Consider the following 56,741-nt stretch of genomic DNA (forward strand, 5'->3'; position numbering starts at 1 on the left):
GGTTCGCCCTGTCGCGCCTGTTCCTCGCCCCGCTGGTCGGGCGCTTTGCCGACCAACACCGCAAAAAGCGCATCCTCATGGCCGGCCTGGTCCTGCTCATCGCCATCTCCCTGGCCTACGTGGCCGCCGACACGCCCGCCGTGCTGCTGCTCATCCGCCTGATCCAGGGCGGCGCGAGCGTGCTGGTCACGCCCGTGGCCCAGTCCTACGTGGGCGACATCACCCCGGTGGGCCAGGAAGGGAGGGTCGGCAACCTGTACTTCATGTCCATGTTCATGGGCATGGCCGCAGGCCCGTACCTGGGCGGCTGGCTGTGCGACGCTTACGGGATGGCCGCGCCCTTCCACGCCATGAGCGCTCTGTCCTTTCTCGCCCTGCTCCTGATCCTCTTCCTGGTGCCCGACGCACCGGCCACCGAGCCGAAGTCCGGCAGATCCCGGTCCGGGTTCAAGGGGCTGCTGCCCATCTTCCGCGACCGGCCCATGTGGGGAATCATGACCTACTTCGCCACGCGCGGCTTCTACCGCTGGGGGTTCAACTCCTTCTTCCCCATGCTGGCGGTCCAGGTCAACGGGGCCAGCGCCGCCGCCATCGGACTGGTCCTGTCCTCCTACATGTTCGCGGGCTCCCTGTTCCAATACCCGTGCGGCCTGCTGGTGGACAGATACCCCCGCCGCCGGGTCGCCTTCGTGCTCTGGGGCGGGGTTCTGGCCGCCCTGTCCATGCTCGCCATCGCCTACTTCCGGACCATGGTCATGTTCCTCGTCCTCTCCCTGGCCATGGGGCTGCTCAGCGCGGTGTCCCGGGCCGCCTGCATCGCCATCCAGACCGAGCGCGGTCGCATCCACGGCATGGGCGCGGCCGCCGGGGCGTTCACCGCCTCCATGAGCCTGGGCCAGGTCACCGGCCCCCTGATCCTCGGCCTGATCGTGGACCGGTCGGACATCCCCCTGGCCTTCATCGTGGCCGGGCTGGTCGGCCTGGCCGGAGCCCTGGCCGCCCCCTACCTGCTGCGCCAGAGCGGCGAGGGCCGCGCCGCCTCCCACCCCCGCCGCAAGACGCAGGAATCCCGCGACCACACCCTGCCAAGGGTATAGCCGCGGGATCGTTCATGCGGAGTTCCCATGTATCGGCAACGCGGGCCTCAACCGGCCCGACCGCCGAAATTCCTTAGGCGTCCAGCTCCTTCATCAGCCATTCCTTGATGGGCGGGGTCAGTTCCAGGATGCCCTTGATGCCCTTGATGTCTTCCAGCAATTGCCTGGCCAGGTCGTCCGGCAGCTTCTTGGAACAGAGGATGGTCGAGCCGTAGTTGTCCATCTTCATCAGCACCACCTTGGGCTCGGCCCAGGTGTCGATGGCGAAATACACGGAATACTCGCCGGACGTGGTCACCGGCGAACGCATGGCGTCGCGATAGTTGTTGTTGCCCCATTCCAGGTACAGGGTGACGGCATCCTCGTGGATCATGTCCCAGTTCACTTCGTTCAGCCACTGCTTGCAGGCGTTGCTGTCGTCGCTCATATTCCCTCCAAAAGATATTTATTCCGTATTTCTGATAATAAGTCTCATCTGGATTCTTGTCCACCCCGACGGTCACGGATCGATGCCGTTCTCCCTGTTCTGCCGGACCACCCAGGCCAGGACCGCGAAACCGGCCACCAGCATCAGCCCGGCCAGCTCCCGGACCCACAGCGCCCAGACCGCGAATCCGGCCGCCAACAGCGCGAACACCAGCCGCACCCGCTTCACCCGGTTCCACGGCGCGGCCGACCAGTCCTTCTCCCATTCCACGCCCCGGCGCGCGAACTTGAACCACCGGTTGCCCGGCGGCTCGTCCAGCTTCAACTCGAAAAAACCCGCGCCCAGCAGAATCAGCGAAGCGGCCAGCATAAGATAGCTGTGCGCAAGCAGCGTCAGGCAAAACAGGACCAGGGCCGCGCAATGCAGGCTCCAGTTCCATGGCTGCCGGTGTCTGATAACCGCGAGCGCGAACAATGACGAAGGCGTGACGCCCATGCTCCCTCCCGCCTTGACCATACAAACGACTTCGCCGTCATTGCAACCCAATACGGGTTTTTGTAGAATCTTGGGACGGAGGAACAACATGGATACCTATCTCATCTCGCGGGCCGTGGCCGAAGTGGGCGAATGCCTGCGTGTCGAAGACCGCTTCCTGGCCACCGCCGAGTCCTGCACCGGCGGCCTGCTCGCCAGCACCCTGACCGACACCCCCGGCAGCTCCGAATGGTTCGCCGGGTCCGTGGTCGCCTACTCCAACGCGGTCAAGAACAAGCTCCTCGGCGTGCCCGCCGATATACTGGAACAGCACGGCGCGGTCTCCGAACCGGTCGTCCTGGCCATGGCAAAAGGCGTGCTCGAAACCATCGGCGCGGACGTGTCCGTGGCCATCTCCGGCATCGCCGGTCCCTCGGGCGGCACGCCCGAAAAACCGGTCGGCACCGTCTGGATCGCCTGGGCCTGGCCCGGCGGCTCCCGCGCCAAACAGTACAGCTTCCAGGGCACCCGGGACCAGGTGAAGAACCAAACGGTCATGGCCGCCATCAACGGACTGTTGGGCGTGACCAAGTAGCCGGGTGAATGCCTCCGGCGGCCAGGGCGCTGCCCTGGACCCGGCAGGGAGCAAAGCCCCCTGCACCCCCATGTTCGCTTCGCTCAGGGGCGTGCGAACGTGAAAGGCTGGCGATGACGCCTTTCGCCTTGCCGGTGTGCGATTTCGATCAGAAAAAACGGATGAAACGGCGTGCTTCTTCACAGAAGAAGCACGCCGTTTTTTTCTGCCCGAAATCGCGGGTTGTTTTTTTTTTGGGGGAAGGGCGAAAAGCGGGAAGGTGAACCACGTTAGCCTTTGTCAGAAAACGCCGCTCAGCCAATCAGACGGGAACCGCCACCTAATTTGGGGGACACCTAGAGAATGGGGAAGGAAGAATTAGGGGGACGGAATTAGGCGGAATTAGGGGGACACCTCCCTAATTCAGGCGGAATTATGGCGGAATTAGGGGGACACCTCCCTGGAATTAGGGGGACACCTCCCTAATTCTCTTTCTTGGGCCAGGCTTTTTGGGTCTTACATCCTTCCCCAATATCGACTGCAATCTGTCGAAGAAGGGATTGCTTCCCAGAGGACGGCCTGTACGCCCATGTCCTCTTAACAAGTCACGGTCGCGATCACTGGTATCATCTGCCCAAAAAACCTCCCAATCCTCATCCTTGAAAAAGTCGGAAGGCGTCGGTTCCCACGCTGAATAATGTGGTGGGGTTCTCCTGGAACTACTATCCGTGAAATTCTTGGCATGCCACTTCATATCAACGCCACTTATTCAACGTCAACAATTAGGGAGGAGTCCCCCTAATTCACCCAGATTTACCAGATTTCTCCAAGCTACATGCCATCACGCAATCTCAACTATCGCATTCCATTTCTTCTCCATCTCAAGAACAAAATAATCAAGGATTGCTTGGCGCTCGTCATCGGTTAATGGCTGGTCATTGTAAGGAGGGTCCCATTTTTTTATCATTTCGCGAGACACCCAAAATACGGGCCGTTCACCTTTTGGCTGGAACCATTCGCCATAGATAGAAATTGTTTTACCGTCTACGGCACACATTATCTCGCCTCTACTTATACCTTCAAGCATGACACCACCAACAACGAGCTACTTTTCGGAATTAGGGGGAGGAATTAGGGGGACACCTCCCGGAAGAATTAGAGGGACATCTCCCTAATTCCGTCATGCCGCGTCCGCGCCTTCGCCGCAGGCGGCACAAAAAGTTTGGGAGATTCTTAAGAACCTTTTTCTCAAAAGGTTCTTAAGCGGGGTCCGGGGCAGCGCCCCGGCCGTCGGAGACGCCCGCCCGGCGAGGGCCCGCCGGAGGCATTCCCCTACTCCATACCCTCGTCGACCAGCAGGTCGCGCCCGGAGGCCGCGCCCCGCGCCAGGTCGTCGACGCGTTCGTTGAGCAGGTGTCCGGCGTGTCCCTTGACCCAGTGGAAGGAGACGTCGTGTTCTTCGATGAGCGGCATGAGGCGTCGCCAGAGGTCCTGGTTCTTGACCGGTTTCTTGGCCGCGGTCTTCCAGCCGTTGCGCTGCCAGTTCTTGAGCCAGCGCTGGGTGATGGCCTGCTGGACGTATTTGGAGTCGGTCCAGAGGTCCACGGTGCAGGGCCGGGTCAGGGAGGACAGGCCGGCGATGACGGCGAGCAGCTCCATGCGGTTGTTGGTGGTCCGCTTGTAGCCCTGGGCGAGTTCCTTGTAGTTGTCGCCGTTTTCGCCCTTGTACTCGCCGCAGATGAGGACCGCGCCGTAGCCGCCCGGGCCGGGGTTGCCGAGGCAGGAACCGTCCGTATACATAGTCACGCGATCACTCACGCTTATTCTCCTTGGTTCAATGAATCGAGTTTCTTGAGGATTTCCACCAGGACCTCCTGGATGGCCAGAGGCCAGTCGCCGTCCTTGAAGGCCGGGAGCAGGAAGGTGGTCTTGAGGGAGTCGATGAATTCCGGGCCGAGGGCCGAGCGCATGAGCGGCGGGAAGCGCAGTTCCGCCGCGTCGATGGCCGGGGCCAGGCCGATGTAGAGAGTCTTGTCGTCCAGTTCCGGGACCACGAAGTCGCCGCCGTAGACCTGGATCTTGCAGTTGAGCCCCCATTTGTCGCGCAGGGTTTGGGTGAAGGAGACGATCATCTTCTTCTGGTCCTTGGTCAGGGTGCCGGTCTCGTCGTACACGGCGCTCTGCTGGTTGAGGACCTCGACCACGTGCTCGTTGTTTTTCATGAACGCCCAGATGACGGCGGCGAAGACCAGCACGAGCGCCAGGGAGCGGATGACCTTTTCCCTGGGCGTGGAACCGTGCACTCGGGGGATGTTGATGCGGCGCATTTCCGTTTTCTAACGTGCGGAAAGATTTCAGGCAAGGGCGAAGGGAGGCTTCGGCTTCTTTGCCTGGGCCGCCGAGTCAGGTTCGAGTGCAAGGCGCAAAAACGGTTCAAGGCCGAAGCGTACCCGGCGTACGCGAGGGTTTGAACCGTTTGCGGCAACGCGGCAATCGGGCCTGGATCGACGGCCTAGCCCTCGCCGCGCAGGGCCTGGATGGGATCCAGGGAGGCGGCCTGGCGGGCGGGCTTGAGGCCGAAGACGAGGCCCACGGCCTGGGACCCGGCCAGGGCCATGAAGAACGCCTTCCAGGAGAACTGGATGGTCAGGATGTCGAGGCGCGACAGAAACTGCCCGAGCCCCAGGCCGAGGAACAGGCCGAGCACGCCGCCGAGCAGGGTCAGGGCGCAGGCCTCGACCAGGAACTGGAGCATGATGGCCGAGCTGCGCGCGCCCATGGCCTTTTTCAGGCCGATCTCCTCGGCCCGCTCCGAGACCGAGATGGAGAAGAGATTGGCCAGCACGAACCCGCCCACGAGCACGGCGATGCCCGCGGTCACGCCCAGGAAGATGGTCAGGCCGCCCTTGAAGAACGCCAGGAACTTGAGGATCTCGTCGGCGGTGACGATGGAGAAATCGTCGTCCTCCTCGGGCGCGAGGTGGTGCAGGCTCCGGAGCAGGGAGCGCAGGTTCTCGGTGTGGGCGGCCATGTAGTCCGGCTCCACGAACTTGACGCGCAGGGCCCGGAAGTATTTGCGGTCCATGTTGTAGCGCTGGACCAGGGTGGACAGTGGGATGACGATGCGGTTGTCCACGTCGCCGCCCCCGCCCGAGGTCACGCCCCGGTAGGAGAGCTTGCCGATCACCTGGAACGGGATGCCGGAGATGTACACGACCCGGCCCACGGGCGACTCGTCGCCGAACAGTTCGCGGGACGGGGTCTCGCCGAGCAGGGCGACCTTGGCCCCGATGCGCTCGTCCTCGGCCGACAGGTCGCGGCCCTCGCTGAGCGGCCAGTTCCAGGCCTTGGAATAGCCCTGGGTGGTGCCGATGATGACCACGTCGTGGTAGGTGCGGTTGCCCGCCCGGACCGGCTGCCCGTACTTGGCCCGCATGGGCAGCACCTGGTACGCGCCGGGCAGGGAATCCCGGATGCGTTCGGCGTCCTCGCGGCTGAGCGTCAGGGTGCGCATGCCCACGGCCCGTTTCTGGAAATTGCCGCCGAAGACCAGGGCCGCGTCCGGGCCGAACATGTCGACCATGTCCACGGCCATGCGGTTGGCCCCGTCCACGGCCGTGACGATCAGGGTCAGTGAGGCGATGCCGAAGGCCACGCCCAGGACCACGAAGATGGAGCGCAGCTTGAAGGCCCAGACGGCCTCCAAGCCCATGCTTGCTACTCTGGTTATGGTCCGCAACATGATTTCGACGTTCCTTGCGCCCTTGACCCCCTCTCCATTCCCGACCGGCTTGCACCGCTTCGCCAAGGGCGGGAGGGATTCCGGGCCTGTTCATCGTTGCCGTTCAATTCTTTCCGCCAATCCAACCCGCTCCGCCCTTCCGCTCCCGTACGCGCCTGCAGAAGGCACCCAAGAAGTTTGGAAAGGGAGTCCCGAGGCATTCATCTTCTCTCCTACACCTTCACATCCTCGGCGATGCGCCCGTCGTGCAGGCGGATGATGCGGCCGGCCTCGCGGGCCACATCCTCGTCGTGGGTGACCAGGACGATGGTCTGCCCGGCCTGGTGCACGTCGTGGAAGAGCTTCATGATCTCGCCCGAGGTGTTGGAGTCCAGCTGCCCGGTGGGCTCGTCGGCCAGAAGGATTCGCGGGTCGTTGAGCAGGGCGCGGGCCATGGCCACGCGCTGCTGCTGGCCGCCGGACAGGCGCGAGGGCTTGAAGTGCATGCGGTCGGCCAGCCCGACGCGCTCCAGAAGATTCTCCGCACGGGCGGCCAGCTCGGAGCGCGGCTTGCCGGAGTAGAGGCCGGGCAGGATGACGTTCTCCAGCGCCGTGGCGTAGGGAATCAGGTAGAAGGACTGGAACACGAAGCCCAGGGCGCGGTTGCGCAGGTCGGACTGCTCGTCGTCGTCCAGGTTGGAGGCGTCGCGGCCGAGCAGGTTGTAGACGCCCGCCGTGGGCCGGTCGAGCAGGCCGATGATGTGCAGCAGGGTGGACTTGCCCGAGCCGGACGTGCCCTGCAGGGCGATGAACTCGCCCTGGGCCACGTCCAGGGTGATGCCCTTGAGGACCTCGATGCCGGGGTCGGACTCGTCGCCCTTGCCCTGAAGGAAGGTCTTGGTGATGTCCCGGAGCGAGATGGCCGACTGGGTCATCACAGCCCCTTCTTGCCGACCTTGGCGCCGGGCAGGACCAGCTGGGTGGCGACCACGTCGCCCTCGGACAGCCCCTTGAGGACCTCGGAGCGCTCCAGGCCGATGAGGCCGAGCTCCGGGGCGACCTCCTCGGGCTGCTTCTCGGGGTCGGTCACCCGGAAGCAGACCTGGCGGTCCTTGACCCACTTGAGCGCGTTGTTGGGCACGGTCAGGACGTCGTCCTTGGTCTGGACGACGATCTTACACTGGGTGGTCATCTCCGGGCGCAGGAAGTCGGCCTGCTCACGGGTCACTTTGACCAGGGTGCGGTAGTAGACGATGTTGTCGCGGATTTCGGGCTCGGGATAGATGCGGTCCACCGCGCCCTCGAAGACCTTGTCGCGGTAGGCGTCCACGGTATAGCGCACGGCCAGGCCGGGCTTGACCCGGCCCACGTCGGTCTCGTCCACGTAGATCCACATCTCGAGCTTCTCGGGGTTGAGTACGGTGATCAGGTTGGACACGGACAGCCCGGAGACGATGGTCTCGCCCTCCTGGGCGGCCACCTGGCTGACCACGCCATCGATGGGCGAATAGATGCTGGTGTAGGAGAGCTGGACCTCCAGGGTGCGCAGCTTGGCCCGGGCCGCGGCCGCGCTGTAGCGGGCCATCTCCGCGTCCTGGGTGGCCACGTCCAGGGAGTCCTGGGCCTCGAGCTTCTTGCGGACCAGGGTCCGCTTGCGGGGCAGGTTCTTCTCCATGTAGTCGAGCTTGGCCAGGGCCAGGTCGAGGTTGGCCTTGGCCTCGGCGATGCGCGCCTGAAGCTCGCGGGCGTCGATTTTGGCTATGAGGTCGCCCTTCTTGACGTGGTCGCCGACTTTGACCGGCACGGACTCGAGCACGCCGGTGGCCTGGGCCCCGATCTTGACCTGCGCGCCCACCTGGGCCTTGACGATGCCGGTGGCCTCCAGGACCTTGGCCACGCCGCCCCGGGTGACCTCGGCGGTCTTGAGGACCTTGATACGGTCCCTGGACTGCCCCGCGGTGAAGTACCAGACGCCGCCCCCGGTCAGGAGCACGGCGATGAGGATGAATATGAGCTTTTTCATGTCTGCTTATCTTTGTCCTGTTGGATTTCCCGTCGCAGCACGGCGGAGAAATCGGCGGGTTTACGCGGCTTGCGGCCGAACAGCGCATCGCGGAACGTCGCGGCCCTGAAGGAGTAGCCGCAATCGCCCGGAAGGGTGCCGCCCCTGTAATATAGCGACTTGGACGGATAATTTCTACATAAAGCGGGCCGGGTGTCGTGGGCGGTGCACAGGTTGTCCTCCCCGAGCAGGGCGCAGTCAAAGAGCAGAAAGCCCTGGTCGCCGCGCCCGGCAGGGCGGAACCGGACGTATTCCGGGGCCTCGGCCACCAGCCTTTCGTACTGGGCCATACGGCGCAGCCAGCGCCCCCGGTCGCTCAGATGGATGGACCGGCAACAGCCGCCGCAGCATTGGCACCGGCCGACCACCTCCACCTCGCGGCGCAGGACGCGGGAACGCGTCCGGCGGAAGAGCCCGGTCAGAAAATCGCGCAAGGACATGGGCGCGGGCTCCGAAATATGCCCGAATCGATCGCGTTCACGGTTTTTCCTCCGGCTTTTCTTGACCTGTCCCGGCAATATGCCTACTTCTGTTCATTATGAATTGGGATTGGGACAAATTACAAAAGCAGCAACAGGGGCGCCCCGGCGGCAAGCCGCCGAGCTTCGACGATTTCCAGGACCAGCTTGAGAAACTGAAGAAGTTCAAGCTGCCCGGCTGGAAGCTCGTCATTCCTCTCATCGTCCTCCTCTGGATCGCCAGCGGGTTCTACATCGTCGAACCCGACGAGGTCGGCGTGGTCAAGCAGTTCGGCAAGTTCAACCGCATCACCACGGCGGGTCCGAACTACCACATTCCCTACCCGGTGGAAAGCGTGCTCACCCCCAAGGTGACCCAGATCCGGCGTGTGGAATTCGGCTTCAGGTCCGTGGGCAGGCCCATCACCCAGAGCTTCCAGCAGGGAGTCAGCCGCGAGGTCAAGGAGGAATCCCTGATGCTCACCGGCGACGAGAACATCGTCTCGGTCCAGTTCATCGTCCAGTACATGATCAAGGACGCCGAGAATTACCTGTTCAACGTCAATGACCCGGAGCAGACCCTGGCCCACGCGGGCGAGGCGGCCATGCGCGAGATCATCGGCAACGGCAAGATCGACGACGCCCTGACCACCGGCAAGCAGGAGATCCAGGTCCAGACCCGCGAGCTGATGCAGCGCATCCTGGACAACTACCGCAGCGGATTGTCCGTGGTGGCCGTGCAGATGCAGAACGTGCATCCGCCGGACGAGGTCATCGAGGCCTTCAAGGACGTGGCCTCCGCCCGCGAGGACAAGAGCCGCTACATCAACGAGGCCGAGGCGTACCAGCGCGACATTCTGCCCAAGGCGCGCGGCGAGGCTTCCCGCATCACCAACGCGGCCCAGGCCTACAAGGAGACCAAGATGCGCGGGGCCGAGGGCGACGCCGCCCGGTTCCTGTCCGTGCTCAAGGAGTACAACAAGGCCAAGGACATCACCCGCAAGCGTCTCTACCTGGAGACCATGGAGGCCATCCTTTCCAATCCCGACGCGGAGAAGCTGATCATGTCCGACGACGCGCTCAAGCAATCCGTGCCCTACCTCCCCCTGGACAAGCAGCTCCGCCGGGCCGCTCCCAAGGAAGCGAACTAAGGGGGACATGACATGAAAAAAACGACCATCATCATAAACGTACTGATCATCCTGGGGGCCTTTGTCCTGACCTCCGCGGCCTTCACCGTGGACCAGACCCAGCAGGCCATCGTCATCCAGCTCGGCCGTCCGGTGACCGGCCAGCTCGGACCGGGCCTGCACTTCAAGCTGCCCTTGGTCCAGAACGTGGTCTTCTTCGACGCCCGCATCCTGGACTTCGACGCCAAGCCCGAGGAGATCACCACCACGGACAAGAAGTACATGAACGTGGACTCCTACACCAAGTGGCGGATCACCGACCCCCTGACCTTCTACACCAAGGTGCGCACCATCCAGGGCGCCCGCGCCCGGCTGGACGACATCGTCCGCTCGCAGCTGCGGGTGGCGCTGGGCCGCTACACCCTGATCGAGGTGGTCTCGCACAAGCGCCAGGAGATCATGGACGCGGTGACCAAGCGCTCCCGCGAACTCCTCCTGCCCTACGGCATCGAGGTCCTGGACGTGCGCATCAAGCGCACGGACCTGCCCGCCGAGAACGCCCGGTCCATCTACGGCCGCATGAAGGCCGAGCGTGAGCGCCAGGCCAAGCAGTACCGCTCCGAAGGCCAGGAGGCCTCGGCCAAGATCAAGGCCAACGCCGACAAGGAACGGGCCATCATCCTGGCCGACGCCCGCAAGCAGTCCGAGATCATCCGAGGTGAGGGCGACGCCCAGGCCACGAAGATCTACGCCGAGTCTCTGGGGCAAAATCCCGATTTCTACGATTTCATCCGGAGTCTGGACGCCTACAAGAGTGGTTTCGACAAGAATACCCGCTTCATTCTGACGCCAAAGAGCCCCTTCCTGAAACACCTGCGATAGAAAAACACCCGTGTCTCAAATGAGGATGTGGTCACACGAGGGCCACATCCTTTTTCTTTTGCCAAAAAAAACCTTAAACGATATCATTGACATTATCGGGAGATTCTCCCAAAGTCGCCAGGAGATTTTCCCGGCAATGCAAAAACGGCGATATTCGCCGTTCGGTTCGGGGGAATATTCCCCCTTTAAAAATATAATGGTGTACATACAGGGATTGCCATATTCCGATAATGAGGAATGGTCTCCCTGAATGCCGCCATCACTCGTTAAGGAGCGACTATGCCCAAGAAGAAACGGAGATGTGACGAAGCGCAGCTCAAGTGGTTCGAGGAAGCACTTGAACGCATCAAAAAGGCGACCGGAGCCCGCACCCAGGTCCAATTGGCCGAGGTGCTCGATGTCCGTCAATCGAGTATTTCGGACGCCAAGCGCAGATGCTCTATCCCCGCTGACTGGTTCTTGAAATTGTATCGCAGCCACGGCCTGGACCCGGACTGGCTGTCCGAAGGCGTGGAGCCCGTGTACATCAACGCTGACAAGGCCAAGGTCCCGGCCGACACCCTGCTGCGCGAGACCCCGGCCCCCTACGGCCGCATGAACTCGCGCGGCCGCCTGGTGCCGGTCTCCACCATGGCCGGCGCGGACAAGGACGCCGCCGAGTGGGAGCCCAAGTCCATCGAGGAACTGTCCGTGCCCGAGTCCTTCTGCCGCCCCAAGCTGCTGGTGGTCAAGGTCGACTCCGCGAGCATGGACCCGGTCATCACCCGCGGCGCCTTCGTCGGCATCGACCGCGACCAGAGCGAGCACCCGGACGGCGACCTGTGCGCGGTCCACTTCCCGCACCAGGGCCTGACCATCCGCCGGGTCTTCCACCAGGGAGACACCTTCCTGCTCAAGGCGGACAACGACCAGTACTCCGATCTGACCATCCCGGCCGAAGAGATGAACGAGCGCACCGTGGGCCGCGTCATCTGGGTTCTGCAGAACCTCGCCCCCATGTAGGGAGCGCCGGCTTCGCCGGAAGCGAAAACGCCACAAGAGGGCCGTCCGCATGCCGGACGGCCCTTTTTTCACGCCTTGCGCGCGCCCTTTTCCGCCCGCAGGCATGAATCCTTGACTTGGGCCCGCCTGCGGCCCTACTCTCCGGGCCATGAGCACCACCAAGAAGACACCCCCGGCGTCCCAGGCCAAGCCCGTCACCGCGCCCGACATCCTGGCCATGAAAGGCGGCGACAAGATCTGCTGCCTGACCGCCTACGATTACCCGACCGCGCTCATCGCTGACCAGGCGGGCGTGGACCTCGTTCTGGTGGGCGACTCCCTGGCCATGGTCGTGCTCGGCCGCCCGGACACCCTGTCCGTGACCGTGGACGAGATGGTCCACCACACCAGGGCGGCGGCCCAGGGCGTCAAGCGCGCCCTGCTTGTGGCCGACATGCCGTTCATGTCCTTCGCCACCGTGGACCGGGCGCTTGAGACCGCCCACCGGCTCATGGGCGAGGGCGAGGCCAGAGCGGTCAAGCTCGAGGGCGGCCAGGCCGTGGTCCCGCAGATCACCGCCCTGACCGAGGCCGGGGTACCGGTCATGGCCCACGTGGGGCTGACCCCGCAGCATGTGGCCAAGTTCGGCGGGTTCAAGGCCCAGGGCAAGTCCGCCGAGGCCACCCGCGTGCTCATCGAGGACGCCCAGGCCGTGGAAGAGGCGGGCGCGTTCAGCGTGGTCCTGGAGGCCATCCCGGTGGAGGCCGCCCAGCTCATCACCGAGGCCGTGAACATTCCGACCATCGGCATCGGCGCGGGCAACGTGACCGACGGCCAGGTCCTGGTCTACCACGACGCGCTCGGCCTGTTCGACCGCTTCACCCCCAAGTTCGTGCGCCGCTTCGCCGAGTTGGGCGAGGCCTCGCTCCAGGCCGTGGAGATGTACTGCGCCGAAGTGCGCAAGACCACCTTCCCGGGCGACAAGAACACTTTCTACATGCCAGAGGACGAGCTGGCGCAGGTCCGCAAGATCAAGGTCAAACCCAAGAAGAAATAGATGCATCTGGACCTCTCCTGGCCGGTCCTCTGGAGCGGTCTGTTCTGGCCGCTCATCAGGCTGACCTTCTACATCTCCGTGGCCCTGATGGTCGGCATACTCATCGAGTCCCTGCGCTGGACCCGGTACGCGGCCAAGCTGGCCGACCCCCTGGCCCGGCGCGCCCGGCTCAAGGACATCTCGGCGGCCAGCTTCACCATGGCCTTCTTCTCCGGGCTGACCGCCAACACCATGCTCGCCGATGCCCACGAAAAGGGCGAGCTGTCGGACCGGGAGCTGGTCCTGTCCAACCTGTTCAACTCCCTGCCCACCTATTTCCTGCACCTGCCGACCATCTTCTTCATCGCCAGCCCGTTCATCGGCTCGGCCGCCTACACCTACGTGGGGCTGACCGCCCTGGCCTCGGTCCTGCGGACCATGGGCATCGTCTTCGCGGGCAAGTTCCTGCTCCCGCCCCTGCCGCCGGGATGCCTGCCCTGCCGGTTGGCCGAGATCGAGGGGGACAACGGGCGCAAGGTGCGGATCACCTGGCGGCTCCTCAAGCGGCGGCCCGGCCCGGTCGTGCTCATCGTCCGGCGCAGGCTGGCGGCCACCCTGGGCCGCGCCCTCGGGCAGGCCTGGAAGCGGTTCATAAAGAGGCTGCCCAAGATCCTCTACGTGACCTGCCCCATCTACATCCTGTTCTTCGTGCTCAAGCAGCTCGGCCTGTTCGCCTGGCTCCAGTCGGCCATGGCGGGCGGGGTGCCGCTGTTCACCTTCCTGCCGCCCGAGGCCCTGTCCATCGTGGCCTTCCACATGGCCGCCGAGTTCACCGCCGGGCTGGCCGTGGCCAGCGCGCTCATCGCCGACACCTCGCTCACCCAGGTGCAGGTCATCCTGGCGCTCATGCTCGGCAACGTGCTCTCCTCGCCGGTGCGCGCCTTCCGCCACCAGTTCCCCTACTACGCGGGCATCTTCCGGCCGCGCATGGCCTTCAAGCTCATCCTCTACAACCAGCTCTCACGCAGCCTGACCATCGCCCTGGTGGGCGCGGTCTACGCCCTGCTCATGCACTGATCCCCCGCCTGCTTGTGCAACAGTGCACAAAAATATGTGCAATGCACATCACATTGCACAAACGTTGAACATGCAACGAACCAACAACGTACTGTAATCATTGACTCCAGCTCTTTGGCACGTCCTATGCTTAGAGCAAGTCATGATTGATGCAGTTACCGTCACTCTCATCATCCTGGTCGCCGTGTTGTTGCGGCGGCCCCTCCTCACCGACCCGGACGCCGACCACGGCGTCCGGGAAGACGGGGAAGATTTCGGCTTAACGGCCAGGGTCCCCGTGCCCGTCCGGACGTCACCCCCCCATCCTGTCCGGGTGAAACGGCGCTAGGACCAGGCCTTTCAGCATATACCATACCTCCCTTGAAAAGCAGTTTCTAACCTCAACACCCCTCCTCAAAAGCAGACCTCTAACCTCTGAAAGGGCCGCGCAAGCGGCCCTTTCGCCTCTTTGGCGGGGCAACGATTTCCAAATCGTCCGGGGCCTTTCCTTGTCAGAATCGCCCCAACGGCGTATGTATACGTAAAATCGGCATACTCAAACGGCCCGGACGTGCGCACATGAACGACCTCGACAAGGACCCCGACCTCCTGAACGGCAACCTGCTCGACCTGACCGACGAAGAGCGCATGGCCCTCATCGTCGAACGCGTCGAGGCCAAGTTCCTGGACTACGACGGGTACGACTTCTCCCGGCGGCAGCTCCTGGCGCTGAACATCTTCTTCGAGCTCTCCCAGGAACTGCGCGGCCGCGATATGTTCTACGCGGTCTGCATGGCCATCCCCCAAGCCCTGTTCGATCTCGACTCGACCATGTACATCCTCGAGGACGAGGAGACCTTCTCCCTGGCCGCCTGCTCCACGGGCAAGTGCGACAAGGACACCACCCTGCCGTGGAGCGAGTTCATGAACGAGCGGCTGACCATCCGGGGCGAGTACATGCACATCCCCATCCGGGGCAACCCGGAATACAACGACATGCTCACCTTCGAGCCGCCCCACAACGTCCTGGGCAGCTTCGTCATGCGCCCCTGTTCCGCCCTGCCAGGCCACGCCCGGCTCTTCCTCGAAAAATACGTCAACCGCGTGGGCTATCAGCTCCACCACCGGATCATCCGCGCCCGCAACCGCGAGCACATCGCCTTCATCAAGTCCATGGTCCAGGATATCGGGCACAACGTCATCGTGCCCAACATGTACTACAAGCTCTATTTCAACCGGCTCAAGCGCAAGATCGAACAGCTCCACCTGGCCACCTCCTCCATCCTGTCCAAGGTCAACGAGGGCGCGACCCCGGAACTGGTGGACGACGGCAACCGGCTGGCCGAGATCGCCGGGGGCATCGAGGCCCAGTACCAGGAGATATACTCCCACTACGAGTCCACCTCCATGTTCCTGGAGACCCTGCTTCGGCGGCGGCACTTCGAGGAGGGGCGATACGTGCTCGAAAAGCGGGACGTGGACCTGCCCACCGCGGTGGTCGCTCCGGTCGTCGAACGGTTCCGCCACCGGTTCGCGGAAAGCGGCATCGAGCTCGTCCTGATCGGCGAATGCACCGAGGACCAGGTCATCCGGCTGATCCTGGACCGGGGCCTCATCTCCCAGGTCCTGGACAACCTGCTGTCCAACGCGTTGAAGTACACCGAGCCCGCGCCCAATGGCGAAGGCGGCGAGGAAAAATGCGTGACCTACGGCTGGAAGGTCCTGGCCGACTTCTTCGGACCGGGCAAACCCGGCATCCGCGTGTGGGTGACCTCCTCGGGCGACCCCCTGGACCTGAAAGAGCCCATGGACGTGTTCAAGCCCGGCTTCCGCGCCGACAACGTGGCCCACAAGGCGGGCACCGGCCGGGGCCTCTACTTCGTCCGCCAGGTGGTCGAACTGCACGGCGGCAAGGTCTTTTATGAGTATGCCGACGGCGGAAACGAGTTCTCCTTCGTTCTCCCGTTCGAGCAGGCTTGACCTGAGAACGCCGGCTTCCGCTAGCGGCGTAACGAGCATGGGACGTGGGCCGGAGACTTGCCCGGCTTGACAATCCGGCGGATTGCCTGTCCAATTGCGGCTCGATTTATCTTTCATTTTCGGAGCGCACATGGACATCCATACCTATCTGGTCTTTCTGACCACCACCGTGGTGGTGTTGCTGATCCCCGGGCCCACCGTGATGATGGTCGTGGGCAGCTCACTGGCCCAGGGACGGCGCGTCGCCGTGCCCCTGGCGTTGGGCGTGGGGTTGGGCAACGCCGTGGCCGCCACGGCCTCTCTGGCCGGGCTGGGCATGCTCCTGGCCGCCTCCGCCGAGCTGTTCACCGCTTTCAAGTGGGTCGGCGCGGCCTATCTCGTCTACCTCGGCGTCAAGGCGTGGCGGGCCGACCCCGAGGCCGGAGCCGCACCGGAGAATACGCGCCCGGCCAAGAAACGGACCCACATGCTCAACGCCTGTCTGGTCACGGCCACCAACCCCAAGGCCATCGTCTTCCTGTGCGCCTTCCTGCCCCAGTTCATCACCCCGGACCGGCCCCAGCTGCCGCAGCTGCTCATCCTCGAAATCACCGTCCAGATCCTGAGCATGGCCTCGGCCCTGTTCTACGCCCTGCTCGCGGTCAAGGCCCGACGCATCGTGGCCAACCCGACCTCCATGAAGATCGTCAACCGCATAGGCGGTTCGACGCTCATCGGCGCGGGGATACTGACGGCCGCTTTGAAGAGGGCTTAGTAGGGAGGCGGCTTCGCCGCGAAGTTTTTTCGCTGCGCGATTGAATCGCTGTCGCACCAAGTAGAACGCCCCCGATCCAAGCAAGGATCGGGGGCGTTTTGCATTCTCTTTATTGTGATCAGTCCGTCTCAGCCACCGGGTCCGGGGGGAGTTCGGCCGCCTTTTGGGCCAGCAGGCGGCGGTAGTAGGACAGGCACAGGCAGGTCATGGGCAGGGCGATGAGCAGGCCGAGGAAGCCGAGCAGCCTGCCCCAGACCGACAGGGACAGAAGGATGAGCCACGGGGACAAGCCCAGGCTCTCGCCCTGGATCTTCGGGACCAGGACCGCGTCCTGGATGACCTGAACCACGGCCATGACCGCCACGGCCAGGCCGATGCCCACCCACACGGATTCACCCGCCTCCAGCGAGTCGAGCCCGGCCAGCAGCAGAACCGGGACCACCCCGGCCACGCCCAGGTACGGCGCGATGTTCAGGATACCGATGAGCATGCCCATGACCAGGCCGAGCGGCAGCCCGATGAGCATGAAACCGATGGACATGAGCACGCCCACGATCAGGCAGACAATGATCTGGCCCCGGAAATACAGCCCCATGGTCTTCTCGAACTCGTCCAGGAACCCGGTCACGCTCTCGCGGTACTGCGCGGGCAGGTAGTCCTGCCACCCGGCCTTGATGCGCCCGAAATCGGCCAGCAGAAAGATGACGTACAGCACGATGACGAACACGCCGAACAGTCCGGCCGCCGCGTTGAGCGCGCTCACGGCCACGCCCCGGATGCCCGGAACCAGGTTGCCGAGCACGCCCTTGGCCGCGTTGAGCGCGCCCTGGGCCGTGAACAGGTCCCTGACCTCGGGAGACTGCACCGTGTCGCGCAGCCACTGCCAGATGTCCGGCGGCAGATGGGCCGCCACCTTGTCCGCGAACTCGGAGTTGGTGAGCAGCCGCGACAGGACTTCGCCCATGTGCGCGAACTCGCCGACCACCATGGGCACCACCAGCAGGACCAGCCCGGCCACGGCCACCAGCAGGAACAACATGGTCAGCAACACGGCCACGCCGCGATTGCCCACCTTTCTCTCGATGAAACAGGTCAGGGGATTGAGCAGATAGGCCACCAGCAGGGCCGCCACGAACGGCACCAGCACGCCCGACAGATAGCCCAGCAGCCAGACCATGCCGATGAAAAACCCGGCCCCCAATACCATCCGCACCACGGAATCCAGGGTGTACGGCTTGCCGCTCTCGAACATGACCCCTCCAGAAAAAAGATAATAAAATGAATCTGCCCCGTTCCTTACCAGCCCACCCCGGTTTAGACAACGCCCACTTGTGTGAATATGCCTTGCCTCCGGTATGCCCTCGCCGGACGGGCGTGAAAGGCATGCCTCCGGCGGCCAAAGAACCTGTTGAAAAAGGTTCTTTGGAATCTCCAAAACTTCTTGTCGCCGCTGCGCGGGGTGCGAACGCGGTCAGACAGCTCTCTTTACAAGGCTCACCTCGCACGCACGTCCTGCCGTGTAGACGCACGCCCAGACTTGACCTCCGCACGCGCGAATGCGCATACAAAAAGTTTAGAAAGGGAGAGGGGATGGGGGGCCGGGGGAAGGGGAGAGGGGAAACCTTCTCAAAGGTTTCCCCTCTCCCCTTCCCCCGGTTCTTCCTCAACCTCAGCGCTACACCACGTCGCGGGAGCGCATGCCGAGGAGGAAGAGGATGGCGTCGAGGCCCAGTGTGGAGATGGCCTGTCGGGCGCCCTGTTTGACTTTGGGTTTGGCGTGGAAGGCGATGCCCAGCCCGGCGAGGTTGAGCATGGGCAGGTCGTTGGCCCCGTCGCCCACGGCGATGACCTGTTGCAGGGAGATGCGTTCCTGGTCGGCGATGGACTGGAGCAGTTCGGCCTTTTTCTGGGCGTCCACGATATCGCCCACGGCCTTGCCGGTGAGCTTGCCGTCCACGATTTCAAGCTCGTTGGCGTAGACGTAGTCGATGCCGTAGCGTTTGCGCAGGATTTCGCCGAAGTAGGTGAATCCGCCGGACAGGATGGCGATCTTGTAGCCCACGTTCTTGAGGTTGGAGATGAGTTTTTCCGCGCCTTCGGACATGGGCAGCCGGTCGGCGACCTTTTGCAGCACGGACTCGTCGAGCCCTTCGAGCAGGGAGAGGCGTTTGCGCAGGGACTGTTTGAAGTCGAGTTCGCCGCGCATGGCGGATTCGGTGATGGCGGCCACCTGTTCGCCCACGCCCGCCTCCTTGGCCAGTTCGTCGATGACCTCGGCCTGGATCAGGGTGGAATCCATGTCAAAGGCCACCAGGCGGCGGTTGCGGCGGAAGATGTTGTCTTCCTGGAAGCCGATGTCGACCATCATCTTGGAGGAAATCTCCAGGAACTGGGCGCGCAGCCCGGCCACGTCCTTGGGGGTGCCGCGCACGGTGAACTCGACGCAGCCGCGCGAGCACTCGTAGTCGTTGCAGTCGAGCGGCACGCGCCCGGACAGCCGGTAGATGGTGTCGATGTTCAGGCCGGCCTCGGACACGACCTTGGTGATGGCCGCGATCTGCGAGGACGAGACCGAACGGGCCAGCAGGGTGATGATGTAGCGCGGCTTGTGCGCCTCGCCCACCCAGGAGTTGTACTTTTCCTCGTCCAGGGGGTGCAGGCGCATGGTCACGCCGAGCTCATGGGCCTTGAAGAGCAGATCCTTGAGCACGGGCTGGGAGTTGGCGGGCAGCCGGATGAGGATGCCGAGCGTCAGGAAGTTGTGGATGACCACCTGCCCGATGTCGAGCACGTCCACGTCGTAGCCCGCCAGGACGCCGGACAATTCCGCCGTCAACCCGGGCCGGTCGCCGCCCGTCACATGCACCAATATGATCTTTTCCATGGATAAAACCCCCGTGAGAACTTCGAGCGGACCATCTCATATATCCCCAAGACAGTAAACCTTGAGCCCCGAGCACTCCCGGCAGAGCACCAAAATGCACCCACCTCCGCGAAGCGGCACAAAAAGTTTAGGAAAAGGAGGGGATGGGGGTTCGGGGGAAGGGGAGGAAAGAACCCTTTTCAAAGGGTTTTTCCTCCCCTTCCCCCGGCCGCCGGAGGCACAACCAAGACCAGCCCCCGGCGCGGCGCGTCGGGGGCTGGTCTTGGCGACAACCGGGCAGGCCGGTTACTTCTTGTCCGATTCGGACTTGGCCTCGCGGATGTAGGCCATGCCGGGGGTAAGAGAGCGCAGGTGACGCTGCAGGAGCAGGTCGGCCTCGCGCTTGTTTTCTGCGGTATAGGCTACGTATTCTCTACCGTTGTCTTCGATGACCACTTCAAACATGGTAAACCTCCGTTAGGCCCCGCTGTCGTCGGAGCCGGTCTTGGCGATTTCAACTTCCCTGGCGACGGGCTTGGGAGCGCCGCCGAAATTCGCGGACACGACCTTGGGCTTGACCTCGGCGGCCACCCCCTGGGTCATGTGGATGGTTCCTTCAACCACCGCGCCGTTTTCCACCACAAGCACCTTCGTGTCAAGACTGCCCTTGAGCACGCTGGTCTTTTCGAAAACGGCCTTGTCCTTGACGTGCACGTCGCCGAGGATTTCGCCGCAGGAGTTCAGCTGCCCCACGCGCACGGACCCTTCGATGCGGGCCTTGCGCCCGAGGATGAGCACGCCTTCGGTGGAGATTTCACCTTCGAACCGGCCGTCGATACGGACCGTGCCGATGAAATCGAGTTTGCCCTTATATTCGGTGCCCACGCCCAGAAAGGCGTTCAATTCGGAATTTTCTTTGGTGTTTTTGCTGGAAAAAAGGCCCATTTCATCTTCCTCGTTCGTTTCACGGTCGGCCAGGGCCGTCCCGTATTACGGTCATTACAGCATAGCAGGATTTCCCTATATACCCGGCTGGTGCCGAATGCCACTTTTTTTTCCACAGGGGAAGGGCCCGATCCGATGGAAAAATAATCGCCGGGAACGGGCGGCCCTTTACAGCTTCCGTCATCCCATACAAATAGTTGGGCATAGTGCCGTCCAAGGAACGGCGGGCATTTCTTTTCAAAGGCGGCGCGGTAAGACCGCAAAGGGGAATAAGAGAATGGCCCGTTCCGCGGACGAAGGGGCGCGGTCAGTCCAGGACCTTGCCCATGCTCAGGCGGGGCTCGGCGGTGAAACCGTTGGCCTCGTAGAAGCGGCGCACCGCCTCGTTGGATTCGAGAATCTGGAGGTTGACCTTGACGCAACCGCGCTGCTTGAGGGCCTCGAGCGCGTGGTCCAGGAGGCGGGAGCCCAGCCCTTGGCCGCGTCGGTCCGGGGCCACGGCCATGGAGTATATCCAGCCCCGATGGCCGTCGTATCCGGCCATGACCGTGCCGAGGACATCGTCGCCGTCCTCGGCCACCCAGAAGAGATCGTCCACCGCGATCTTGCGGTCGATGGCGAAGGCCGGGTCGTTGTAGGTGGCCAGGTAGCCGAAGACCTCGCGCCACAGGGCCATGACCCGTTCGCGATGGCGGGCGTCGTCGTAGGTAAGAATGGCGGCGGACATGCGGATTGTGTAGCCCGCGCCCGGGGAAGAAGTCCAGCCGTGCGCCACTCCCTCTTGACGCGGTCACCCCGCTCACCTAGATAGATTTCATGAAACGCAGCGAAATCAACGCCCTCATCCAAGACGCCAAGGAATTCTTCGCCTCCTTCAAGTTCGCCCTGCCCCCGTGGGCCTTCTGGTCCCCGGACCAATGGAAGGGCAAGGGCGACTCCGAGGTGGTCCGCAACCAGCTCGGCTGGGACCTGACCGATTACGGCGCGGGCGATTTCGACAGGCGCGGGCTGATCCTGTTCACCATCCGCAACGGCAACCTGGCCACGGGCCATCCCAAGAAGTACGCGGAAAAGATCATGATCGTCCGCGAGAACCAGATTTGCCCCATGCATTTCCACTGGTCCAAGACCGAGGACATCATCAACCGTGGCGGCGGCAACCTGGTCATCGAGCTGTATGGCTCCACGCCCGCCGAGGAGCTGGGCAAGGAGCCCCTGGCCGTATCCGTGGACGGTTTCACGCGCATCGTCCAGCCCGGCGGCACGGTGGTGCTCACGCCCGGCGAGTCCATCTTCCTGGAACAGGGCATGTACCACCGTTTCTACGGCGAAACCGGCAAGGGCAAGGTCCTGGTGGGCGAGGTCTCGTCCGTGAACGACGACAACACCGACAACCGGTTCCATGAGCCCCAGGCCCGGTTCCCCGAGATCGACGAGGACGAAGCCCCGCTGCACCTGCTGTGCACGGACTACCCGGATTACGTGTAGCCCCTCGCTTCGCCTTTTCCGGCTCCGGCACCCCTCTTTTCCCGCAATAGTCACGCATTATACCAAATGCGTGACTTTCCAGGTTTTTCTTTACAGAGAAAAAAATGGACTGTTATGGTCCGTATTTAGTCTCCGCCTGCCTGGCGCGGGCGTTTTATCGGCACGCGCTCCAGGCTATCCCGGACAACATCCAAGCCCGAGAGAGGTTTTTCCTGATGAAAAAACTGCTGCGATTGCCCTTGATTGCCTGCCTGCTCCTGTTGCTGCCGTGCTCTTCCGCCCTTGCCCAGCGCACCGTCACCGACCAACTGGGCCGTACCGTGTCCATCCCGGACGAGGTCAGCCGGGTGGTGGTCCTCCAGCACCAGTCCCTGGACGTCATGATCCAGCTCGGGGCCCAGGACAAGGTCGTCGGCATCCTCGACAAATGGGAGAAGTACCTGCCCGGCGCGGCCAAGACCATGGCCGACATCAAATCCCTGCCCACCCCCGGCGGGCTGGATACCGTGAACATGGAGGCCTTGCTGGCCGTCCATCCCGACCTGGTCATCGTCACCCACTACGCGCCCAAGGAGATGATCCAGCAGATCAGCGACGCGAACATCCCGGTGGTGGCCGTGTCCCTGTTCGACGCGGCGAGCCAGGAGGCCGCCAAGCTCAACCCGGACCTGGCCGACGCACAGGCCGCCTACAACAAGGGGCTCAAGGACGCCGTGCTGCTTTTGGGCGAAATCTGCAACAGGCAGGCGCGCGCCGAGCGGCTCATGCTGGTGGTCGAGGCCAACCAGAAGGTGCTCAAGTCCCACCTGGGCGACATCCCCGAGGGTGAGCGGGTCAAGTGCTACATGGCCCGCAACAACCTGCACACCTACGGCGCGGGCAAGTACACCAGCGTGATCATGGAGCGCGCGGGCGGCGTCAACGTGGTCGCCAAGGAGGTCACCGGCTTCAAGGAAGTGACCATGGAGGACGTGCTGCGCTGGAACCCCGAGGTGGTCTTTGTCCAGTGGCGGCACCGCTCCGCTGCCGACGGACTGCGCAACGACCCGGCCTGGCAGCAGGTCTCGGCCATCAAGAACGGACGGCTGTACGTCTGCCCCGAGTACGTCAAGCCGTGGGGCCACGCCCTGCCCGAATCCATGGCCCTGGGCGAGCTGTGGATGGCCAAGACCCTCTATCCCGAGAAATTCAAGGACGTTGACCTGGATGGCCTGGTCCAGTCCTACTACAAGGAATTCTACGGCATTGCCTTTGAATAGACCCTACCCCCAGCGGCCGCGTCCGACCCTCGGCAGTCTTGCTCCGTGGGCGGGCGTGGCCGCCGTTTTCTGTATAGGGCTGGCCTGGGGCCGGTATCCGGTGGGCATATACGAGGTCCTGCGCATCCTGGGCCACGCCGCCGGGCTGCCCATCGCCCCGGACTGGCCGGGCGTGCTCGACACCGTGGTCATGCAGGTCCGTCTGCCGCGCGTACTGGCGGCCATGCTCATCGGCGGCGGGCTATCCGTGGCGGGCGCGGCCTTCCAGGGGCTGTTCCGCAACCCGCTGGTCTCGCCCTACATCCTGGGCGTGGCCTCCGGGGCCGGTTTCGGCGCGGCGCTCGGCATCCTGCTGTGGAACTCGCCCTGGCTGATCCAGGGCTCGGCCTTTTTCTTCGGCATGCTCGCCGTGACCGCGGCCTGGATCATGAGTAGGCTGTACCGCTCGTCCGGGCCCATGATCATCATCCTGGCCGGCGTGGTGGTCGGCGCGTTCTTCCAGTCCCTGCTCTCCCTGGTCAAGTATGTGGCCGACCCGGACGACAAGCTGCCGGTCATCGTCTACTGGCTGATGGGCTCCCTGTCCTCCATGTCCATGGACCGGCTGCTGACCGTGCTGTTGCCCATGGGCGTGTGCGTGCTCGGCCTGCTTTTGGTCCGCTGGCAGCTCAATGTCCTGTCCCTGGGCGACGAGGAGGCCCGCACCCTGGGCGTGGAGGCGGGCCGTTTGCGCCTTGGCGTGATCGTGGCCGTGACCGTGGTCACGGCCAGCGCGGTCTCGGTCAGCGGCATCATCGGCTGGGTCGGGCTGGTCGTCCCACACCTGGCGCGCATGGTCGTGGGCCCGGACTACCGCAGGCTCATCCCGGCCAGCCTGGCGCTGGGGGCGTGCTACCTCGTGCTCATCGACGGGCTGGCCCGCAACCTGACGGCCACCGAGATTCCGCTGGGCATCCTGACCGCGTCCGTGGGCGCGCCGTTCTTCGCCGTACTGCTCGGCAGGGGGAGGACCGGATGGGCATGACCCTGCGCGCCGAGGACTTGAGTTTCGCTTACCCGGGCCGCGACGCGGTCTGGGCCGACGTCACCCTGACCGCCCACTCCGGCCACGTGCTGTCCATCCTCGGCCCCAACGGCACGGGCAAATCCACCCTGCTGCGCTGCCTGGCCGGGCTGGTGCCCCCGCAAACCGGACGGGTCTTCGCGGGCGACCATGATCTGTCCGCCATGAGCCGCCGCAAGACGGCACAGGCCATCGCCATGGTCCCGCAGACCCACACCCCGGTCTTCACCTACCGCGCCCTGGACGTGGTGGTCATGGGCCGGACCCCGCACCTGGGCGCGTTCGCCTCGCCGAACAAAACGGACTACGGCGCGGCCCGTGCGGCCATGGAGACCATGGGCATAACGCACCTGGAAAACGTGTCCTACAGTGAGACCAGCGGCGGCGAGCGGCAACTCATCCTGTTTGCCCGGTCCCTGGCCCAGGGCGCGGACATCCTGCTTTTGGACGAGCCCACCTCCCACCTGGACTTCGGCAACCAGGCGCGCACCCTGGCCCTGATCCGGTCCCTGGCCGACCGGGGGCTGACCGTGATCATGACCACCCACTTCCCGGACCACGCCTTCGAGATATCCGACCGGACCGCCCTGCTGGCCCGGGGACGGCTCCAGGCCGTGGGCGACACCGGCGCGGTCCTGTCGCCCGAGTCGCTGTCCTCGCTCTACGGCCTGGGCGTGGACATCCACCGGCTGGACAACGGTCGGACCGTGTGTACGGTCCGCAAGGAGGAGCCATGACCCTGTCCGCGTTCGTCGCCGGGAGCCTGCGCAAGGCGCTGCCCGCCATGGCCGAGGCCGTGGGCCTGGCCCTGGACGTGCGCTTCGGCCCGGCCGGGCTGCTGCGCGGCCTGATCGAGGACGGGGAGCGCCCCGGCCTGTTCCTGTCCGCGAGCATGGCCCACGCACGGGCCGTGGCCCGGCTCGCCGACTACGGCGAGGCCGCGCCCCTGCTCGAAAACCGGCTCTGCCTGTTCGGGCGCGAGGAGATTCTGGCCGACGGCGATGCCCTGCGGGCCATGCTCGACCCGGACAGCCGGTTGGGCACGTCCACGCCGGGCGCGGACCCGGGCGGGGACTACGCCTTTGCGGTCTTTGACCGGGCCGAGACCATCCGGCCGGGCAGCCGGGCCATGCTCCGCGACCGCGCCCGCCCTCTGGTCGGCGGCGACATACCGGACAGAACGGCGGGCAGCGGCTCGCCGGTCGTCGCTCTCTTCCGGACGGGCAAGGTCGACCTCTTCCTGGGCTACCGGACCACGGCCGTGGACGTGACCGCACGCTGCCCCGGCCTGACCCTCCTGGACCTCCCCCCGGAACTGGCCGTGCGCCCCCGCTACGGCGTCGTGGCCCTGGATACGGACAAAGCCCGAGCCGCCCTGGACAAACTGCGCTCGACCGGGGCCATGGAGGCGGCTGCGGGTTGTGGCTTCCAACCTCCTCGCTGATTCCCGGCCACACCGAATCAACCGCACAAAAAAAGCCGCCCCGAAGGGCGGCCTTGTTCTGCCGTATTCACGGGCCGTCAGGCGGCGACCCTTCCCTCGGCCATGTTGACCATGCGGTCGGCCCGGGCCGCGTATTCGTTGTCGTGGGTGACCATGACGATGGACAGGCCGTCCTCCTTCAGGTCCGCCAGCAGGCGCATGATCGCGTCGCCGGTCGCCTTGTCCAGGTTGCCGGTGGGCTCGTCCGCGAACAGAATGGCGGACTCCTTGACCAGGGCGCGGGCGATGGCCACGCGCTGCTGCTCGCCGCCGGACAGGTGGCCGGGCAGCTTGCCGCCCTTGCCGGACAGCCCCACCCGGTCCAGGCAGGCGTCGGCCCGCTTGCGCACCTCGGCGGTCACCGGGCCGAGCCCCTGCATGTAGGGCAGCAGCACGTTTTCGCGGGCCGTCAGGTACGGGAGCAGGTGGTGGAACTGAAAGATGACCGCGAAGTCCCTGCGCCGCAGCTCGTTCAGGCGGGCGCGGGAGGCGTGGGTGATGTCCTCGCCCTGGTACAGCAGCTGCCCGGAATCCGGGGCCAGCAGAGTGGACAGGATGTTCAGGAAGGTGGTCTTGCCCGACCCGGAGCGGCCCACGATGGACACGAACCGGCCCGGCTCGACCAGCAGGTCCGCGCCGTTGAGCACGGCTGTCTCGCCGCCCTCGCCGCTGAAGGTCTTGGTGATGTTTCTGGCTTCGAACATGGTCGCTCCTAGAGTGCGATAAGGGCTTCGGACGGTTCCACGGAGGCCGCCTTCCAGGCCGGAAGGAAAGCGGACAGGACCGACACGGCCACGATGAACAGGCCGGTCAGGGCCATGTGCCCGGGGTTGAAGGACAGGGCGGCGTCGGCGGCCATGTCGAGCAGGGCCAGGACCTTGAGGCTCAGGGCATAGCCGCCCGCGTAGCCCGCCGCCCCGGCCACCAGGCCGATGAGCACGGCCTCGAAGCAGAAGATGGCGAAGACCCCGCCCCGGCTGAAGCCGAGCGAACGCATCAGCCCGATCTCCTTGATCCGTTCGTTGACCGAGGAGAGCATGGTCACGCCGACCATGCAGCAGGCGATGAACAGGATGACCAGGGACACGGTCAGGATGAGCCGCTTGACGAAATCCACGGAGTACATGCGCTGCTTGACGATGGACTGCAGGGCCTGGATGTCCGTGCCCGGCAGGGCGGTGCGCAGCTCGCTCACGATCTCCTCGATGGGGCAGCCCGCGCACAGGGCGGCCACTTCCACGAAGCTGACGCGCCCCGGGTTGCCGAAGTGGGCCTGGGCGAAATCCATGCCCGCGAACAGGACAGAGTCGTCGTCCGAGCCGGTGGGCTTGAGCACTCCGGCCACGCGCACGGGCGTACCGTTCAGGGTCAGCTCGGAACCGGGTTGCAGGCCCAGCGACGCGGCCGCTTTGGCCCCGGCGAGCACGCCGTCGTCCGTGGTCGGGAACGCGCCGTCCACGGCCCAGTAGCCCTTGAGGATCTTTTCGCGGTCGAAGCGCACTCCGACCACGCCCACGGCCGTGTCGCCAGCCTTGGCCATGGACACCAGCTTGGGCGCGACCACCGCGATGCGCTCCTTGAGCTCGATGTGCGCCACCCGGTCGGCCACCTCGGCCTCGTCCAGGTCGTGCACGCCCAGCGCCATGTCGCCCATGGCGAAACCGCCGTAGCTGACGGTCAGCTTCTCGCTCCTGGGCATGATCAGGATGTTCGCGCCGTAGGCCGAGAGCTTCTTTTCCAGGGAGCCGCCGACCACGCTGGACACGTAGTTCAGCGAGACGATGGAGGTCACCCCGAGGGTGAAGACCAGCAGCAGGAGCAGGGTCTTGACCCATTTCCTGCGGGTGTTCCGCAGGGGAATGGTCAGAATGTTCATACTAGAAGTACCCCACTCCGGCGACCAGGTCGGCGGTCTTGATGGTCACGTTTTGTTCGTCGTAGGCGCGGGCCAGGGGCGAGGGGTTGCAGCCGCCCTTGACCTCGTTGATGCGCGAGGAATGGAACCGCTGGCCGCAATTGTTGCAGACCATGAAATCGCCGTCCTGGCTGTACCCCTTCTTTTCGCCGTAGCAGACGTCGCAGGCGTCGAAAGCCGCCCGGATGATCCCGTCGCGGCTCTTCATGACAAAGAACTTCACGTCCTTGCCGCCCGCGTCATAGGTGTAGAAATGCGCGTTGCCGTCGGCCACGTCGCTCACCGGGATGGTCACCACCCCGTTTCCCGCCGTGACCGAATCGCTCCCCCCGAACCCCCAAAAGGCATGGGCCGCCCCGGACAGGGCCAGCACGAACAACGATGCAAGGACTATGGATTTGATCCCTTTCATGATTTCCTCCCGAAAATAATTCCAGACTTCCAAGGTATGAAAATACTGCGGGCCTGTCCCGCAAACAATGCACAAAGCCCATTTTCATGCAATCCGCGCACCAAACAGGATCGCAAGTCTTCAGAACCGGTTACCCGATAAGCCCCCGCCAAATCCCGTGCACCCCTCTGCCCAATTGCACAACCGATGTGCAACACTCCGCACACACCCAACAAAAACACCCGCGCCAGCGGGTGTCCAGTCATGCACTCAAAAGCGCCCCTCATGGAGCGACTCGGGCGGCAAAGCCGCCCGACAACGGCTCTCACTCCCGCACGTCGCCACAAGCAAGCGCCCTCTTCCCAGGCCGTCTCACCGCGCTAGCACAAGGCTTGGGAGAGTGGGTCAGCTGTGCATTTTCTTCCAGTGGGCTTTCACCGCAGCGTAGCCGTCTACGTGAGGATGAAAGCCCACTGGAAAAAATGTGCAGATGGCCCGCTATCGCAAGCCGCCCACCGTCCGAGCGCCTATTTCCCGAACGGGCATTTGGGGAAGGAGCAGGACTTGCAATTCATGCAGAATCCGCCCTCGCCCAGACGGGCCAGGTCCTTGCGGCGCAGTTCCTGTCCGGCCAGGATGCGCGGCAGGACCACGTCGAACGCCGTGGTCTTGTAGAACAGGGCGCAGGCCGGGACGCCGATGATGGCGGCGTTTTTCAGCTTGCCCACCAGGGTCATGGTACCGGGGAGCATGGGCACGCCGTAGAGGTCGCCGTGCAGCCCGGCATCCACCAAGGCGGCGCGGGTGACGTCGTCCGGGTCCACGGACATGCCCGCCGTGGTGATGACCACCTCGCAGCCGCCGTCGAGCATGGCCGTGGCCGCCTTGGTGATGGCCTCGCGCTCGTCGGGCACGATGTCGGTCATGTGCACGGTGCAGCCGAGCTTGATGACCTTGGACGAGATGATCGGGATGAACTTGTCCTCGATGAGCCCCTGGAAGACCTCGGTGCCGGTGACCAGGATGCCCACCTTGGCGGGCTTGAGCGGCAGCACGGACAGGACCGGGCCCTCGCCGATCGCGGTCAGGGCGCGGCTGAACCGGTCGCGGGAGATATACAGGGGGATGGCCCGGGTTCCGGCCACGCCCTTGCCCTCGGGCATGAGCGAGCCGTCGTGGCGTGTGGCCAGCATGACGTCCGGGGAAAGGTTGAACCGGGAGAGCGCATCCAGGTCGATGGACAGCAAGCCCGGATACTCGGCGAAGAAGTTGATCTTGCCCTCTTCCGGGTTCGGGTCGTAGGTAACGCCCGGCCCGGCCATGCGCTTGGCGAACGCCTTGACCGCCTCGTTCTCGTGGACCCACTCGTCGCCGGGCACGGCCTCGCCATCAAAAACGTTGAACTTGCCGATGCGTTGCAGACGGCAGACGTCGCCGATGTCGAAGGTGTCGCCCGCCTTGGTGATGGGGCCCTTGGACTCGCCGGGCTCGATGCCGGTCATGTCGTGAACCGCCTGCTTGCCCACGGCCTGTTCCACGGGGACTACCTTGAGGTCCGGGGCGTCGTCGGCGCACAGGACGCCCTCCATGGACACGTACGGGTCCTCGCCCTGGCAGCCTCGGCAGATGGAGCCGTCCGAGCCGGGGTACGCCTCGCCGCAGACCGGACAGACGTCGATGGTGGTCATGTGGCCGTGGCCGAGGAATTTCTTGGATACGGTCACGGGCCGGATGGAACAGATGGTGTCCCCGGCCTCCTCGATCTCCTGGAAGAGCCGGTCCGTGTCCTGTTCGGCCTTGGGCTTTTCCTTCATGAACCAGGCGCGGATCTCGGGCCACTTGTCGAGCTTTTTCTGGTCCACGGCCACGCGGAATCCCTGGCCGGTGAACTTGTCGTACAGGGACACGGCGTAGCGCCCCAGCAGCTTGACCTTCATCCAGTTGTTGCCCGTGGAGCACAGGGTCAGGAGCTGGACCGCGTCGGGCAGACACTTGCCGGACTCGACCAGGGCCTCGAACAGGGTGCCCTCGGGTAACCTCGCCTTCGCCGCCTCCACCATGTACCCGCCTATGAGCAGGCCCGGCGCGGGATAGCCGTGAAATTCCTTGGCCTTTTGCTTAAATTCCTCAAAGGTATACTGTCCGATGTTCATGCTTGCCTCGTCGTTCGAAAGAGTACACGGCGTTGCCGCCGCCGCGATTTCTCCACATTGCCGCTGAAAAATGGAAACGCACTATGCCACGCGCGTGACATCGGCGCAACAAGGCCCCTCCTTGCATGTTCCTGCACAACGTTTGAGCGGATATCGGTGTCTAGCGTTCCGCAGGAGTGAATCCGCGCACGCCCATAAGCCCGCCCGCCGGATCGCGGAACACGGCCACGGCTCCATCGCCGTCGCCGGGGGCGGGCCGGAGCAGCACGGTGCCGCCACACGCTTCCACACGTTCGACCACGCCCGCCACGTCCCGCGCGGCCACCATGGGAATCCAGACCGCCCCCGGGAACCCGTCCGGCGGCGCGGTGATGGCCCCGCGCGGGCGGTTGCCGGCCAGGAGCATGACGTAGGGCACGCCGCGCAGCGAGATACGGTCCGCTTCGTACCCGGCCAGCCCGGCGTAGAACCGCTCTGACGACGGGACGTCGGCGGACCACAGCTCGGCACCCAGGAAAGCGCCGTCCTCCGGGGCGCGGTCCCTGGGATCGCCCACGGACGAGGCCAGCAGTGAAACGCGCGCGCCCTGCGGGTCGCGAATCTCAGCCATGCGGCCGCGATACGGCCGGTCCTCGGGCGGATTGACCGCCTTGGCACCGGCGGACTGCGCCCGCGCAAAGGCCCTGTCCGCGTCGTCCACGGACAGGCACGCCACCCAGCCGGGACCGTGCCCGCGCCACGGCTCCCCGCCGCCCACCAGGAAGATCGTGCCGATGCGCCTGTCCTTGTTCAGAATGGTCTTGACCGTGGCCGAGCCCGGATCGGTCCGCTCCACGGACCAGCCGAAGACTCGGTCGTAGAACCGGGCCACGGCGCCGATGTCCGGGGCGTAGAGGTCGAACCAGACGAACTTGCCGGGATAGGCGAGGTGCCCTGCGTCCGGGGTGACGGTGGGCAGATCTATGGTCGTCGCGCAACCGGACACGGCCGCCAGGGAGAACAGGAGCAAAAGGGAGAGGATGGGCGCGAAGGGGACGCCGGGCCTGGCGCGCCCTGGGGCGGCGGGCACGGTGCGGTTCGAAGAGGTCTTCATGGGGGGCAGCATAGCACACGGGCCGGGCAAAACGAACCCGGCGGGCGAAAAAGAGGCCGCCCCGTTTCCGGGGCGGCCCTGTTTCAGCCTTGATGCCTAGCGAGGTGACGTTACGTGGCCAGGCTGTTTGCCGGTTTTAGGCCTCGGCAGCGGCTTCTTCTTCAGGTGCGCAGTCGCAGACGTCCTCGGAGGAGCAGCCGCAGGGCAGCTTCTGGGAGTGGCCGACTTCGGCCTTGACGGAGGTGGCGATCTTGAAGAGCACGGTCACCACCAGTGCGCCCACGGAGTAGACCATCAGGGAGACCATGAGTTCCTTCACGGTCGGCCAGTACGGCGTGATGGTCTCGAACGGGGTCGGGTTGAACCCGCCGATGAGCAGGCCGAGGCCCTTGTCGATCCAGGTCGCGATGATCAGGATGGCCAGGGTCCAGGGCAGCAGCTTGAGGTTGTTGCGGAAGCGCGGGGTCACCAGCAGGGTGATGGAGATCGCCGCGAACGCGATGAAGGTCCACATCAGGGTCACCAGACCGGTGCTGGCGTGCTCGAACAGGTACAGGATCGGGTGCATGTGGCCCGGCATGTTCGAGTAGAACGAGGTGAAGATCTCCAGGGCGAAGAAGAACATGTTCACGCACATGGCGTAAGCGATGATCTTGACCAGGGTCTTCACGGCGTTCTTGGCCATCTTGAAGGTGGTGAACTTCTCGGTGAGCATCATGACGAGCAGCAGGATCGCCGGACCGGAGCAGAACGCGGAGGCCAGGAAGCGGGCGGCCAGGATGGCGGTCAGCCAGTAGTGGCGGCCGGGCAGACCCTGGTACAGGAACGCGGTCACGGTGTGGATGGAGAAGGCCCAGATGATGGACGTGTAGATGAACGGCTTGAGCCACTGCGGGTGAGGCAGGTGCTGGCGGTCCGCCTGCAGGCAGGTCCAGCCGACGAGCAGGTTGAGGAACAGGTAGCCGTTGAGCACGATCATATCCCAGAACAGGATGGAGTTCGGAGTGGGATGGAAGATCATGTTCATCATGCGGGTGGGCTGCCCGATGTCCACGACGATGAACAGCAGGCACATAATGCACGCCGCGATGGCCATGAACTCACCGAAGATGACCATGTGCTTGTTGGTCTTGTAGGAGTGGAAGTAGTTGGGCAGCACGATCATGACGCCCGAGGCGGCCAGACCGACGAGGTAGGTGAACTGGGAGATGTAGAATCCCCAGGACACGTCGCGGCTCATGCCGGTGATCTTCAGGCCGTTCATCCACTGGTCGATCAGGGCCGTGGAGCCGATACCAATGAGAACCAGGAGGAACGCAATCCAGCCGTAGTATCTCTTGGAGCCTTTCAGAGCTAATTCAAGCATTCCGATTCCTCCTAAATGATGTAGTAAACACTGGGCTCAGTGCCTGCCGAGGGTTTACGACGAATGGTGAACTTCTCGCGAAGCACCTTGCGGACTTCGGAATCCGGGTCCTTCAGGTCGCCGAAGTGCATGGCGCCCTCGGAGGCCTCCACGCAGGCGGGTTCCTTGCCCACGGCCAGGCGCTCGACGCAGAAGTTGCACTTCTCGACGACGCCGCGCATGCGGGTGGGGAACTCGGGGTTCAGCTTCTCCAGATCCAGGCCCAGCCGGGGCTCGCCCCAGTTGAACGAACGGGAGCCGTAGGGACAACCGGCCATGCAGTAGCGGCAGCCGATGCAGCGGTGGTAGTCCATGGCCACAATGCCGTCCGGGCGCTGGAAGGTCGCCTTGGTCGGGCAGACGCGCACGCACGGCGGGTTCTCACAGTGGTTGCACAGCAGCGGGAAGACGCGCTCGTGGACCTCTTCGGCCAGGTGCGGGTTCTCCTGCTCCGGGAAGGTGTGGGCGTAGGTATCGTGCCACAGCCACTTCACTTCCTTCTTGCCCTCGATGTGGGGCACGTTGTGGATGTGGTGGCAAACCCCGGCCAGCTTGTCGATGGCTTCGGCGGTGTGCAGCTTGGTGGTGTCGATGACCATGGCCCAATGCTTGGCATGGACGGCCGTGGCATTGACCTTGACCGGGGCATGGCCCTCGGAGGCCAGGACCTTTTTGGGGGCCACGGCCAGCCCGGCGGCGGCGATACCGGCAAGCTTGATGAAGGTTCTTCTGCTGTTCTTCATTATTTCAAACCCTCCGGCTGAACGTGGCAGTCCCAGCAATAGGGAGAGACACCCGCGTCGTTGTGACACTTGTCGCAGAAGTCGGCCTTGCTGGTGTGGCACTTCATGCAGGTGTTCTGCAGGGAGATGGTGAACTCTTTGCCCTTGTGGTTGATGTAGGTCCGCTTGCCGTCACGCAGGGCCCAATCACGCCACTCGTTCAGCAGCTTCATATGCTCGGTGCGCATGAACTCGGTGGATTCGATGCACTCCTTCTCGTTCTGGGGCAGCTTGAGCTCGGGCTCCTTGTACTGCTTGGTCATGGTGCCGAGCGCAAAGGGAGCGGTCAGCATCGCGAAGAAGATGACCAGCCCGGCGACGATCGCAAATCCGTTGTACATTTTCATTTATGCATCCTCCTTGGTCGGGGGCGTCCAGTCGTCGTCTTCGTCCTCGAAACCGGGGAGGGGTTCCTGGCGCATGTCCATGGTCCGGACTTCGCCCTCTTCGAGGACCAGGGCGTTGGCGACCAGCTCATGGGTGCCGGAGATGGTCACGCCCGGGGCCCAGTAATCGGCCAGCGGGATCAGGGTCGCGCGGTCGATGGCGCAGATGCAGGCCATCAGGTTGACGCCGTGCTGCTCCTGCACGTAGCGCAGGGCGTTGCCTCGGGGCAGGCCGCCGCGCAGGCGGATTTCCATGATCTCGTCGGTGTTCAGGCCGGAGCCGCCCGCACAGCAGAAGGTCTGCTCGCGGATGGTCGCCGGAGGCATCTCGAAGAAGTTGTTGCACACGTGCTTGAGCACGTAGCGCGGTTCCTCGAGCAGGCCCATGCCGCGCGCCGGGTTGCAGGAGTCGTGGAAGGTGACCCGCAGATGGTCGTTGCGGCTGGGGTCCAGCTTCAGCTTGTTGTGCTTGATGAGGTCGGCGGTGAACTCCGTGATGTGGAGCATCTTGGTCGCCGCGGCGGTGTTGAACACGGTGCCGGTGATGGGCGACTTCGGCGTCGTCATGCCGGACCACTGGGTGTCGCCGTTCATGGTGTCCATGTACTGGTGGATGACGCGCCACATGTGGCCGCACTCGCCGCCCAGGATCCACTTGCAGCCCAGACGCTCGGCCTCGGCGTACATCTTGGCGTTGAGCTTCTTCATGGACTCGTTGTTGGTGAACGAGCCGAAGTTGCCGCCCTCAGACGCGTAGGTGGACATGGTGTAGTCCAGGTCGAGGTAGTCGAACAGGAGCAGGTAGCCCATGAAGGTGTAGATGCCCGGATCGGCGAACACGTCGCCGGACGGGGTGATGAACAGGATCTCGTGGCCCTTCTCGTTCAGCGGGGCCTTGACCCTCCGGCCGGTGACCTCTTCGATGTCGTCGACCATAAAGTCCACGATGTCCTTGAAGGCGTGGGGCTGGATGCCGAGGTGGTTGCCGGTGATGTTACAGTTGGAGACCGGCTCCATGATCCAGTTGGTGTTCAGGCCGACCAGGTGCATGAGTTCGCGGGCCATCATGGTCATTTCCGCGGTGTCGATGCCGTAGGGACAGAACAGGGAGCAGCGGCGGCACTGGGTGCACTGGTAGAAGTAGATGAACCATTCTTTCAGGACATCCTCTTCCATGACCCGGGAGCCGGTGAACTTGGACAGGATCTTGCCGGCCACGGTGAACTCGCCGCGGTAGACCGAGCGCATCAGCTCGGCGCGGAGCACGGGCATGTTCTTGGGATCGCCGGAGCCGATGAAGTAGTGGCACTTGTCGGCGCAGGCGCCACAGCGCACGCAGATGTCCATGAACAGTTGCAGGGAGCGGAACTTCTTGAGCCGCTCGCGGAAGCCGTTGACCACGGTCTCCTTCCAGTTGGCGGGCAGCTTCCAGTCCACGTCGGACGGAACCCACTGACGGGCTTCGCCCCACAGGCCGGGCAGCTTCTTGTCCATGTACTCGATCTTCTCGGGCTTGGCGGGGTAGCACCAATTGCCGGGCGAGAAGTCCACCGGGGTTTCCATCCATCCGGTGAGCGGCGGGTTGTAATCTATGCTCTTGAAGAGCTCGTCTGCTTTGGGAATGTCGGACATATTCTTATCTCCTCGATAAAGAAAGTATCACCTGGCGGTGAACCCTAGGCCTCGGCCTCGTCTTTGGGCACCCCGTTCTCGGGGTTGTCCAGGGGCAGACCCGCCTCGGCCATGGGCACGCCGAATTCCTTCTCGTAGTCGGCATAGGCGTGGGCCTTGATGTTGGGGTCGTTCCAGGGGTTCACGTGGTGCTTTGCGCGCGAGTCGTTCGGCAGGTTGCGGGTCGGGGACAGGAAGACGCCCGGCATGTGCATGAGCTTGCTGAACGGGAAGTAGACCATGAGCGTGCTGACCAGGAAGACGTGGACGAAGAAGGAGACGGAGATGGTCTCGGGGACGACGTAGTGGAACGTCACCAGACCCATGGTCAGCTCCTTGATCGCGATGATGTCGACCTTGGCGTAGTAGCGCATGTAGATGCCCGACAGGGCGACGGACAGGATCAGCAGCAGCGGGAAGTAGTCGGAGACGTAGCTGATGTAGTTGATCCTGGGGAGAACCAGCCTGCGGCCGAGCAGCAGAAGCACGCCGGCCACCAGGCCGAGGTCGCTCAGGTACATGACCGGAGCGCCGATCTGCAGGATGCCGTCAACGAACTCGAGCGCGCCCACCGGGAGGAAGGGGATCGGTTCGAGGAACAGGCGAAGGTGCCGCAGGGCGATGATGAAAAAGGAGTAGTGGAAGGTGATGGCGAAGAGCCACAGCCACTTGCTCGATTTGTAGGCGACGACCGGATGGTCCTTGCCTTGGTGCAGGGACACCTGGGTGTTCCTGAACAGGGAGCGGAACGCGAAGACCTCGAGAACCATGCGGAAGAAGGTCTGGGCGCCGGTCTGGGGACAGTCCAGCTTGTTCTGCTTGAACAGCTCGGGATCGAAGGACTGGAACTGGCCGCCGGTTGTGGGGATGCGGAACGGCACGGCGCTCCGGCCCCAGGTGACGACTTTGTATACAAAGCCGATAATGAAGATGATGAACGCCGTTGTCGGGATGCAGACACCGAAGAAAGTCCTCATGTGTGCCGCATCAACCCCGAACAACGGGATCAACACCAGGAGAAAGACGAACAGAAGTGAGTAAAGAGCATTCATCTACCGTCACCTCGCTTGAAGGTTGGACCGCCGGGTTTACCTGGTCGGCCTGCCACTTTTCGGGACTCCTCCGGAGGGGCCGGTGCAAAGATGTTTGAAGCTATGCGTTGAAGACGGATCCACATCCTCGCGGAAGGAACCCCCACCCCTCTTCATACTTCGCCCGGCTTGCACCGTGCGCCACACCCGGCGCGTCCCTAATCGGCCGATTTATCGGCCGTAACGTCCGCAACCATTCCGGCTTTCCTGAGCAGGCTGCTCTGGGCGCGCTTCACTTCCTCCACGCGGAACCGGAAGACCTCTTCGCGACTCTTGCTGTAGATGTCGAAGGACATCATGGCCAGGTTGTCCACCTTGGCCTCGAACCGGAGCAGCTCCTCCAGGGTCCCGTCCTTCTTCATGGGCCGGAAAAACTCGTCGCGAAGAAGTTTTTTCAGCAAAAATACAAAACTGATGGCCTGGGAGGGGGTGAAATCCTGCACCGCCCGGATACGGATGAGCTTGTCGAGGCTCCTGGCCATGCCCTCGGCGTCCCGCCACTCGATCAGGTGATCGATCAGTTCCCCGGTGGCCTCTATGATGGCCGCCCCTACCGGGTTCTGGAATCGATCCTTCTGCCGGGTCCAGACTTTCTGGGTTTCCTTGGGATAGGTCCCGAGGACCAGTTCCGCCCACTTCTGCGACAGCTCGGCCTTGCGTTCGGCCAACGTGGATTCAAAAGTCATTAACAACCCGCATCAATCCGTGAAATGGCCCACTTGCGAACCCGGCCTTCACGGCGCGGGCGGGCATTTCACGGACAGGCCTTAGATAGATAGTGAAAATCGTCACGTAAAACTCAGAACCATATTCCAAACCCATGGGAAAACGTCAAGGTTTTTTCAAGGAAAAACCGGTCAATGAAAAGGGTTATCAGGGCTTGACCGCCCCCTTGAAAATCGCTGCCGGACACCTTCCCGGTCAGCCGCGCACGACCCTGTTGCGGCCCATGCGCTTGGCCTTGTACAGGGCCTCGTCGGCCCGGTTCAGGACCTCTTCCACGGTCTTGTCCCCGGCGCTCACCCGGGTCACGCCCATGGACACCGTGAAGGACACGGTCTCGCCCCCCACCTCCACCTCAAGCCCGGCCAGGGTGGTGCGCAGCCGCTCGGCCACCTCGGCCCCCTCGTCGATCCCGGTCTGGGGCAGGAGGATGGCGAACTCCTCCCCGCCCAGACGGCCGAAGATGTCCGGCGCGCGCAGCAGCGACGACACCGCGCCGGACAGCGCCTTGAGGACCTGGTCCCCGGCCGCGTGGCCGTAGGTGTCGTTGATGGACTTGAAATAATCGATGTCGAGCATGATCGCGGCCAGGGACAGGCCGTAGCGCTTGGCCCGCTGCACCTCCACCCCGCCCAGGGTAAAGAACTGGTGGCGGTTGCTGGCTCCGGTCAGGGCGTCGGTGGTGGCCAGCAGCTTCATCTCCTGCTCCAGCTCGATGCGTTTGGTCACGTCGTGGATGACCGAATAGAGGCGCTGGGCCCCCTGGACCATGATCGGCCCGGAGTAGACCTCCACGTCGCGCATCTCGCCGCCGGCCAGCCGGTGACGGACGATGAAGTAGGTCCGCCCCTCGTCCATGGAACGGCGCATCTCGGTGAACATCTCGTCCCGGCCCAGGGCGTTGATCTGGCTCATGTTCATGGTCCGCATGACTTCCACCGGGTAGCCGTAGAAATGTTCGGCCGCCGGGTTGGCGTCGATGATCCGCTCGGACTTGGGATCGGTCAGGAGCATGATGGCGTGGTTGTTCTCGAAAAAGGCCCGGTACTGCTTCTCGCTCTCGCGCAGGACCTTCTCGGCCTCTATGCGCCGGGTGATGTCGCGGAAGGTCCCTTCCATGGCCACGGGCTCGTTCTGGTTGTTCAGGACCTGGTGGGCGTTGGCCTCGATGACGATGGCCGTCCCGTCCTTGCGCCGGGCGGTCATCTGCAGCCCCCGGACGGCCCCCTTGGCCTGCAGGACCTCGCGGAAACCGGCGCGCTCGCTGGTCTGCCGGTACAGGGTATCGATGTTCCGGCCCACCAGCTCGGACTCCTCGTACAGGAGCAGCCTGCATGTAGCCGGGTTGACCATGAGCACGGTCCCTTCCAGGTCCGTGACCATGTACCCCTCCTCGATGGTCTCGAAGATGCGCCGGAACTTCTCCTCGCTGCGCTTGAGCTCCGCTTCGGCGTACTTGCGGTCCGAGATGTCGCGGATGACGTTGACCACGCCCAGGGTGGACCCGTCGTCGCCCTTGATCAGCGAGACCGACTGGTCGGCCGGGAATATCTCGCCCTTGCGCCGCTTGAGGGGCAGCTCGAACAGGGCGCGCTCCCCGGCCTCGAAGGCGGCTCGCGACCGTTCCAGAAAATCGTCATAATGCTGGGCGTTGACATGCAGGCCGCTGACCGGCTCGCCCTGCAGATCGGCCTGGGACCGCTCGAACATGGCCTCGGCCGCCGGGTTGGCGTCCAGAATGGTCATCTCCGGGGTGAGGATGAGCACGGCCTCGCCCAGTGCCACGAAGGTGCTGCGCAGCCACAGCTCCTTTTCGGCCAGAGCCTCCTCGATGACCCGCTGCTCGGTGATGTCCGTGCCCGACAGGAGCATGCCCACGGGCAGGCCGCCCTCGGTGGTCAACACCTGGCTCTGCCACTGGACCATGCGCTTGAACCCCTCGCGCGTGGTCACCTGAAAGGTGCGCTCGTCCTCTTCCTCCACCTGGCCGGACAGGACCAGGTACATGCAGTCGCGGATCTCGTCCCGCTGCACCGGGGGGACCAGGGCCTCCACCCAGTCCCGGCCCAGAAGCTCCTCCTCGGCGTAGCCCAGCACGCGGCAGGCGGTCCGGTTGATCATGTCGATCCTGCCGGCCGCGTCCAGGGTGAAGACCATGGACCCGACCACGTCGAGATAGTGGGCCACCCGGTTGCGTTCCCCGGCCAGCTCGCGCTCGCCCTCCACCCGGTCGGTGATGTCGTCCAGGACCACGGCGTAGCCGGTGCCCCGGTCGGAACAATCGGCGGCCAGGGAGACCGCGACGTTGAAATGGCGCTCGCCGTGGCGCTGGACCACGGGCACGTCCAGGCGGCAGGCCTCGACCGTTTCCTCGCCCAGCCCCTCGGACTCCAGGGCGCCCTCCAACCAGGGGGCGAGTTCTCTCAGGGGCACGGGGGCATGGTCGCCCCGGCACCACGCCTCCATGTCGGCCGCGCCGGTCAGCTCGCAGGCCGCCGGGTTCATGACCTCCACCATGAGGTCCGGGTCGAGCAGCAGCACAGGGGTGCGCAGGCTCAGGAACAGGGTGTTCAGCCGCGACGTCCTGAGGCCGGCCGCCGCGTCCCGGTCCGCTCCGGGGTCGGCGTCCGGAAACGGTCCGGCGGACTCCGCCAGGATCCCCTCGCAAAACGACGCCCAGAACGCCACGGGATCGTCGCCGTCGCGCAGGCGGGCGGCGTGTTCCCGGACGCGTATCCGGAGGCGTTCCTCGGGGGTCGGGCGGCGGTTCTTCAAGCGTTCTGTCCTCGGTGGGTGGTGTGGTTCGACGGCCATTCCCGCATGGGCCGTCCAGGGCGGACGGCGCACCGGATACGGGCGGAAACCATACGTCTTCACGCCGCCGTTGTCGAGCCGGACAGCCCACTTTCGCTATTTGTCACAATGAATGCCCGACCGCGCAAACACGCTGTACGCCGGGCCGGAGAGGCGTATGTCACCAGACTTACAGAAAAGTTGATCTCGAGGCCAGGTCCGCCGCACGCACGGCGGGACAAAGGGACAAAAAAGGCCCGCTCCTTGGAGCGGGCCTGAAACGGTATGGGGATCAGAACTCGTTATCGTCCGGGACGTCTTCCGGCGCCGGGGCGTCGGGCAGGTCCTCGGCATCCATCGGGAACGCGTCGGGGGCCTCGTCCGGGTCGGCCACGGCCTCGGACCGGGGCTTGGCCGCGGGCGGCTCCATGTACCGGGCGAAGACCAGGAAACCGGTGTGGGCGACCATGCGGTCGTCCGGGCGCAGCCGGTCGGCCACGGGCTTCCAGCGGCGGACCAGGATCTCCAGGACCTCGAGGTCGGCGAAGGGGCCTTCCTCCAGGCCGCGCAGCAGGTCGGACACCTGGTTGACCGTGGGCAGCAGGAAGCCGCACATGGCGCCGGGGATGACCGCGCTCGGGATGGAGTGGAGATATTCCCACGGGGTGCGCACGTCCAGGAACAGGGCGTCCGCGCCGGAGTGCAGGAAGCCGTCCTCGATGTTCTGGTTGACCTGCTCCACGCGGTGGGACAACCCCACGCGCTCCAGGTTCTTGCCCGCCAGCTTGAAGAAGTCGGCGCGCCGCTCGTAGGTGATGACCTTGCCGGTGTCGCCCACGAACCAGGCCAGGGCCGTGGTCAGGCCGCCCGAGCCCGTGCCGGACTCGATGACCGTGGAGCCGGGGCCGATGCCCAGCTTCATCATCAGGTAGCCGATCTCCTTGGGGTACATGATCTGCGTCTGGCGCTTCACCCCCTTGATCAGGTCGTGCAGGGTCGGTTTGAGCACCAGGTACGCCTTGCCCAGGTGGGTCTGGACGTACTGGCCGAAACCGGCTTCGGCGATGTCGTCCATGAGCAGCTTGCCGTCATGGGTGTGGACCTCGCCTCCGGCCTCGAGCTTGCGCAGGTAGCGTTTGCCCTTGTGGCTGATGAGCAGAATAAGTTGTCCGGGTTCGATCATGGTTAACAGGCCTCCTGGGAAAGATGGCCCTGAGTACGGTTCGCAAGGCCGGAAGTCAAGGAAAACGGGTTCACTTCCCGGGCAGGGCCACCCGCAGCGTGGTCCGGTCCTCTTCGTCGGAGACCGACAGCTCGATGGAACCGCTCATGGCCCCGGCCGCCAGCCGGGCCGAATAGGTGCCCAGGCCGGTCCCGCCCGGCTTGCCGCCGGTGGAGTATTTGTCGAAGAAATTCTCGCGCAGCGCCTCGGGCACGGCCCCCGCGTTGGACAGGGTCAGGACCACGGGGTCCCCCGCGTCCAGCCGGACCGAGACCTCGCCTCCCTCGGGCGCTGCCTCCACCGCGTTGAGCAGCAGGTTGGCGATCATGGTCTCCAGCAGGAGCTTGTTGGCCGGGATGGTCGGACCGCCCTGCCCCGGGTCCGGGCTCCCGTCGAGCAGGACCGACACGACCAGTCTCTTGTCCTCGATCTGCCCGCCCAGGTTGGCCAGGGTCTCGCGGACCACGCCCATGACGGCGACGGATTCGGGCTCGTAGGCGTAGGTCCCGGCCTCGATCTTGTAGAGGACCAGGGACAGCCCGATCATCTGCAGGGCCCTTTCGGCCTGGTGCTCGATGAGGTGCAGCATCTCGCTCAGTTCGGCGTCCAGGTTCTCCTCTTCCATGAGCAGGAGCCTGCACCCGTTGATCACGCCGATGATCGGCCCCTTGAGGTCATGGGTGACGATGCGGTTGACGTCCTCGCGCAGTTCCTCGAGCCGCTTCTGCTCGGAGATGTCCTGCACGCTGACCACCAGGCTCGAACGGCCGTCCACCGAGGTGGAGACCATGTTCTTGAGCACCGGCAGCCGGGAGCCGTCCTTGCGGGTCAGATAGCTCTCGTCCGTGCAGGGCGCGCCCTCCTCCACCGCGCCCCAGGGACAGGAGGAGGCGTTGCCGCACAGGATTTCGCTGCAGGGCAGGCCCATCAGCTCGTCGCGGGTGTAGCCGGTCAGCCTCTGGGCCTCGGGGTTGGCCCCGGACAGGGTGTGCTTCTCGATATCCACCACGAAGATGCCCACAGGCAGAGAGTCGAAGATGCCCTTGATGCGGCGCCTGTAGCGTTCCAGCGCCTCGGACCGCTCCTTGCGCTCGGTCACGTCCAGGGCAAAGGCGTAGAAATAGTAGTTCCGCCCCTGGCGGTCGCGGGCCATGGACATCTCCAGGCGTATCCAACGGATCTCCCCGTCCTTGCGCCGCATGCGCACGATCAGTTCCTTGACGTAGTCCTCGGTCTTGGCCCGGCTGACGATGCGTTCCACGTCGGCCGGATCCACGATGTGGGAAAAGGTGCTGCCCTCCAGGGCCTGGGCCTGGGCCATCTCCTCGGGCGAGTCGTAACCGAGCATGCGGGCGTAGGCCATGTTGCGCTCCACGAACCGCCCGCCCACGAAACCGTGGGTGATGCCGACAGGGCTGTTTTCGAACAGGATGCGGCGGCGCTCGTCGGAGATGCGCCCCTCGGCCTCGGCCTTGCAGCGCCGGTCCACCTCGGCCTCCAGCTCCCGGGTCCGGGCCACGAAGTGCTCCTCCATGTCGCTCCGGGCCCGGTCCAGGGCCTCCTGAACCTCGTCCATGGTCCTGATGGACGGCAGCCAGTACCACAGCCCGACCAGGAGCAGGGTCGAACCGGCCAGCTGGCCCACGACCTTGGCCAGGTAGAAATTCACATGGACGTCGGCGACCACGCCCCAGCCCGGGATGCCGAGATGGTCGGTGATCTCAAGGAATAACCCGAAGAGGATGAGCAAGAAGCCGATCTTGATGAGCAGGAAGCCCTTGCGGCCGTAGGACACGGACCTGTCGGCGCGGATGAAGAGCCCCAAGGCCAGGGCGAGGACAATAAATCTGAGGACTTCGAGAATGACTTCCAGCACGAACGGTTCCTCCGTAAAGACGGGACTCGGCAGTACATTATACCAGGGCCGGTGTCCGACCAATTATTAATTCCGGCATCCCGGAAGCCTGCCGCCGAACTTGACAGAACCGCGCAGGTACTTAATAAGCTGGCAAGAGTTAAGGACTCCTTCCAAGGAACGCGACGCGACATGGCATACAAATACGTCTTCGGCCCGGTCATGAGCGGGCGGCTCGGCCGCTCGCTGGGACTCGACCTGCTCGGGGACCGCATCTGCTCCATGGATTGCGTGTACTGCGAGGTGGGAGCCACCAGGGACCGGACCTGCGAGCGCAGGGTGTACGTCCCGGCGGCCGACATACTCGGGGAGCTCTCCCTGTGGAAGGAGGAGGGGCTGGAGCCGCCTGACATGATCACCCTGGGCGGGCTCGGCGAGCCGTGCCTGAACTCGGAGATGGAAAACGTCATCCTCGGGGCCAAACGGCTTTTTCCCGCGACGCCCGTGGCCGTGCTGACCAACGCCAGCCTGATGACCGACCCGGACGTGCGCCGCGAACTGTGCGCCGCCGACGTGGTCCTGCCCAGTCTCGACGCCCTGGTGGAATCGGAATTCACCAAGGTGAACCGGCCCGACGAGGCCGTGAAGCCCGAGGCCGTGGCCGAGGGGCTCCTTGCGTTCAGTAATGAATTCAAAGGAAAGATATTTTTGGAAATTTTGCTTGCCGAAGGAATTAATGATTCCGACGAGAACCTCGGCAGGCTGAAGGATTTTTGCCAACGGCTTGCTCCCGACCGAGTGGACGTGGTCACCCTGACCCGTCCCGGAACGGTCAAGGGGGTCCGCCCCGTGGACGGGGCGGTTCTAAGCCGGTGGCGCCTGGCGCTCGGAGGCGGGGAGACCCGCACCGGCGAGCGGCGGGCCCAAGGCGGCAAGGAGATGAGTCTGGAGCGGATGACCGCTGCCGTGACCGCTTCCCTGCACCGCAGGCCCCAGACCGCGCAACAGCTGGCCCTGGCCCTGGGAGCGGACCTCGACAAGGTCCGCCAGGCCGTGGAAGCCCTGGAAAAGATGGGCGACGTCACCCGCCGGGATGACCGGGGGGAGACCTTCTACCACGGCACGGGCCATGTCATAGAGGACTGAAGGGCGCGCCGGGATCAGACACACACATTTCTCGTCACGAGGTTTTTATGACCAAGAAGAAACGGCAGAAGATGTTCATCTCCGTACTGCCGGGAGAACAGGTCGAGGTCGTCATCGCCGAAGAGGGCAAGGTCAACGAGTACTACGTTGAGATGGTCCACCAGGCCAAGACCAAGGGCAACATCTACAAGGGCTACATCCACAACATCGACAACGGGCTGCAGGCCGCGTTCATCAACTACGGGGCCGAGCGCAACGGCTTTCTGCAAATCGACGAAGTCCACCCCGAGTACTACGTCAACGACGTGCCCACCAAGAAGGGCCAGCGCTTCCCGCTGATGCAGAAGGTGCTCAAGCCCGGCCAGGAGGTCCTGGTCCAGGTGGTCAAGGAGCCCACCGGCAAGAAGGGGGCGTTTCTGACCTCCTACCTCTCCCTGCCCGGCCGCAGCTTCGTCTACACCGTGGGCCGCAGTCAGATCGGGGTCTCGCGCAAGATCGAAGACGAAAAGGAACGAGGCCGCCTCAAGGCCGCCCTGGAAGGGTTCGAGACCACCGAGGGCGTGGGCCTCATCGCCCGCACCGCGGCCATCGGGCAATCCAAGGCCGCGCTGGAGCGCGACTACAAGTATTTGAACCGGCTGTGGACCGACATCCGCGCCAACGCCCAGAAGGTCAAGGCCCCGGCCATCGTCTACAAGGAGCTCGGCCTGGCCGCCCGCGCCGTGCGCGACTACTTGACCCTGGACATCACCGAGATTTGGGTGGACGACAAGGAGACCTATGACCAGGTCCACCAGTTCGTGAAGCTGGCTTTCCCGCGCAAGAACAATCTGGTCCGCCTGCACGAGGACAGCGACCTATCCCTGCTGGAACGGTTTAACGTGGTCAAGCAGGTGGAGGAGATTTACTCCCGCGAGGCGTCCATGCCCTCGGGCGGGCGGCTGGTCTTCGACGCCACCGAGGCCCTGACCGCGGTGGACATCAACTCCGGCAAGATTGGCGGGGAAAAGAATTTCCAGAAGATGGCGCTCAAGACCAACGTGGAGGCCGCCCGCGAGATCGCCCGCCAGCTCAGGCTGCGCGACATCGGCGGCCAGGTGGTCATCGACTTCATCGAGATGAAGAACCCCAAGGACTGCCGCGAGGTGGAGAAGGTCATGCGCGCGGAGATGAAAAACGACCGCGCCCGGACCGACGTCTCACGCATCTCGTCCTTCGGCCTGATGGAGCTGGTCCGCCAGCGGCTCGGCTCCTCGGCCATCGCCATCTCCACCGAGCCCTGCCCCTGCTGCAAGGGCACCGGCATCCGCCGCAACATGGAATGGCAGGCCCTGCAGGCCCTCAAGGAAATCCACCGCGACCTGCGCAAGCCCGGCGGCGAGGAGGTCGAGTTCGACTGCGAGGAGGAGCTGGCCATCTACCTGCTGAACAACAAGCGCGGCATCCTGGCCGACCTGGAAAAGCGCTACAACAAGTCCATCCACATCGATATCGAGTACGAATACGACGAGTAGCCGTACCCGGACATAAATAAATGAAAGGCCCCCGTCCCGAGTACTCGGGACGGGGGCCTTGCGTGTAATGGTTGAGGCGGGCCTGCAACCGAAAAAGCCGCCTCATCCCGTCTTACTTGTCGGCATCGAATATCCGCCGCGCCGCCTTCATCTCGCCCGGCGTGGCCCTCCTGCATCGTATCGGGTCGGACAACTCCCCGTAAATCCGCCCGAGCCCCTCCACGAACCAGATTACGGCCAGGGGCCGTCGCCGATTGTTCCGATCCACATAGAAGTAACCGACCTGAATGGCCTCGCGCTCCTTTCCTTGCAAGGCAACAACCTTGCGCTGCGCGATTCGTCCGACGATGTTGTATGGTTCTTCGGAGTCCTGCGTTATTCCTTGCCCGTCGGCAACCGCAGCATACACCCTGGCTTGGAAGGTCCACTCGTCCCCGCTCAAATCCAGGAGAACAAAGTCTTCAGGCGCAGACCGCAGGACGACCCGGCTGCCCTGTATCGTGTACGTCCGCACGAATCGGCTTTTCCGTTCGGGCACCCCGGTCTCCCCACTCTGCGGCAGAGCCCCGGGCGGCAACGTGGTCTCGACGAGCACCTTCAGCCCGCCCTCAGCCGTCCGGTCCACCCCGAAGACTTTCGTGGGTCCTCCGGCATAGTGTTCGTACTCATATACGCAGCCGGGTTCCGGCCCCACGTATCGCTCGGGACGGCACCCGGCTGTGGCACGACCGGAACACAGCAAGCCGATCAGGATTACGGTGATTAGTATATTTTGTTTTTCCATAGTTAGTTAGGGGCCAGGCCTAAACGATCCCCTCCGAATATCCCCGGGGACCCACGGATTAGCACACCACCATACTGACCATTCATCTATTTTTGTTGTTGATGCACAATAAGCCGTCGAATATTCTGTGCTTTGTATCTTTCGCTTTCTATGCTCGGTGTTTGTTTCTAAAGCCTCTCGCCTTGTTCCGCATCCCATACAAATATTTACCTTTCTCTCCTCAATAATGTAATATGATCTCGTCCATAAAACCAATGTTGAATTTATAAATTGTGTAAAAATTGGGCTTTGCATATTATATGAAGGAACTGATCGCGATATTTCTTCCCATCTGCTGTATTCATTTACATAATAGCATTCAACTATTTTACAATTACAATTCGGATGTGGTTTTTCTGGTTCATTTCCTTGTGAAAAATATTGCCCATCAAGCTCATTACATTTCTCACATGCTCCAGGATTGGCTTGCCATTGTACCTTATTTGCAGGAATAGCGCCTTCGCTCTCAGGGGATTCTGGCTGGCTTCCCATTAACCCTACCGGATCCACCCCGTTCACCGGGTCATCCAAACAATACCCATACCAATCCGGGTCCCCGCCCTTGTCCCCGATGGGGTCCGGGGCGGTCCATCTGCCGGTTCGGACGTCGTAATCCCGCCAGCCGAAGCGGACGAAGCCCAGGTCCCGGTCGTGCAGGCCGCCCGCAAAGCCTCAATAAGCCATGTGCCGACTTCTCCGGCGGTTACTTACATCTGATAGGCGCTTTTTATGACAACCCGGACAGGCTGTCGTGTCTTGAAATAGGTATAGGGTTGAGTGACCTGAAGATCCATTGTCACAATGCGAACATTCTTTCCGACATGAAAGGCAAAGAGCTCGTATGCTGTCTTACCATCTTTGTGTCCGACCGCACCGGTCCATGGTTCGCTATGCTCAATATCAGTGAGCTTACCATCCTGCGTTACGCTAACCGACAGTTTTCCCGGCATTGATCTCACAGGGTAAGCCAAATCGGACATGGAACCTTCCACCACGACGAACAATCCATATTCTCCATAATATTCTGGAGAAAACTCTATTCTTCGATGTATATTTTCCCATATCGGAAGATCTTCATCAAATACTGGAGCATAAAAATCGTTGCAGAGATTTGATAAAACCGCATTCTGCATTCGCAAAGGCAGGACTAACCACCCACCTATTCCCATGATTATAAGCATAAGAAGCACGGTAATGAATTTACCTAAATTCTTATTCAATATTTTCATTACCGCGCTCCTTTATATCTATTTGCCAAATGACTCTTTTCCCTTAGTCAAAGACCAATTATTGGCAGTTCTCTTATATTTTGTCCGCAGCTTGTCGGCATAGTCCTGACAGTTGTTACCCAACAGTCTGTATTCTCCCGGATTAACCGAATCAACTGTTTCACGCATTAGCTCATCGTCGTAATGCTTTCTTTCCATTTGGTATGGTTTCTTCCCCACTTGATTATCTTTTCCCGGTCCATCCTTGAAAAACCGATGTTATCGCCTGAGCCATCCTCATAGAATCCATGCTCATGAGCGATTTCAGTATTCATCTTGTCATCAAGAGGGTTGTCAGAAAATAAACCGAGCAAAGGCAAAGAACCTAATCCTCTTTTACCAAACCGGAACACCCCCAGCGGATCCACCCCGTTCACCGGGTCATCCAGACAATACCCGTACCAGTCCGGGTCCCCACCCTTCTCCCCAATCGGATCAGGCGCGGTCCATCGACCGGTCCTGACGTCGTAGTCGCGCCAGCCGAAGCGGACAAAACCCAGGTCCCGGTCGTGCAGGCCGCCCGCGAAGCCGAGGGGCAGGCGCAGGCCCGGGTTGGTGTCCTCGATGATGCCGCCGAACGGGTCGTACAGCACTTCCTTTATCACGTTGTCGTCCATATCGGCAACCACGCGCAGGGAGCCGATCTGGTCGTAGAACAGCCCGGCCACGGTCCCGTCGTCGCGGCTCATGGCGAAGGGCGTGCGCTCGCCGTCGCGGTAGGTGAATTCGTGTTGGTGCCGCCCGTCATAAAACGCGGCCAGGCGCACGAAGTCGAGCCACTGGTAGGCCTCGACAAGCTGGCCGTTCCGGTACTTGGCCACGCGTTGCCCGTCCTCGTCGTGGGCAAAGGTGAAGGCCTTGTCGCGGTCCTCCTCTTCGGCCTTGAGCAGCCGATAGTCCGGGCTGTACTCGTACAAAGTATACACGCCCTTGTCCGACCAGATGGACCGGAAACCGCGCTCGTCATGCGAGTATTGTCCGCCCCCCGCGCGCATCAGTCGGTTGTCTTGGGTGTATTGGTAGTCGCGGTAGTTGGCCCCGGCCGTGGCGGGCAGGTAATCCCGCACCCGAAGGCCCTCGCGAAGAATGTCTCCGGCGGCCAGAGGGGAGACTTTCGAGAAAGTTTCCCCTCTGGACTCCCCTTCAAAGCTTTTTGTGTGCCTTGGGCAGGGCCGTGCGAACGCGCGATTTTTTCTAATTCTTTGGAGCGATTCGGAGAGCGCAGCTATCCGACAGCGGCTCTTTTGCCGCGCTATGGATAGGCTTGGGAGAGTGGGTCAGCTGTGCATTTTTCGAGGGTCCGCCTGACCGCAGCGTACTCCCTGTACGTGAGGATCAGGCGGGCCCTCGAAAAATGTGCAGATGGCCCGCTATCGCAAGCCGCCCTACTCCATGGAAGGCAAAGTAAAGATGAAGGTGGAGCCTACGCCTACCTCGGACTCGACCCAGATGCGGCCGCCGTAGTGCTCGATGATCTCGCGGCAGATGGTCAGGCCCAGGCCGGTGCCCTTGGGCTTGTTGACCATGGTGTCGTCGGTGTGGGTCTGGTGGAACTTCTCGAAGATCTGGGACTGGTCCTCGGGGTGGATGCCGGTGCCGGTGTCCACCACTTCCACGCGCAACTGGTTGAAGCGCGGGAAGGCGCGCAGGGTGACCGAGCCCTTTTCCGTGAACTTGGAGGCGTTGTTGAGCAGGTTGATGAGCACCTGCTGCATGCGGTCGCGGTCGGCCAGAATGCGCGGCAGGCCGGGCTCGACCTCGGTGCGCAGCTCCAGCGAGGTCTGGGCGAACATGCCGGAGACCGAACTGGCGGCCACCTCGATGACCTCGTTCATGTCCAGGTCCTCGTCGCGCCAGCCCATGGAGCCGGACTCGATCTTGTTCAGGTCGAGTACATCGTTGATCAGCCGGGTCAGACGCTCGCCCTCGTGGCTGATGATGGCCAGGTTCTCGCGGATGCGATTGCCCTTGCGGGCGAGGGAGCTGTCCGGGTTGACCAGGGGCAGGAAGTTGCGCGTGAACTCCTTGTTCAGCAGCTTGGCGAAGCCGAGAATGGAGGTCAGGGGCGTGCGCAGTTCATGGGAGACCGAGGACAGGAAGGCGGACTTCATCTCGTCCAGCTCGCGCAGACGCTGGTTGGCCTCTTCCAGCTCGCGTGCCTTGTTGACCAAGTCCTCGGTGCGCTCGCGCACCAGCTGCTCCAGATGGCGGTTCAGGTCGGCCAGGTCCTGCTCGGCCTTCTTGCGGTCGGTGATGTCCTCGAGGATGCCGTCCACGAACACGAAGTCGCCCTCGTCGTCGAGGATGGCCCGGGCATTGAGCGAGCCCCAGATGGTCTTGCCGTCGCGGCGGTAGTATTCGGCTTCGAACCGCTTGACCTCGCCCTGGTCGCGCACCCGGTCGAAGAACCCCTGCATGTGGTCCGGATTGACCATGATCCGGGAGCTCAGGGAGCGGACGTTGGACAAGAACTCGTCCAGGGAGTCGTAGCCGAAGATGCGGGCCATGGCCGGGTTGGCCCGGCGCAGCACGCCGTCCGGGGTGGCCTGGAAGATGCCCTCGATGGCGTTCTCGAAGATGGACCGGTATTTCTCCTCCGCTTCCTGGAGGGTCTTGTTCATGGTCTGGAGCTTGTTCTCCCGGCCCTCGATCTCGATGGACATGCGCCGGAACCGTTTGGCGATCTCCAGGAGCTCGGCGTGGTAGACCTCGCCGAAGTCGTAGGAAAAGTCGCCCTTGGCCACGCGGGCGATGCCGGACTGGAGGACCCTCAGCGGCTTGTTCAAGAAGACGCGCAAGAGCAGGCCGGTGATGGCCAGGATGACGGAGATGGACACGACGATGATGATGATCGACACGAACATCTGCTCGTCGAGGCGCTTTTTCTCGCGGGCCAGGGTGAAGTCGATCTCGGCCCGGCCGATGGTGCGGCCCTCGAAGATGATCGGCCGGACCTTGCTGAAGTCGGCGGGCGTGCCCGAGAACTTTTCATGGGCGAAGACCACTTCGTTGCGCGAGCCGTAGATGCGGATGCCCTGGACCATGTCGTCGTGGGTGTAGACCGAGCCGATCAGCCGGGCGTTGTCGTAGTCCAGGTTCCAGATGGGCACGGCCAGGATCTCGGCCACGGAGGAGATGGTGTCCTCGCCCTTTTTCTCGGCCGTGTCCCACATCTCCTGGGACTGCTGCCAGTAGATGAAACCGCCGAGCGCCGTGGCGATGATCATGACGATCACCACCAGGCTGAAGGTCAGGTCCCGCGAGATGGACCTGCTGGTCAGGAGAGGCCTTTTTCTCTTGGGTTTGTCTGCTCGCATCTGTTTTCCGGAAAAAGGGAAATGGGGGACAACTCCCGAATCATGCATCCTCCAGAGAGGCTGTACACGACTCCCCGCACCGTGTCATCACAGTTATATCGGATAGCGGCCCCGGAGTCGGGCCACGGTCCCGTCCTCGATGAGCCGGTGCAACGCCTTGCGCAGGAGGTCCCGCACAGGCTCCGGCACGCCCGTGGATACGTAGACGCGCATGAAATCGCGCTCCAAAACCAGGGGCTGGCCCAGGAACCGCCGGTGCAGGCCGAGCCGTTTCGCGGCCTCGGTCAACCCCTGCAACGGGCCGAGCACGGCGTCCACCCGCCCGGCCATGAGCATCTTGAAGCCCAGCTCATGGTTCGTGCATGGAAAGGGGATGAAACCCAGCTCCCGGGCCCGGTCCAGCTCGTGGCGCGATCCCCGGACCACAGCCACGGTCTTGCCGCCCAGGTCCCGGACGTTGCGCAGGGGCGTCTCCACCCGCGCCCAGGCCACCATGGTCACCGCCTTGACCGGACCGATGTCCTCGGCCATGTCGACAATGCCGCCCTCGGGCGGAATGATGATCATGTCCGCCTTGCCCGTGGCCACCTCCTCCACGCCTCGGGCCAGGGGCACGAGACGGTTTTTCGAAGCGAATCCGGCCTCGCGGGCCAGGGCGTTGCCCAGTTCGTAGCAGAACCCGGCGGGCCGCCCCGCTTCCATGTGGCCGCACGCGCCCAGCTCCGCGGTCACGATGCGCAACTCCCGGTCCATGGCGAAAGCCAGGGCCGGGAGACACGTCGGAAGAGACGGAAGAACAAGCGAAACGGCGAGCCAAAGGACGAGTGGAAGGATGCGCGGCAGGGCCGGTCGCGAAAGACGTGGCGGGAGGGGATGAACCGAACTATGGGGCATGGCGCAATCTATAACGCCTCCCTTGAAAATGCAACGCGCCGCCGCATCGGCTGCGCGGGGCTTGCCTTCTTCCAGGCTCTCCCTTATCTGTGCCGGAACCGACCATGCGCACGCCCCTGACCACATGGCTCCCGGCAGCCCTGCTCCTCGCGGCCCTGTGCCTGACGGTCCCGCAACGGGCCGGGGCGCACCCGCACGTCTACGTGGACGTCTCCCTGACCTTCCATGTGGACGATAAGGGATTGTCGAGCGTGCACCAGACCTGGCTCTTCGACGAGATATTCACCCGGGCGATCCTGAGCGAGCTCGGGCTGGACGCGGCCGCCCTGGCCACGCCCGAGGGACAGGCGGCCGTGCGCGACGGGGCCTTCGCCTACCTGGCCAACTACCATTACTTCACCCTGATCGAGACCAACGGCAAGCAGGTGCCCGTGACCGTGGCGAACTTCCACGCAGGGTTGAACCACAACCGCTTCGTCTACGACTTCGACGTGCCGCTCGACCTGCCCGTGGACCGGCTGGCCGACTTCCGCATGGCCGTGTTCGACAAGGAATACTACACGGACATAATCTACGCCGAGAACGGCATCCGCTTCGACGTCAAGGGCGGGGTCTCGGTCAGCCACTCGGTGCGGGCCGCCAAGGACCACACCTACTGGCGCTACATCGTGCCGTCGGCCGTGCACATGACCGTGTCCGCCGCGCCCGGAGCCGTACCGTCCGTGGAAACGGACCGGGTCGGCGCGGACCAGGGGACGGGCGTGCTCGGCCGGGTCATGGACCTGGTGCGTTCCACCCAGAAGGAGCTGACCAAGCGGCTGAACGGGTTCGGCACCCGGCTCAAGGACCAGCCATGGGGCGCGCCCCTGTGGATGTTCCTGGCCCTGTCCTTCGTCTACGGGGTGGTCCACGCCGTGGGGCCGGGGCACGGCAAGGCCGTGGTCTGCTCCTGGTTTCTGAGCCGCCCCGGCTCGCTGCTGCGCGGCGCGCTCATGGGCAACGCCATCACTTTCGTGCACATGGGCTCCGCCGCCCTGGCCGTGGGCGCGGCCTACCTGATCTTCTCCTCGGGCATGGGCGGATTCGCGGCCGCCAGCCGGGCCATCCAGCCCGCCGGATACGCGCTGCTCGCCCTGATGGGGCTGTTCCTGCTGGGCAAGGCCGTGCTCGACCTGCGCCGGGGCGGCCCGCTCGCGGACCACGCCTGCGCTCACGCCGATCCCGAGGGCGGCGACGTCAAATCCATCCTGGCCGTGTCCTTCGTCACCGGCCTCATCCCCTGCCCGGGCGCGGCGGTCATCCTGGCCTTCGCCATCGGCCTGAACATCTTCTGGACCGGAGTGGCGGCCCTGCTGGTCATGGCCCTGGGAATGGGGCTGACCACCACCCTGTTCGCCTGGTTCGCGGTCTGCGCCCGCAAGACCGCCCTGACCCTGTCCGGCCGCAACCGCCGCCTGTTCGGCTATATCCACGCCGGGCTGTCCATCTGCGGCGCGGCCGCCATCGGCCTGTTCGGCGCCGCCCTGTTCATCGGCTCCCTGACCGCCTGATCCCGCCTCGCCGGAGGCTCCCCGACCACCGGCCGCGCCCGGCACCGATTTCCTTGACTCAAATCCCGTGTCCACAAAAAACCATTGACAATATTTTTTACTTTTAGGTAAAAAGTACCCCACAACACTTTCCAAAACGAAAATACGGACCGACAAAAATGAAAAACGCATTGGACTCGCAAGACAAGCGGCTGGTGGCCGAGCTGACCCGCGACGGCCAGCTCTCGCCCGGCAAGATCGGCGAGGCCACGGGCGTGACCGCCCCGACGGTCCGCTCGCGGCTCAAGAACCTGATGCAGGCGGGCGCGCTCAAGGTGGCCGGATTGGTCAATCCCACGCGCGTCAAAGGGCTGACCGTGGCCCTGGTGGGCATCAGCCTGATGAGCCACGAGCAGCTCGGCGAGAAACTGGACCAGATCGGGGGACTGCCCCGGGTCAATTGGGCGGCCGTGGTCACCGGGCGCTACGACATCATCGTGGAGATCGTCTGCCAGGAAGGCATGGACGACCTCTACCATTTCCTGGATCGCGATCTGTCCCAGGTGGGCGGCATCAACGCATCCGAATCGTTCGTTGTCATGAAATCCCGGCGCAAGTGGCTGATGTTGCCCGACGCCGTGATCGAAACCTTCACCAAATAACTTCAATGCCGCCGGAGAGGGCGGAGAGCTTTGCAAAGGAGCATCAGATGATTATCGGTATCCCCAAGGAAATCAAAACGCTGGAAAATCGTGTCGCCATGACCCCGGGCGCGGTGGAATCCCTGGTCCGCCAGGGCAACGAAGTGCTGGTCGAGGCCGGCGCGGGTCTGGGCAGCGGCCTGACCGACGAGGAATACGCCGCCTCCGGCGCCAAGATGGTGTCCGCCGCCGAAGCCTGGGGCGCGGAGATGGTCATCAAGGTCAAGGAGCCGCTGGCTTCCGAATTTCAGTACCTGCGCAAGGACCTGCTCCTGTTCACCTACCTGCATCTGGCCGCCGCTCCCGAGCTGACCAAGGCCCTGCTCGACGCCGGAACCACCGGCGTGGCCTACGAGACCGTCAAGTCCGCCGACGGCACCCTGCCCCTGCTGACCCCCATGTCCGAGGTCGCCGGCCGCATGGCCACCCAGGTGGGCGCGCACTACCTGGAGAAGACCCAGGGCGGCCAGGGCATCCTGCTGGGCGGCGTGCCCGGCGTGTACCCTGCCGAAGTGCTCGTTCTGGGCGGCGGCGTGGTCGGCACCAACGCGGCCCGCATCGCCATGGGCATGGGCGCGCGCGTGACCATCCTCGACCTTTCCCACCAGCGTCTGCAGTACCTGGACGAGGTCTTCCAGGGCCGCATCACCACCATGATGTCCACCGAGCCCAACATCCGCCAGATGGTCCAGCGGGCCGACCTGGTCATCGGCGCGGTCCTGCTGCCCGGCGCCAAGGCCCCGAACCTGATCACCCGCGACATGCTGCCCCTGATGAAGAAGGGTTCCGTCATCGTGGACGTGGCCGTGGACCAGGGCGGCTGCATCGAGACCACTCACGCCACCACCCACGACAACCCCACCTACGAGGTCGACGGCGTGGTCCACTACGGCGTGGCCAACATGCCCGGCGCGGTGCCCCGCACCTCCACCTTCGCCCTGGTCAACCAGACCGCTCCCTACGCCCTGCGCCTGGCCGCCAAGGGCCTCGACGCCCTCAAGGAGGACGCCGGACTGGCGCTGGGTCTGAACACCTGGAACGGCACGCTGACCTGCCCGGCAGTCGGCGAAGCCCTGGACATCGCGACCATCACCCCGGAAGAGGCGCTCGCCCAGATGTAGCATCCGGCGTAGCACCCTCTCACGAGGCGCAAAAAAACAAAGGCCCCGGTCGTTCGACCGGGGCCTTTTCCTTTGTCGGATATCGCGGGCCTGTATGCGGGCTGCGCAGTTCCGGCGCGAGGCCGGGCGTCTCGGCCACGGGTCTCGCCCCCTGGAATCGGCCTCTGCCTTCCCGATCCGCGCCTTCGTCAGCGAGCCGGGGGCAGGGGCGCGACCAGGCGGAAGGTCCACCTGACCACCGGGGGGCTGGCCAGGATCAGGGCCAGGGCCACGGCCGTGGGGACCAGCAGCCAGACCGTGGAGCCGACCAACCCGTAGGCGGCGGGCCACAACCGGTAGGGGACGAGGAGCGCGGAATGGAGCAGGTAGACGTGCAGGGAATGGCGGCCGACGCGGGTCAGCGGGTTTTCGCCGGAGGGGACCAGGGCGAGCGCGCCCAGCCCCAGGCCGAAGGCCACGGCCAGCTGGACCGCCCGGGCGGACAGCCCCACGCCCACGCCGGGCCCCAGTGCCGCGTACGGCGCGTTGCCGTAGAGCATGGGCTGAAAATTGTATCCGGAAAGCCACCAGGCCAGGAGCAGCCCGGCCGCGACCAGGGCCGCGCCCGCCGCGCGACCGACCGTCTCGGTGGGCGGCCTGCCCGTTTCCCGCAACCGGTGCCCGGCCAGGAAGAACGGCAGCAGAACCACGGTCCGCGACAGGCTCAGGTCCAGGCCGAGGAACGGGACGAACCCGGCGGCCAGGGCCAGCACGATGCTTGCGGACAGGGCCAGGGGCACACGCCGGACGTACGGCAGGACCATTCGCCAGACAAACAGGCTGAGCAGGTACCACAGCCCGTAGAGCCCCTGGAGAAAGGGGTACGGCGCTTCGCCCATGAGCCGCAGGACGAGCGCGTGCAGGGCGAAGAAGACCACGTACGGGGCCAGGAGCAGGCGCGCGTTCTTCTCCAGCGCGGGCATGCCCGTCTCGGCCCGGGAGAGGTATCCCGAGACCAGGGCGAACATGGGCATGTGGAAGAAGTAGACGAAGAAATAGAGCGCGTCCGCCGCCCGGTCGCCGCTCGGCACGGGCCAAACCAGGTGGCCCATGACCACCAGGATGATGAGCAGCCCCTTGGCGTTGTCGATGCGGATGTCGCGGCCGTGCATACCCTCTCCTTAGCAGAGTCGGCACGGCCGGGGAAGCGGGCCCGTACCCCGCGAGGCGGCCTGC

The 56,741-nt window shown here is 63.9% G+C and carries 53 protein-coding genes and 1 pseudogene (1 of these 54 only partly in view); 19 read left to right on the forward strand and 35 right to left on the reverse strand.

The window, feature by feature from the left end:
* Positions 1-1,097 carry the 3' portion of an MFS transporter gene (locus ACR42D_RS17445; RefSeq protein ID WP_484568056.1) on the forward strand. Its footprint begins 139 nt before the window's first position, so 1,097 of the gene's 1,236 nt are visible here — the last part of the coding sequence; the start codon falls outside the window, past its left edge; the stop codon is at positions 1,095-1,097.
* A gap of 73 nt (positions 1,098-1,170) precedes the next feature.
* On the opposite strand, the gene ACR42D_RS17450 is transcribed toward ACR42D_RS17445, so the two are convergent.
* Both ACR42D_RS17450 and ACR42D_RS17455 read right to left on the reverse strand, forming a co-directional pair.
* Positions 1,171-1,524, reverse strand: coding sequence for a DVU0772 family protein (locus ACR42D_RS17450; protein WP_484568057.1), 354 nt, complete (start codon positions 1,522-1,524; stop codon positions 1,171-1,173).
* 72 nt (positions 1,525-1,596) lie between these two features.
* The gene (locus ACR42D_RS17455; protein ID WP_484568058.1) at positions 1,597-2,019 is read right to left on the reverse strand and encodes a hypothetical protein; all 423 of its coding nucleotides are present in this window, start codon (positions 2,017-2,019) and stop codon (positions 1,597-1,599) included.
* 88 nt (positions 2,020-2,107) lie between these two features.
* Between ACR42D_RS17455 and ACR42D_RS17460 the strand changes: the two genes are divergently transcribed.
* Positions 2,108-2,593, forward strand: a complete 486-nt coding sequence (locus ACR42D_RS17460) for a CinA family protein (protein WP_484568059.1) — start codon at positions 2,108-2,110, stop codon at positions 2,591-2,593.
* Positions 2,594-3,413: 820 nt separating this feature from the next.
* On the opposite strand, the gene ACR42D_RS17465 is transcribed toward ACR42D_RS17460, so the two are convergent.
* The 7 genes from ACR42D_RS17465 to ACR42D_RS17495 form a co-directional block, all read right to left on the reverse strand.
* Positions 3,414-3,659 carry an Imm74 family immunity protein gene (locus ACR42D_RS17465; RefSeq protein ID WP_484568060.1) on the reverse strand — a complete coding sequence of 82 codons (246 nt, stop codon included), beginning with the start codon at positions 3,657-3,659 and terminating at the stop codon, positions 3,414-3,416.
* A 245-nt stretch (positions 3,660-3,904) separates the two neighbouring features.
* The gene (gene rnhA / locus ACR42D_RS17470; protein WP_484568484.1) at positions 3,905-4,372 is read right to left on the reverse strand and encodes a ribonuclease HI; all 468 of its coding nucleotides are present in this window, start codon (positions 4,370-4,372) and stop codon (positions 3,905-3,907) included.
* 20 nt (positions 4,373-4,392) lie between these two features.
* Complete coding sequence (locus ACR42D_RS17475; protein ID WP_484568061.1) at positions 4,393-4,899, reverse strand: hypothetical protein; 507 nt, start codon at positions 4,897-4,899, stop codon at positions 4,393-4,395.
* 185 nt (positions 4,900-5,084) lie between these two features.
* Positions 5,085-6,314, reverse strand: coding sequence for an ABC transporter permease (locus ACR42D_RS17480; RefSeq protein ID WP_484568062.1), 1,230 nt, complete (start codon positions 6,312-6,314; stop codon positions 5,085-5,087).
* A 212-nt stretch (positions 6,315-6,526) separates the two neighbouring features.
* Positions 6,527-7,228 (reverse strand): ABC transporter ATP-binding protein, encoded by a 702-nt coding sequence (locus tag ACR42D_RS17485; protein ID WP_484568063.1) that lies wholly within the window; start codon positions 7,226-7,228, stop codon positions 6,527-6,529.
* A complete protein-coding gene (locus tag ACR42D_RS17490; RefSeq protein WP_484568064.1) occupies positions 7,228-8,316 on the reverse strand; it encodes an efflux RND transporter periplasmic adaptor subunit in 1,089 nt (362 codons plus the stop codon). The genes ACR42D_RS17485 and ACR42D_RS17490 overlap by 1 nt, the downstream gene beginning before the upstream one ends.
* A complete protein-coding gene (locus ACR42D_RS17495; protein ID WP_484568065.1) occupies positions 8,313-8,795 on the reverse strand; it encodes a YkgJ family cysteine cluster protein in 483 nt (160 codons plus the stop codon). Before ACR42D_RS17495 ends, ACR42D_RS17490 begins: the two co-directional genes overlap by 4 nt.
* Before the next feature lie 98 nt (positions 8,796-8,893).
* On the opposite strand from ACR42D_RS17495, the gene hflK reads away from it, so the two are divergent.
* The 7 genes from hflK to ACR42D_RS17530 all read left to right on the forward strand — a co-directional run bounded on the left by hflK (position 8,894) and on the right by ACR42D_RS17530 (position 16,632).
* Positions 8,894-9,964 carry an FtsH protease activity modulator HflK gene (gene hflK, locus ACR42D_RS17500; RefSeq protein WP_484568066.1) on the forward strand — a complete coding sequence of 357 codons (1,071 nt, stop codon included), beginning with the start codon at positions 8,894-8,896 and terminating at the stop codon, positions 9,962-9,964.
* A gap of 12 nt (positions 9,965-9,976) precedes the next feature.
* Positions 9,977-10,825, forward strand: a complete 849-nt coding sequence (hflC, locus tag ACR42D_RS17505; protein WP_484568067.1) for a protease modulator HflC — start codon at positions 9,977-9,979, stop codon at positions 10,823-10,825.
* Between the two features lie 279 nt (positions 10,826-11,104).
* Positions 11,105-11,827, forward strand: coding sequence for a LexA family transcriptional regulator (locus ACR42D_RS17510; protein WP_484568068.1), 723 nt, complete (start codon positions 11,105-11,107; stop codon positions 11,825-11,827).
* A gap of 148 nt (positions 11,828-11,975) precedes the next feature.
* Positions 11,976-12,863 carry a 3-methyl-2-oxobutanoate hydroxymethyltransferase gene (gene panB, locus ACR42D_RS17515; RefSeq protein ID WP_484568069.1) on the forward strand — a complete coding sequence of 296 codons (888 nt, stop codon included), beginning with the start codon at positions 11,976-11,978 and terminating at the stop codon, positions 12,861-12,863.
* Entirely contained in the window at positions 12,864-13,919 is a 1,056-nt protein-coding gene (locus ACR42D_RS17520; protein WP_484568070.1) for a hypothetical protein, read from the forward strand.
* A 558-nt stretch (positions 13,920-14,477) separates the two neighbouring features.
* Positions 14,478-15,878 (forward strand): sensor histidine kinase, encoded by a 1,401-nt coding sequence (locus ACR42D_RS17525; RefSeq protein WP_484568071.1) that lies wholly within the window; start codon positions 14,478-14,480, stop codon positions 15,876-15,878.
* Between the two features lie 130 nt (positions 15,879-16,008).
* Positions 16,009-16,632: a LysE family translocator gene (locus ACR42D_RS17530; RefSeq protein ID WP_484568072.1), complete on the forward strand. Its 624-nt coding sequence runs from the start codon at positions 16,009-16,011 to the stop codon at positions 16,630-16,632.
* 118 nt (positions 16,633-16,750) lie between these two features.
* Here the strand turns inward: ACR42D_RS17530 and ACR42D_RS17535 are convergent, their stop codons facing one another.
* From ACR42D_RS17535 to ACR42D_RS17555, 5 genes are all read right to left on the reverse strand, one after another.
* Positions 16,751-17,884 (reverse strand): AI-2E family transporter, encoded by a 1,134-nt coding sequence (locus ACR42D_RS17535; protein WP_484568073.1) that lies wholly within the window; start codon positions 17,882-17,884, stop codon positions 16,751-16,753.
* Between the two features lie 423 nt (positions 17,885-18,307).
* Positions 18,308-19,516 (reverse strand): phosphoserine phosphatase SerB, encoded by a 1,209-nt coding sequence (gene serB, locus ACR42D_RS17540; protein WP_484568074.1) that lies wholly within the window; start codon positions 19,514-19,516, stop codon positions 18,308-18,310.
* 285 nt (positions 19,517-19,801) lie between these two features.
* Positions 19,802-19,960, reverse strand: a complete 159-nt coding sequence (locus ACR42D_RS17545; protein WP_484568075.1) for a hypothetical protein — start codon at positions 19,958-19,960, stop codon at positions 19,802-19,804.
* Between the two features lie 12 nt (positions 19,961-19,972).
* Positions 19,973-20,440, reverse strand: coding sequence for a bactofilin family protein (locus tag ACR42D_RS17550; protein ID WP_484568076.1), 468 nt, complete (start codon positions 20,438-20,440; stop codon positions 19,973-19,975).
* A gap of 307 nt (positions 20,441-20,747) precedes the next feature.
* Positions 20,748-21,167 (reverse strand): GNAT family acetyltransferase, encoded by a 420-nt coding sequence (locus ACR42D_RS17555; protein WP_484568077.1) that lies wholly within the window; start codon positions 21,165-21,167, stop codon positions 20,748-20,750.
* 89 nt (positions 21,168-21,256) lie between these two features.
* On the opposite strand from ACR42D_RS17555, the gene ACR42D_RS17560 reads away from it, so the two are divergent.
* The 5 genes from ACR42D_RS17560 (at position 21,257) to ACR42D_RS17580 (ending at position 25,694) form a co-directional block, all read left to right on the forward strand.
* Positions 21,257-21,928 carry a D-lyxose/D-mannose family sugar isomerase gene (locus ACR42D_RS17560; RefSeq protein ID WP_484568078.1) on the forward strand — a complete coding sequence of 224 codons (672 nt, stop codon included), beginning with the start codon at positions 21,257-21,259 and terminating at the stop codon, positions 21,926-21,928.
* Between the two features lie 215 nt (positions 21,929-22,143).
* A complete protein-coding gene (locus tag ACR42D_RS17565; RefSeq protein WP_484568079.1) occupies positions 22,144-23,187 on the forward strand; it encodes an ABC transporter substrate-binding protein in 1,044 nt (347 codons plus the stop codon).
* Positions 23,180-24,211 carry a FecCD family ABC transporter permease gene (locus ACR42D_RS17570; RefSeq protein ID WP_484568080.1) on the forward strand — a complete coding sequence of 344 codons (1,032 nt, stop codon included), beginning with the start codon at positions 23,180-23,182 and terminating at the stop codon, positions 24,209-24,211. The genes ACR42D_RS17565 and ACR42D_RS17570 overlap by 8 nt, the downstream gene beginning before the upstream one ends.
* Entirely contained in the window at positions 24,202-24,987 is a 786-nt protein-coding gene (locus ACR42D_RS17575; RefSeq protein ID WP_484568081.1) for an ABC transporter ATP-binding protein, read from the forward strand. Before ACR42D_RS17570 ends, ACR42D_RS17575 begins: the two co-directional genes overlap by 10 nt.
* Entirely contained in the window at positions 24,984-25,694 is a 711-nt protein-coding gene (locus tag ACR42D_RS17580) for a substrate-binding domain-containing protein (protein ID WP_484568082.1), read from the forward strand. The genes ACR42D_RS17575 and ACR42D_RS17580 overlap by 4 nt, the downstream gene beginning before the upstream one ends.
* A 77-nt stretch (positions 25,695-25,771) precedes the next feature.
* Here ACR42D_RS17580 and ACR42D_RS17585 read toward each other — a convergent pair whose 3' ends face one another.
* From ACR42D_RS17585 to ACR42D_RS17650, 14 genes are all read right to left on the reverse strand, one after another.
* Positions 25,772-26,437: an ABC transporter ATP-binding protein gene (locus ACR42D_RS17585; RefSeq protein WP_484568083.1), complete on the reverse strand. Its 666-nt coding sequence runs from the start codon at positions 26,435-26,437 to the stop codon at positions 25,772-25,774.
* Positions 26,438-26,445: 8 nt separating this feature from the next.
* Complete coding sequence (locus ACR42D_RS17590; RefSeq protein ID WP_484568084.1) at positions 26,446-27,609, reverse strand: ABC transporter permease; 1,164 nt, start codon at positions 27,607-27,609, stop codon at positions 26,446-26,448.
* A gap of 1 nt (position 27,610) precedes the next feature.
* Positions 27,611-28,060 carry a Fe-S-containing protein gene (locus tag ACR42D_RS17595; protein ID WP_484568085.1) on the reverse strand — a complete coding sequence of 150 codons (450 nt, stop codon included), beginning with the start codon at positions 28,058-28,060 and terminating at the stop codon, positions 27,611-27,613.
* A gap of 506 nt (positions 28,061-28,566) precedes the next feature.
* On the reverse strand, positions 28,567-30,192 hold the full coding sequence (locus ACR42D_RS17600; protein ID WP_484568086.1) for an FmdE family protein: 1,626 nt from the start codon (positions 30,190-30,192) through the stop codon (positions 28,567-28,569).
* A 160-nt stretch (positions 30,193-30,352) separates the two neighbouring features.
* Complete coding sequence (locus ACR42D_RS17605) at positions 30,353-31,285, reverse strand: VOC family protein (RefSeq protein ID WP_484568087.1); 933 nt, start codon at positions 31,283-31,285, stop codon at positions 30,353-30,355.
* 136 nt (positions 31,286-31,421) lie between these two features.
* The gene (dsrP, locus tag ACR42D_RS17610) at positions 31,422-32,651 is read right to left on the reverse strand and encodes a sulfate reduction electron transfer complex DsrMKJOP subunit DsrP (RefSeq protein WP_484568088.1); all 1,230 of its coding nucleotides are present in this window, start codon (positions 32,649-32,651) and stop codon (positions 31,422-31,424) included.
* An 11-nt stretch (positions 32,652-32,662) separates the two neighbouring features.
* Positions 32,663-33,433: a sulfate reduction electron transfer complex DsrMKJOP subunit DsrO gene (dsrO, locus tag ACR42D_RS17615; RefSeq protein ID WP_484568089.1), complete on the reverse strand. Its 771-nt coding sequence runs from the start codon at positions 33,431-33,433 to the stop codon at positions 32,663-32,665.
* The gene (gene dsrJ, locus ACR42D_RS17620; protein ID WP_484568485.1) at positions 33,433-33,813 is read right to left on the reverse strand and encodes a sulfate reduction electron transfer complex DsrMKJOP subunit DsrJ; all 381 of its coding nucleotides are present in this window, start codon (positions 33,811-33,813) and stop codon (positions 33,433-33,435) included. The genes dsrO and dsrJ overlap by 1 nt, the downstream gene beginning before the upstream one ends.
* Positions 33,814-33,819: 6 nt before the next feature.
* A complete protein-coding gene (dsrK, locus tag ACR42D_RS17625) occupies positions 33,820-35,490 on the reverse strand; it encodes a sulfate reduction electron transfer complex DsrMKJOP subunit DsrK (RefSeq protein ID WP_484568090.1) in 1,671 nt (556 codons plus the stop codon).
* A 44-nt stretch (positions 35,491-35,534) separates the two neighbouring features.
* Complete coding sequence (dsrM, locus tag ACR42D_RS17630) at positions 35,535-36,581, reverse strand: sulfate reduction electron transfer complex DsrMKJOP subunit DsrM (RefSeq protein ID WP_484568091.1); 1,047 nt, start codon at positions 36,579-36,581, stop codon at positions 35,535-35,537.
* A 197-nt stretch (positions 36,582-36,778) separates the two neighbouring features.
* Entirely contained in the window at positions 36,779-37,306 is a 528-nt protein-coding gene (locus tag ACR42D_RS17635) for an RsbRD N-terminal domain-containing protein (RefSeq protein WP_484568092.1), read from the reverse strand.
* 235 nt (positions 37,307-37,541) lie between these two features.
* Positions 37,542-40,118, reverse strand: coding sequence for a sensor domain-containing diguanylate cyclase (locus ACR42D_RS17640; protein WP_484568093.1), 2,577 nt, complete (start codon positions 40,116-40,118; stop codon positions 37,542-37,544).
* A gap of 310 nt (positions 40,119-40,428) precedes the next feature.
* A complete protein-coding gene (locus ACR42D_RS17645) occupies positions 40,429-41,319 on the reverse strand; it encodes a tRNA (adenine-N1)-methyltransferase (protein ID WP_484568094.1) in 891 nt (296 codons plus the stop codon).
* A 70-nt stretch (positions 41,320-41,389) separates the two neighbouring features.
* Positions 41,390-43,234, reverse strand: coding sequence for a PAS domain S-box protein (locus ACR42D_RS17650; protein ID WP_484568095.1), 1,845 nt, complete (start codon positions 43,232-43,234; stop codon positions 41,390-41,392).
* A 171-nt stretch (positions 43,235-43,405) separates the two neighbouring features.
* Here ACR42D_RS17650 and ACR42D_RS17655 point away from each other — a divergent pair, with 171 nt between their 5' ends.
* Together ACR42D_RS17655 and ACR42D_RS17660 are read left to right on the forward strand one after the other, a co-directional pair.
* Entirely contained in the window at positions 43,406-44,359 is a 954-nt protein-coding gene (locus ACR42D_RS17655; RefSeq protein ID WP_484568096.1) for a radical SAM protein, read from the forward strand.
* A 47-nt stretch (positions 44,360-44,406) separates the two neighbouring features.
* A complete protein-coding gene (locus ACR42D_RS17660; protein ID WP_484568097.1) occupies positions 44,407-45,873 on the forward strand; it encodes an Rne/Rng family ribonuclease in 1,467 nt (488 codons plus the stop codon).
* A 112-nt stretch (positions 45,874-45,985) separates the two neighbouring features.
* Here ACR42D_RS17660 and ACR42D_RS17665 read toward each other — a convergent pair whose 3' ends face one another.
* The 6 genes and pseudogenes from ACR42D_RS17665 to ACR42D_RS17690 form a co-directional block, all read right to left on the reverse strand.
* The gene (locus ACR42D_RS17665) at positions 45,986-46,657 is read right to left on the reverse strand and encodes a hypothetical protein (RefSeq protein WP_484568098.1); all 672 of its coding nucleotides are present in this window, start codon (positions 46,655-46,657) and stop codon (positions 45,986-45,988) included.
* Between the two features lie 6 nt (positions 46,658-46,663).
* Positions 46,664-47,356: pseudogene (locus ACR42D_RS17670) on the reverse strand (RHS repeat domain-containing protein); the annotation flags it as partial.
* A 47-nt stretch (positions 47,357-47,403) separates the two neighbouring features.
* Entirely contained in the window at positions 47,404-47,925 is a 522-nt protein-coding gene (locus ACR42D_RS17675; protein WP_484568099.1) for a hypothetical protein, read from the reverse strand.
* A 167-nt stretch (positions 47,926-48,092) separates the two neighbouring features.
* Entirely contained in the window at positions 48,093-49,031 is a 939-nt protein-coding gene (locus ACR42D_RS17680; protein ID WP_484568100.1) for an RHS repeat domain-containing protein, read from the reverse strand.
* Positions 49,032-49,349: 318 nt separating this feature from the next.
* Positions 49,350-51,281 (reverse strand): sensor histidine kinase, encoded by a 1,932-nt coding sequence (locus ACR42D_RS17685; RefSeq protein ID WP_484568101.1) that lies wholly within the window; start codon positions 51,279-51,281, stop codon positions 49,350-49,352.
* A 93-nt stretch (positions 51,282-51,374) separates the two neighbouring features.
* Complete coding sequence (locus tag ACR42D_RS17690) at positions 51,375-52,034, reverse strand: substrate-binding periplasmic protein (protein WP_484568102.1); 660 nt, start codon at positions 52,032-52,034, stop codon at positions 51,375-51,377.
* Positions 52,035-52,279: 245 nt separating this feature from the next.
* Here ACR42D_RS17690 and ACR42D_RS17695 point away from each other — a divergent pair, with 245 nt between their 5' ends.
* The 3 genes from ACR42D_RS17695 (at position 52,280) to ald (ending at position 55,526) form a co-directional block, all read left to right on the forward strand.
* Positions 52,280-53,725 carry a HoxN/HupN/NixA family nickel/cobalt transporter gene (locus ACR42D_RS17695; RefSeq protein ID WP_484568103.1) on the forward strand — a complete coding sequence of 482 codons (1,446 nt, stop codon included), beginning with the start codon at positions 52,280-52,282 and terminating at the stop codon, positions 53,723-53,725.
* A 158-nt stretch (positions 53,726-53,883) separates the two neighbouring features.
* A complete protein-coding gene (locus tag ACR42D_RS17700) occupies positions 53,884-54,366 on the forward strand; it encodes an Lrp/AsnC family transcriptional regulator (protein WP_484568104.1) in 483 nt (160 codons plus the stop codon).
* Between the two features lie 47 nt (positions 54,367-54,413).
* Positions 54,414-55,526 carry an alanine dehydrogenase gene (gene ald / locus ACR42D_RS17705; protein ID WP_484568105.1) on the forward strand — a complete coding sequence of 371 codons (1,113 nt, stop codon included), beginning with the start codon at positions 54,414-54,416 and terminating at the stop codon, positions 55,524-55,526.
* Between the two features lie 188 nt (positions 55,527-55,714).
* Here ald and ACR42D_RS17710 read toward each other — a convergent pair whose 3' ends face one another.
* Positions 55,715-56,677 carry an acyltransferase family protein gene (locus ACR42D_RS17710; protein WP_484568106.1) on the reverse strand — a complete coding sequence of 321 codons (963 nt, stop codon included), beginning with the start codon at positions 56,675-56,677 and terminating at the stop codon, positions 55,715-55,717.
* Between the last annotated feature and the right edge of the window lie 64 nt (positions 56,678-56,741).

The organism is Pseudodesulfovibrio sp. lm2024, assembly GCF_051175575.1.
Taxonomy (GTDB): Bacteria; Desulfobacterota; Desulfovibrionia; order Desulfovibrionales; family Desulfovibrionaceae; genus Pseudodesulfovibrio; species Pseudodesulfovibrio caledoniensis.

Coding starts and splice junctions, on each gene's coding strand:
- ACR42D_RS17490 (WP_484568064.1), bottom strand. CDS start 8,316: ATGAAAAAGCTCATATTCATCCTCATCGCCGTGCTCCTGACCGGGGGC.
- ACR42D_RS17550 (WP_484568076.1), bottom strand. CDS start 20,440: ATGGGCCTTTTTTCCAGCAAAAACACCAAAGAAAATTCCGAATTGAAC.
- ACR42D_RS17460 (WP_484568059.1), top strand. CDS start 2,108: ATGGATACCTATCTCATCTCGCGGGCCGTGGCCGAAGTGGGCGAATGC.
- ACR42D_RS17475 (WP_484568061.1), bottom strand. CDS start 4,899: ATGCGCCGCATCAACATCCCCCGAGTGCACGGTTCCACGCCCAGGGAA.
- ACR42D_RS17635 (WP_484568092.1), bottom strand. CDS start 37,306: ATGACTTTTGAATCCACGTTGGCCGAACGCAAGGCCGAGCTGTCGCAG.
- ACR42D_RS17585 (WP_484568083.1), bottom strand. CDS start 26,437: ATGTTCGAAGCCAGAAACATCACCAAGACCTTCAGCGGCGAGGGCGGC.
- panB (WP_484568069.1), top strand. CDS start 11,976: ATGAGCACCACCAAGAAGACACCCCCGGCGTCCCAGGCCAAGCCCGTC.
- dsrO (WP_484568089.1), bottom strand. CDS start 33,433: ATGAAGAACAGCAGAAGAACCTTCATCAAGCTTGCCGGTATCGCCGCC.
- ACR42D_RS17545 (WP_484568075.1), bottom strand. CDS start 19,960: ATGTTTGAAGTGGTCATCGAAGACAACGGTAGAGAATACGTAGCCTAT.
- ACR42D_RS17655 (WP_484568096.1), top strand. CDS start 43,406: ATGGCATACAAATACGTCTTCGGCCCGGTCATGAGCGGGCGGCTCGGC.
- ACR42D_RS17485 (WP_484568063.1), bottom strand. CDS start 7,228: ATGACCCAGTCGGCCATCTCGCTCCGGGACATCACCAAGACCTTCCTT.
- ACR42D_RS17690 (WP_484568102.1), bottom strand. CDS start 52,034: ATGGACCGGGAGTTGCGCATCGTGACCGCGGAGCTGGGCGCGTGCGGC.
- hflC (WP_484568067.1), top strand. CDS start 9,977: ATGAAAAAAACGACCATCATCATAAACGTACTGATCATCCTGGGGGCC.
- ACR42D_RS17700 (WP_484568104.1), top strand. CDS start 53,884: ATGAAAAACGCATTGGACTCGCAAGACAAGCGGCTGGTGGCCGAGCTG.
- ACR42D_RS17565 (WP_484568079.1), top strand. CDS start 22,144: ATGAAAAAACTGCTGCGATTGCCCTTGATTGCCTGCCTGCTCCTGTTG.
- ACR42D_RS17575 (WP_484568081.1), top strand. CDS start 24,202: ATGGGCATGACCCTGCGCGCCGAGGACTTGAGTTTCGCTTACCCGGGC.
- ACR42D_RS17525 (WP_484568071.1), top strand. CDS start 14,478: ATGAACGACCTCGACAAGGACCCCGACCTCCTGAACGGCAACCTGCTC.
- ACR42D_RS17580 (WP_484568082.1), top strand. CDS start 24,984: ATGACCCTGTCCGCGTTCGTCGCCGGGAGCCTGCGCAAGGCGCTGCCC.
- ACR42D_RS17560 (WP_484568078.1), top strand. CDS start 21,257: ATGAAACGCAGCGAAATCAACGCCCTCATCCAAGACGCCAAGGAATTC.
- ACR42D_RS17455 (WP_484568058.1), bottom strand. CDS start 2,019: ATGGGCGTCACGCCTTCGTCATTGTTCGCGCTCGCGGTTATCAGACAC.
- dsrM (WP_484568091.1), bottom strand. CDS start 36,581: ATGAATGCTCTTTACTCACTTCTGTTCGTCTTTCTCCTGGTGTTGATC.
- ACR42D_RS17605 (WP_484568087.1), bottom strand. CDS start 31,285: ATGAAGACCTCTTCGAACCGCACCGTGCCCGCCGCCCCAGGGCGCGCC.
- dsrK (WP_484568090.1), bottom strand. CDS start 35,490: ATGTCCGACATTCCCAAAGCAGACGAGCTCTTCAAGAGCATAGATTAC.
- dsrP (WP_484568088.1), bottom strand. CDS start 32,651: ATGCTTGAATTAGCTCTGAAAGGCTCCAAGAGATACTACGGCTGGATT.
- rnhA (WP_484568484.1), bottom strand. CDS start 4,372: ATGTATACGGACGGTTCCTGCCTCGGCAACCCCGGCCCGGGCGGCTAC.
- ACR42D_RS17600 (WP_484568086.1), bottom strand. CDS start 30,192: ATGAACATCGGACAGTATACCTTTGAGGAATTTAAGCAAAAGGCCAAG.
- ACR42D_RS17645 (WP_484568094.1), bottom strand. CDS start 41,319: ATGATCGAACCCGGACAACTTATTCTGCTCATCAGCCACAAGGGCAAA.
- ACR42D_RS17510 (WP_484568068.1), top strand. CDS start 11,105: ATGCCCAAGAAGAAACGGAGATGTGACGAAGCGCAGCTCAAGTGGTTC.
- ACR42D_RS17695 (WP_484568103.1), top strand. CDS start 52,280: ATGCGCACGCCCCTGACCACATGGCTCCCGGCAGCCCTGCTCCTCGCG.
- dsrJ (WP_484568485.1), bottom strand. CDS start 33,813: ATGTACAACGGATTTGCGATCGTCGCCGGGCTGGTCATCTTCTTCGCG.
- ACR42D_RS17685 (WP_484568101.1), bottom strand. CDS start 51,281: ATGCGAGCAGACAAACCCAAGAGAAAAAGGCCTCTCCTGACCAGCAGG.
- ACR42D_RS17590 (WP_484568084.1), bottom strand. CDS start 27,609: ATGAACATTCTGACCATTCCCCTGCGGAACACCCGCAGGAAATGGGTC.
- ACR42D_RS17495 (WP_484568065.1), bottom strand. CDS start 8,795: ATGTCCTTGCGCGATTTTCTGACCGGGCTCTTCCGCCGGACGCGTTCC.
- ACR42D_RS17555 (WP_484568077.1), bottom strand. CDS start 21,167: ATGTCCGCCGCCATTCTTACCTACGACGACGCCCGCCATCGCGAACGG.
- ACR42D_RS17595 (WP_484568085.1), bottom strand. CDS start 28,060: ATGAAAGGGATCAAATCCATAGTCCTTGCATCGTTGTTCGTGCTGGCC.
- ACR42D_RS17535 (WP_484568073.1), bottom strand. CDS start 17,884: ATGTTCGAGAGCGGCAAGCCGTACACCCTGGATTCCGTGGTGCGGATG.
- ald (WP_484568105.1), top strand. CDS start 54,414: ATGATTATCGGTATCCCCAAGGAAATCAAAACGCTGGAAAATCGTGTC.
- ACR42D_RS17675 (WP_484568099.1), bottom strand. CDS start 47,925: ATGAAAATATTGAATAAGAATTTAGGTAAATTCATTACCGTGCTTCTT.
- hflK (WP_484568066.1), top strand. CDS start 8,894: ATGAATTGGGATTGGGACAAATTACAAAAGCAGCAACAGGGGCGCCCC.
- ACR42D_RS17530 (WP_484568072.1), top strand. CDS start 16,009: ATGGACATCCATACCTATCTGGTCTTTCTGACCACCACCGTGGTGGTG.
- ACR42D_RS17660 (WP_484568097.1), top strand. CDS start 44,407: ATGACCAAGAAGAAACGGCAGAAGATGTTCATCTCCGTACTGCCGGGA.
- ACR42D_RS17480 (WP_484568062.1), bottom strand. CDS start 6,314: ATGTTGCGGACCATAACCAGAGTAGCAAGCATGGGCTTGGAGGCCGTC.
- ACR42D_RS17450 (WP_484568057.1), bottom strand. CDS start 1,524: ATGAGCGACGACAGCAACGCCTGCAAGCAGTGGCTGAACGAAGTGAAC.
- ACR42D_RS17520 (WP_484568070.1), top strand. CDS start 12,864: ATGCATCTGGACCTCTCCTGGCCGGTCCTCTGGAGCGGTCTGTTCTGG.
- ACR42D_RS17710 (WP_484568106.1), bottom strand. CDS start 56,677: ATGCACGGCCGCGACATCCGCATCGACAACGCCAAGGGGCTGCTCATC.
- ACR42D_RS17665 (WP_484568098.1), bottom strand. CDS start 46,657: ATGGAAAAACAAAATATACTAATCACCGTAATCCTGATCGGCTTGCTG.
- serB (WP_484568074.1), bottom strand. CDS start 19,516: ATGGAAAAGATCATATTGGTGCATGTGACGGGCGGCGACCGGCCCGGG.
- ACR42D_RS17465 (WP_484568060.1), bottom strand. CDS start 3,659: ATGCTTGAAGGTATAAGTAGAGGCGAGATAATGTGTGCCGTAGACGGT.